General features: G+C 68.6%; 51 protein-coding genes, 1 pseudogene and 1 riboswitch (2 of these 53 cut by a window edge). Of the genes and pseudogenes, 19 read left to right on the top strand and 33 right to left on the bottom strand.

Annotated elements, in window-relative coordinates; translation table 11 throughout:
- A protein-coding gene (gene fdhD / locus H7K45_RS15110) for a formate dehydrogenase accessory sulfurtransferase FdhD (RefSeq protein WP_263996606.1) crosses the window boundary here: on the bottom strand, positions 1-568 show its 5' portion. The gene continues 290 nt to the left of window position 1, outside the view; 568 of the gene's 858 nt are visible here — the first part of the coding sequence; its start codon is at positions 566-568; the stop codon falls past the left edge of the window.
- Positions 569-676: 108 nt separating this feature from the next.
- On the opposite strand from fdhD, the gene H7K45_RS15105 reads away from it, so the two are divergent.
- Entirely contained in the window at positions 677-2,026 is a 1,350-nt protein-coding gene (locus H7K45_RS15105) for an OFA family MFS transporter (RefSeq protein WP_263996605.1), read from the top strand.
- Positions 2,027-2,054: 28 nt separating this feature from the next.
- Positions 2,055-2,381, top strand: a complete 327-nt coding sequence (locus H7K45_RS15100; RefSeq protein WP_263996604.1) for an Rv0250c family protein — start codon at positions 2,055-2,057, stop codon at positions 2,379-2,381.
- A 69-nt stretch (positions 2,382-2,450) separates the two neighbouring features.
- On the opposite strand, the gene H7K45_RS15095 is transcribed toward H7K45_RS15100, so the two are convergent.
- The 7 genes from H7K45_RS15095 to H7K45_RS15065 form a co-directional block, all read right to left on the bottom strand.
- The gene (locus tag H7K45_RS15095; RefSeq protein ID WP_263996603.1) at positions 2,451-2,663 is read right to left on the bottom strand and encodes a formate dehydrogenase subunit delta; all 213 of its coding nucleotides are present in this window, start codon (positions 2,661-2,663) and stop codon (positions 2,451-2,453) included.
- Positions 2,664-2,673: 10 nt separating this feature from the next.
- Complete coding sequence (gene fdhF / locus H7K45_RS15090; RefSeq protein WP_263996602.1) at positions 2,674-5,499, bottom strand: formate dehydrogenase subunit alpha; 2,826 nt, start codon at positions 5,497-5,499, stop codon at positions 2,674-2,676.
- Positions 5,496-7,103: a formate dehydrogenase beta subunit gene (locus tag H7K45_RS15085; protein WP_263996601.1), complete on the bottom strand. Its 1,608-nt coding sequence runs from the start codon at positions 7,101-7,103 to the stop codon at positions 5,496-5,498. Before H7K45_RS15085 ends, fdhF begins: the two co-directional genes overlap by 4 nt.
- On the bottom strand, positions 7,100-7,588 hold the full coding sequence (locus tag H7K45_RS15080) for a formate dehydrogenase subunit gamma (RefSeq protein WP_263996600.1): 489 nt from the start codon (positions 7,586-7,588) through the stop codon (positions 7,100-7,102). Before H7K45_RS15080 ends, H7K45_RS15085 begins: the two co-directional genes overlap by 4 nt.
- A gap of 72 nt (positions 7,589-7,660) precedes the next feature.
- Entirely contained in the window at positions 7,661-8,917 is a 1,257-nt protein-coding gene (gene frc / locus H7K45_RS15075) for a formyl-CoA transferase (RefSeq protein WP_263996598.1), read from the bottom strand.
- A gap of 58 nt (positions 8,918-8,975) precedes the next feature.
- On the bottom strand, positions 8,976-10,706 hold the full coding sequence (gene oxc, locus H7K45_RS15070) for an oxalyl-CoA decarboxylase (protein WP_263996597.1): 1,731 nt from the start codon (positions 10,704-10,706) through the stop codon (positions 8,976-8,978).
- 150 nt (positions 10,707-10,856) lie between these two features.
- Positions 10,857-11,795, bottom strand: a complete 939-nt coding sequence (locus tag H7K45_RS15065; RefSeq protein ID WP_263997018.1) for a LysR family transcriptional regulator — start codon at positions 11,793-11,795, stop codon at positions 10,857-10,859.
- Between the two features lie 104 nt (positions 11,796-11,899).
- On the opposite strand from H7K45_RS15065, the gene H7K45_RS15060 reads away from it, so the two are divergent.
- Positions 11,900-12,457, top strand: coding sequence for a PAS domain-containing protein (locus tag H7K45_RS15060; protein ID WP_263996596.1), 558 nt, complete (start codon positions 11,900-11,902; stop codon positions 12,455-12,457).
- Here the strand turns inward: H7K45_RS15060 and pyk are convergent.
- Together pyk and H7K45_RS15050 are read right to left on the bottom strand one after the other, a co-directional pair.
- Positions 12,443-13,867: a pyruvate kinase gene (pyk, locus tag H7K45_RS15055; protein WP_263996595.1), complete on the bottom strand. Its 1,425-nt coding sequence runs from the start codon at positions 13,865-13,867 to the stop codon at positions 12,443-12,445. The genes H7K45_RS15060 and pyk overlap by 15 nt on opposite strands.
- Before the next feature lie 11 nt (positions 13,868-13,878).
- Entirely contained in the window at positions 13,879-14,904 is a 1,026-nt protein-coding gene (locus tag H7K45_RS15050) for a 2-dehydropantoate 2-reductase (protein ID WP_263996594.1), read from the bottom strand.
- Positions 14,905-15,110: 206 nt separating this feature from the next.
- Between H7K45_RS15050 and H7K45_RS15045 the strand changes: the two genes are divergently transcribed.
- The 4 genes and pseudogenes from H7K45_RS15045 to H7K45_RS15030 all read left to right on the top strand — a co-directional run.
- Positions 15,111-16,187 (top strand): Re/Si-specific NAD(P)(+) transhydrogenase subunit alpha, encoded by a 1,077-nt coding sequence (locus tag H7K45_RS15045; protein WP_263996593.1) that lies wholly within the window; start codon positions 15,111-15,113, stop codon positions 16,185-16,187.
- 2 nt (positions 16,188-16,189) lie between these two features.
- Entirely contained in the window at positions 16,190-16,513 is a 324-nt protein-coding gene (locus H7K45_RS15040; protein WP_263996592.1) for an NAD(P) transhydrogenase subunit alpha part 2, read from the top strand.
- On the top strand, positions 16,510-17,943 hold the full coding sequence (locus H7K45_RS15035; protein WP_263996591.1) for an NAD(P)(+) transhydrogenase (Re/Si-specific) subunit beta: 1,434 nt from the start codon (positions 16,510-16,512) through the stop codon (positions 17,941-17,943). Before H7K45_RS15040 ends, H7K45_RS15035 begins: the two co-directional genes overlap by 4 nt.
- 2 nt (positions 17,944-17,945) lie before the next feature.
- Positions 17,946-19,340: pseudogene (locus H7K45_RS15030) on the top strand (phosphomethylpyrimidine synthase ThiC); the annotation flags it as partial.
- Between the two features lie 67 nt (positions 19,341-19,407).
- Here H7K45_RS15030 and H7K45_RS15025 read toward each other — a convergent pair.
- From H7K45_RS15025 to H7K45_RS15015, 3 genes are read right to left on the bottom strand one after another with little or no spacing between them, the layout of a single operon-like run.
- On the bottom strand, positions 19,408-20,547 hold the full coding sequence (locus H7K45_RS15025) for an FAD-dependent oxidoreductase (RefSeq protein WP_263996589.1): 1,140 nt from the start codon (positions 20,545-20,547) through the stop codon (positions 19,408-19,410).
- 15 nt (positions 20,548-20,562) lie between these two features.
- The gene (locus H7K45_RS15020) at positions 20,563-21,744 is read right to left on the bottom strand and encodes an enhanced intracellular survival protein Eis (protein WP_372512549.1); all 1,182 of its coding nucleotides are present in this window, start codon (positions 21,742-21,744) and stop codon (positions 20,563-20,565) included.
- 60 nt (positions 21,745-21,804) lie between these two features.
- Positions 21,805-23,295 carry a gamma-aminobutyraldehyde dehydrogenase gene (locus tag H7K45_RS15015; protein WP_263996587.1) on the bottom strand — a complete coding sequence of 497 codons (1,491 nt, stop codon included), beginning with the start codon at positions 23,293-23,295 and terminating at the stop codon, positions 21,805-21,807.
- Between the two features lie 123 nt (positions 23,296-23,418).
- On the opposite strand from H7K45_RS15015, the gene H7K45_RS15010 reads away from it, so the two are divergent.
- The 3 genes from H7K45_RS15010 (at position 23,419) to H7K45_RS15000 (ending at position 26,723) form a co-directional block, all read left to right on the top strand.
- A complete protein-coding gene (locus H7K45_RS15010; protein WP_263996586.1) occupies positions 23,419-23,940 on the top strand; it encodes an Lrp/AsnC family transcriptional regulator in 522 nt (173 codons plus the stop codon).
- Positions 23,937-25,322, top strand: coding sequence for an aspartate aminotransferase family protein (locus tag H7K45_RS15005; RefSeq protein ID WP_263996585.1), 1,386 nt, complete (start codon positions 23,937-23,939; stop codon positions 25,320-25,322). Before H7K45_RS15010 ends, H7K45_RS15005 begins: the two co-directional genes overlap by 4 nt.
- A 153-nt stretch (positions 25,323-25,475) precedes the next feature.
- Positions 25,476-26,723, top strand: coding sequence for a D-alanyl-D-alanine carboxypeptidase family protein (locus H7K45_RS15000; RefSeq protein ID WP_263996584.1), 1,248 nt, complete (start codon positions 25,476-25,478; stop codon positions 26,721-26,723).
- On the opposite strand, the gene yhjD is transcribed toward H7K45_RS15000, so the two are convergent.
- From yhjD to H7K45_RS14985, 3 genes are read right to left on the bottom strand one after another with little or no spacing between them, the layout of a single operon-like run.
- A complete protein-coding gene (gene yhjD / locus H7K45_RS14995) occupies positions 26,720-27,745 on the bottom strand; it encodes an inner membrane protein YhjD (protein WP_263996583.1) in 1,026 nt (341 codons plus the stop codon). The two genes, H7K45_RS15000 and yhjD, sit on opposite strands and share 4 nt — an antisense overlap.
- 17 nt (positions 27,746-27,762) lie before the next feature.
- On the bottom strand, positions 27,763-28,779 hold the full coding sequence (gene trpS / locus H7K45_RS14990) for a tryptophan--tRNA ligase (RefSeq protein WP_263996582.1): 1,017 nt from the start codon (positions 28,777-28,779) through the stop codon (positions 27,763-27,765).
- Positions 28,780-28,824: 45 nt separating this feature from the next.
- Entirely contained in the window at positions 28,825-29,625 is an 801-nt protein-coding gene (locus H7K45_RS14985; protein ID WP_263996581.1) for an exodeoxyribonuclease III, read from the bottom strand.
- A gap of 73 nt (positions 29,626-29,698) precedes the next feature.
- Between H7K45_RS14985 and ephH the strand changes: the two genes are divergently transcribed.
- Positions 29,699-30,544 carry an epoxide hydrolase EphH gene (ephH, locus tag H7K45_RS14980; RefSeq protein ID WP_263996580.1) on the top strand — a complete coding sequence of 282 codons (846 nt, stop codon included), beginning with the start codon at positions 29,699-29,701 and terminating at the stop codon, positions 30,542-30,544.
- A 27-nt stretch (positions 30,545-30,571) separates the two neighbouring features.
- Here ephH and H7K45_RS14975 read toward each other — a convergent pair whose 3' ends face one another.
- The gene (locus H7K45_RS14975; protein ID WP_263996579.1) at positions 30,572-32,806 is read right to left on the bottom strand and encodes an NADP-dependent isocitrate dehydrogenase; all 2,235 of its coding nucleotides are present in this window, start codon (positions 32,804-32,806) and stop codon (positions 30,572-30,574) included.
- 160 nt (positions 32,807-32,966) lie between these two features.
- Positions 32,967-33,098: riboswitch (SAM riboswitch) on the top strand.
- Between the two features lie 145 nt (positions 33,099-33,243).
- On the opposite strand from H7K45_RS14975, the gene H7K45_RS14970 reads away from it, so the two are divergent.
- From H7K45_RS14970 to H7K45_RS14955, 4 genes are all read left to right on the top strand, one after another.
- On the top strand, positions 33,244-34,581 hold the full coding sequence (locus tag H7K45_RS14970; protein ID WP_263996578.1) for a bifunctional o-acetylhomoserine/o-acetylserine sulfhydrylase: 1,338 nt from the start codon (positions 33,244-33,246) through the stop codon (positions 34,579-34,581).
- A 27-nt stretch (positions 34,582-34,608) separates the two neighbouring features.
- Positions 34,609-35,739 (top strand): homoserine O-acetyltransferase MetX, encoded by a 1,131-nt coding sequence (gene metX, locus H7K45_RS14965; RefSeq protein ID WP_372512548.1) that lies wholly within the window; start codon positions 34,609-34,611, stop codon positions 35,737-35,739.
- Entirely contained in the window at positions 35,736-36,470 is a 735-nt protein-coding gene (locus H7K45_RS14960) for a class I SAM-dependent methyltransferase (RefSeq protein WP_263996577.1), read from the top strand. Before metX ends, H7K45_RS14960 begins: the two co-directional genes overlap by 4 nt.
- Before the next feature lie 118 nt (positions 36,471-36,588).
- A complete protein-coding gene (locus tag H7K45_RS14955; protein ID WP_263996576.1) occupies positions 36,589-37,449 on the top strand; it encodes an endonuclease domain-containing protein in 861 nt (286 codons plus the stop codon).
- A gap of 69 nt (positions 37,450-37,518) precedes the next feature.
- Here the strand turns inward: H7K45_RS14955 and H7K45_RS14950 are convergent, their stop codons facing one another.
- Complete coding sequence (locus H7K45_RS14950; RefSeq protein WP_263996575.1) at positions 37,519-38,343, bottom strand: HalD/BesD family halogenase; 825 nt, start codon at positions 38,341-38,343, stop codon at positions 37,519-37,521.
- Positions 38,344-38,474: 131 nt separating this feature from the next.
- Between H7K45_RS14950 and H7K45_RS14945 the strand changes: the two genes are divergently transcribed.
- Positions 38,475-39,419, top strand: a complete 945-nt coding sequence (locus H7K45_RS14945; RefSeq protein ID WP_263996574.1) for a LysR family transcriptional regulator — start codon at positions 38,475-38,477, stop codon at positions 39,417-39,419.
- Here the strand turns inward: H7K45_RS14945 and H7K45_RS14940 are convergent.
- From H7K45_RS14940 to H7K45_RS31520, 9 genes are all read right to left on the bottom strand, one after another.
- A complete protein-coding gene (locus H7K45_RS14940; RefSeq protein ID WP_263996573.1) occupies positions 39,416-40,324 on the bottom strand; it encodes an ABC transporter substrate-binding protein in 909 nt (302 codons plus the stop codon). The genes H7K45_RS14945 and H7K45_RS14940 overlap by 4 nt on opposite strands.
- Entirely contained in the window at positions 40,321-41,058 is a 738-nt protein-coding gene (locus H7K45_RS14935) for an ABC transporter permease (RefSeq protein ID WP_263996572.1), read from the bottom strand. Before H7K45_RS14935 ends, H7K45_RS14940 begins: the two co-directional genes overlap by 4 nt.
- Before the next feature lie 7 nt (positions 41,059-41,065).
- Entirely contained in the window at positions 41,066-41,701 is a 636-nt protein-coding gene (locus H7K45_RS14930) for an ABC transporter permease (RefSeq protein ID WP_263996571.1), read from the bottom strand.
- The gene (locus H7K45_RS14925; protein WP_263996570.1) at positions 41,698-42,741 is read right to left on the bottom strand and encodes an ABC transporter ATP-binding protein; all 1,044 of its coding nucleotides are present in this window, start codon (positions 42,739-42,741) and stop codon (positions 41,698-41,700) included. Before H7K45_RS14925 ends, H7K45_RS14930 begins: the two co-directional genes overlap by 4 nt.
- Positions 42,742-42,817: 76 nt before the next feature.
- Complete coding sequence (hutI, locus tag H7K45_RS14920; RefSeq protein WP_263996569.1) at positions 42,818-44,062, bottom strand: imidazolonepropionase; 1,245 nt, start codon at positions 44,060-44,062, stop codon at positions 42,818-42,820.
- Positions 44,059-45,411, bottom strand: a complete 1,353-nt coding sequence (locus H7K45_RS14915; protein WP_263996568.1) for a formimidoylglutamate deiminase — start codon at positions 45,409-45,411, stop codon at positions 44,059-44,061. The genes hutI and H7K45_RS14915 overlap by 4 nt, the downstream gene beginning before the upstream one ends.
- The gene (locus H7K45_RS14910) at positions 45,408-46,631 is read right to left on the bottom strand and encodes an allantoate amidohydrolase (RefSeq protein WP_263996567.1); all 1,224 of its coding nucleotides are present in this window, start codon (positions 46,629-46,631) and stop codon (positions 45,408-45,410) included. The genes H7K45_RS14915 and H7K45_RS14910 overlap by 4 nt, the downstream gene beginning before the upstream one ends.
- Entirely contained in the window at positions 46,628-48,295 is a 1,668-nt protein-coding gene (gene hutU / locus H7K45_RS14905) for a urocanate hydratase (protein WP_263996566.1), read from the bottom strand. Before hutU ends, H7K45_RS14910 begins: the two co-directional genes overlap by 4 nt.
- 27 nt (positions 48,296-48,322) lie before the next feature.
- Positions 48,323-48,973, bottom strand: coding sequence for an IclR family transcriptional regulator (locus H7K45_RS31520; RefSeq protein WP_263996565.1), 651 nt, complete (start codon positions 48,971-48,973; stop codon positions 48,323-48,325).
- A gap of 160 nt (positions 48,974-49,133) precedes the next feature.
- On the opposite strand from H7K45_RS31520, the gene H7K45_RS14895 reads away from it, so the two are divergent.
- On the top strand, positions 49,134-50,570 hold the full coding sequence (locus tag H7K45_RS14895; RefSeq protein ID WP_263996564.1) for an aromatic amino acid lyase: 1,437 nt from the start codon (positions 49,134-49,136) through the stop codon (positions 50,568-50,570).
- On the opposite strand, the gene H7K45_RS14890 is transcribed toward H7K45_RS14895, so the two are convergent.
- Both H7K45_RS14890 and H7K45_RS14885 read right to left on the bottom strand, forming a co-directional pair.
- Positions 50,567-50,866 carry a DUF3017 domain-containing protein gene (locus H7K45_RS14890; protein WP_263996563.1) on the bottom strand — a complete coding sequence of 100 codons (300 nt, stop codon included), beginning with the start codon at positions 50,864-50,866 and terminating at the stop codon, positions 50,567-50,569. The genes H7K45_RS14895 and H7K45_RS14890 overlap by 4 nt on opposite strands.
- Before the next feature lie 4 nt (positions 50,867-50,870).
- Entirely contained in the window at positions 50,871-51,746 is an 876-nt protein-coding gene (locus H7K45_RS14885; RefSeq protein ID WP_263996562.1) for a bifunctional methylenetetrahydrofolate dehydrogenase/methenyltetrahydrofolate cyclohydrolase, read from the bottom strand.
- A 61-nt stretch (positions 51,747-51,807) separates the two neighbouring features.
- Between H7K45_RS14885 and H7K45_RS14880 the strand changes: the two genes are divergently transcribed.
- Positions 51,808-53,016, top strand: a complete 1,209-nt coding sequence (locus tag H7K45_RS14880; protein WP_263996561.1) for an NADH:flavin oxidoreductase — start codon at positions 51,808-51,810, stop codon at positions 53,014-53,016.
- On the opposite strand, the gene H7K45_RS14875 is transcribed toward H7K45_RS14880, so the two are convergent.
- Both H7K45_RS14875 and H7K45_RS14870 read right to left on the bottom strand, forming a co-directional pair.
- A complete protein-coding gene (locus H7K45_RS14875; RefSeq protein WP_263996560.1) occupies positions 53,013-53,615 on the bottom strand; it encodes a hypothetical protein in 603 nt (200 codons plus the stop codon). The two genes, H7K45_RS14880 and H7K45_RS14875, sit on opposite strands and share 4 nt — an antisense overlap.
- A 61-nt stretch (positions 53,616-53,676) precedes the next feature.
- Positions 53,677-54,090, bottom strand: coding sequence for a hypothetical protein (locus H7K45_RS14870; RefSeq protein ID WP_263996559.1), 414 nt, complete (start codon positions 54,088-54,090; stop codon positions 53,677-53,679).
- 289 nt (positions 54,091-54,379) lie between these two features.
- Here H7K45_RS14870 and H7K45_RS14865 point away from each other — a divergent pair, with 289 nt between their 5' ends.
- Complete coding sequence (locus H7K45_RS14865; RefSeq protein ID WP_263996558.1) at positions 54,380-56,989, top strand: ATP-binding cassette domain-containing protein; 2,610 nt, start codon at positions 54,380-54,382, stop codon at positions 56,987-56,989.
- A 21-nt stretch (positions 56,990-57,010) separates the two neighbouring features.
- On the opposite strand, the gene H7K45_RS14860 is transcribed toward H7K45_RS14865, so the two are convergent.
- Together H7K45_RS14860 and H7K45_RS14855 are read right to left on the bottom strand one after the other, a co-directional pair.
- Complete coding sequence (locus H7K45_RS14860; RefSeq protein WP_263996557.1) at positions 57,011-57,574, bottom strand: pentapeptide repeat-containing protein; 564 nt, start codon at positions 57,572-57,574, stop codon at positions 57,011-57,013.
- 2 nt (positions 57,575-57,576) lie between these two features.
- Positions 57,577-57,671, bottom strand: the 3' end of a protein-coding gene (locus H7K45_RS14855) for a GTP-binding protein (RefSeq protein WP_372512564.1). It continues 442 nt past the right edge of the window; the window shows 95 of its 537 coding nt (coding positions 443-537); the start codon falls outside the window, past its right edge; it ends in the stop codon at positions 57,577-57,579.

Raw genomic sequence — 57,671 nt, 5'->3', positions numbered from 1 at the left:
CGTTGTGGCGGCCCACGTCCTCGCGCACGCATGACAGCGCGCCGTTGGCGTCGAAGAGCCCTGCGGCGTGCAGGCCCCCCGTGCGGTCGAACACGCGCTGCGCGGCGCGCAGCTTGTCCGGCAGGGTGACGATGGTCGACGCGCGCAGCCGGACGGGGTCGGAGTGGACCGACCATCGACTGACCGTTCGCACGGCGTCCAGGCTGGCCTTCCCGCACACCCCGCACGAGGACGTCGTGTAGAAGTTGCGTTCGAGCGAAGCCTCGGGAGTGGGAACGGCGGCGTCGAGCAGCAGATCCACCACGTTGTAGGTGTTCGCGCCCCCGACGGTCGCGCCCGCGCAGTACCGGATCGACGTGACGTCCGCCGCGGAGGACACGACGCCTTCGCTGACCAGGAAGCCGCGGGCAAGGTCGAAGTCGTCACCGGGCGTTCGCATCGTCACCGTCAGGGGTCGGCCGTTCACGCGAATCTCCAGCGGCTCCTCGGCGGCGAGGCTGTCGGGCCGATGCGCGCCGACGCCGCCGTCGAGACGGAGCACCCGGTATCTGGTGGTGACGCGGCCCATGGAAGGTCCTCTCTCGACGTGTCGTCAGATCGTGTCCGCACATCCCTGGACACGTGACGCACGTCACGTTACTCTGACGGCATACTGTATGCAATTAGGAGTCTAGCCATGCTGGCAACCGAAAGCCCATCCCCCGTCGTCGAAGTCCGCGACCACCGCGGCCGCTCGTACCGCGTCGGTGAATGCCCCGAAGACCTGATCGGTTGCTCTCGCACGTGGATGCTGGCTTTCGCGTGGATTGCCATGGCGTGCATAGGCGTTCTGCAATACGGCTTCGGCGTCGCGTTGACCGCGCTGCACGTCACGGGAGGAGGAAATCTCACCGGCGCCCTCTGGGTGCTCGCGCTCTGGGTCGTCTTCCAGGCCGGCGCGGCCGCTCCCACCGCCGTCTTGAGCCACCGCTTCGCCCTCTCGCCGTCGCGCGCCGTTCCGGCCGGCGCGGCGCTGTGCGCAGCCGGCCCGCTCACCGTTGCCCTGACCGACGACTTCATGCTCGCCGTACTCGGCTACTCGGTGCTGTCGGGCATCGGCGCGGGCGTCGTGTACGCCACCTGCACCGCCACCGTCGCCAAGTGGTACCCGGAGAAGCGGGCCGCCAGGGTAGGCCTGGTGACCGGTGCGATCGGTTGTGGCGCAGTACCGTTCATCGCACTGTTCGCCACCATCCTGACTCCCGACAACCGCACGGCGGTGTTCCTCGCGGTAGGCGTCGTGATGCTCGTGGTGGTCGCCCAGGCTGGCGCCCTGCTGCAGAACCCGCCAGAAGGTTGGTGGCCGCAACACATCGACCCGAGACAGTGGGCGATCGACAAGACCCTCAACCGCAGCCTGAGCAACAACGTCACGCCGATCCGCCAGTACTCCCCCTCCGAAGCCGTCCGCACGCCCGCCTTCCTGGTGATGTACCTGATCATGGTCGTCGCCGCGGCCGCGTCCCTGCTGACCGTGGTCTACGTCCCCATTCTCGCCATCCACCAAGGGTTTTCGCTGGCGCTCGCCGCCGTCGCCGTCGGACTGCTCGCCGTCGTCAACGGCACCGGCCGCAGCATTGCCGGCCGGTTGTCGGACCGGCTGGGCCGGCGTCAGACCCTCACCGCGGCACTCCTCGTCCAGGGGTGCGCGCAATTGGGCCTCGTCTACTCCGCGTCGGGCGCCCTACCCGTGGCCTTCGCCGGGTTCGCGGCACTGAGCGGCCTTGCCGGCGGCGCCTTCTATCCACTGATCGCCAGCCTCGTCGCCGACTACTTCGGTGAGCCGAGTGCGGCCCGCAACTTCGGCGCCGTCTACAGCGCGAAGCTCTTCGGCGGTCTCGTCGGCATCGGACTGCCCGCCCTAGTGGTCGCATCGCAGCACCTGCCGCTGGCGTTCCTCGTCGCGAGCGCGGTCAGCGTGATGGCCGCCGTGTTGACGCGCCTCCTGCACCGACCCGGCCTGCCGGTCGTCGGCCTGCCCCGCTGATCTGTCCAAACCCCTTGAAGGAGAACACGTGAACGCCACGACCACCGTCGAAGAACTGCACCGACTGATCGACGAGACCCTTCGCTGCGTATCCGCATTGCAGTCGACGCACGGGCACACGACGGCCTTGCGTCGCGTGGCCGTCGACGCCCAGCAGATTCGCAACGGCATCGAGCGGCTCGAGATCGACCTCGACGACCTGCACGAGCACACCGCGTCGCGTACGGTCCCCGCGCCGCCGATGGTGCAGATCGCCGACGACGTGTACGACGCCGACTTCTGGCGCGGCGTCGACCACGAAGGCGTCGGCGCCCAGAGCCTGGCCTGCGTACCCGTGGTGTCCCGGCGGCGCTGACCGTCGTCGGCACCCATCGAGGCCCCCGGCGCACATGCGCCGGGGGCCTCGTCCGTGTCGAGGGGTCGCTCAACCCAGCCGTGCCACCGCATCCACGACGACCGTGCTGACCGAGGCCGCGTCGGCCTCGACTCGCTCCCGCAGACGGACCGTCATCCGAGGGTCCCAGAACCGTTCGATGTGACCGGCGAGCGCAGTGGCCGCCTCGTCGTCGGACAGGTACGACAGGTTGGCGAGGATGTCGTTGACCAACCGAATCTCGGTGAACTCCGAACCTGACATCACGTCACCCTCAATCCGCGAGTTCTGCTGCGGCAGTGCTCCAGTCGGCAGCAGCGACCGAGTCGGCGCCCATTCCCGAGCGCGCGAGGGCGACTTGGACGGCCGTCACCTTGTACTCCGGGCAGTTGGTCGCCCAGTCGGAGTTCTCGGTGGTGAGCACGTTCGTTCCCGAGATCGGGTGATGGAAGGTGGTGTAGACCACCCCGGTCGGCATCCGCTCGGAGAGCTTGGCGTGCAGGGCCGTCTCCCCCACGCGACTGGTCAGGGTCACGCGGGCGCCGTCGAGAATCCCCCGCACCTCGGCGTCGTGGGGATGGATCTCCAAGACGTCCTCGCCGTGCCAGGCCACGTTGGCCGTGCGGCGGGTCTGGGCTCCGACGTTGTACTGACTCAGGATTCGGCCCGTGGTGAGCACCAGCGGGTACTTCCGGGTGCTGCGCTCGCTGGTCGGCACGAACGGCGTGGGCACGAACCGCCCCAGGCCCCTCGTGAAGGAGTCGGCGTGCATGATCGGCGTGCCCCAGGGCGCCTCGTCGTCGCACGGCCACTGGATGCTGCCGACCCGGTCCAGTTTGTCGAACGAGACGCCGGCGAACGTCGGTGTCACCGCCGCGATCTCGTCCATGATCTGCGAGGGATGGTCATAGTGCATGGGATAGCCCATCGCCGTGGCGATTTCACACACGATGGCCCACTCGTGCTTGCCGCTCTTGGGCTTCATCACCGACCGGACGCGATTGATGCGCCGCTCGGCGTTGGTGAACGTGCCGTCCTTCTCCAGGAACGACGCTCCCGGCAGGAACACGTGGGCGAACTTGGAGGTCTCGTTGAGGAACAGGTCCTGGACGACGACGAGGTCCATGGCCTCCAGGGCTGCGGACACGTGATGGAAGTTCGGGTCGGACTGGGCGATGTCCTCACCGTGGACGAACAGTGCGCGGAACGTTCCCTCCAGCGCCGAGTCGAACATGTTGGGAATCCGCAGACCGGGTTCGGACTGCAGCGTCGTCCCCCACAGGTCCTCGAAGATCTTGCGAGCGGAATCGTCGGACACGTGCCGGTACCCGGTGAGTTCGTGTGGGAACGAACCCATGTCGCAGGAACCCTGAACGTTGTTCTGGCCGCGCAGGGGGTTCACGCCGACGCCGTCGCGGCCGATGTTGCCGCACGCCATGGCGAGGTTCGCCATTCCCATCACCATCGTGGAGCCCTGGCTGTGCTCGGTGACGCCGAGACCGTAGTAGATCGCGCCGTTGCCGCCGGTCGCGTACAGCCTCGCGGCGGCGCGCACGTCGGCGGCGGGCACGCCGGTCAGAGCCTCGACGGCCTCCGGGCTGTGCTCCTCGCCCGCGATGAATCGCGCCCACTCGTCGAAGCCCTCGCACCGCGCCGCGACGAACTCCTCGTCGACCAGACCCTCGGTGACCACCACGTGCGACATCGCGTTCACCAGCGCCACGTTGGTGCCCGGCTGCAACTGCAAGTGATGCTCGGCGGCGATGTGCGGTGAGCGCACCAGGTCGATGCGCCGCGGGTCGGCGACGATCAGGCGGGCGCCTTGGCGCAGCCGCTGCTTCATGCGGGAGGCGAACACCGGGTGCCCGTCGGTGGGGTTGGCACCGATGACCATGATGACGTCGGCGCTGGCGACCGACTTGAAGTCCTGCGTGCCAGCCGATTCCCCGAAGGTCTGCTTGAGGCCGTATCCGGTCGGCGAGTGACAGACCCGCGCGCACGTGTCGACGTTGTTGTTGCCGAACGCCGCGCGCACCATCTTCTGCACGACGTAGACCTCTTCGTTCGTGCAGCGCGACGACGTGATCGCGCCGATCGACCCGGCCCCGTGCTTCTGGCGCACCTCGAGCAACCCGCGCGCGACGGCGTCGACGGCCTCGTCCCACTCCACTTCCCGCCAGGGATCGGTGATCTTCTCCCGCAGCATGGGCTTGAGGGCACGGTCGGGGTGGCTGGCGTATCCGAAGGCGAACCGCCCCTTGACGCACGAGTGCCCGTCGTTGGCGCCGCCGTCCTTCAGCGGGACCATCCTGACGACCTCGTCACCGCGCAGTTCGGCCTTGAAGGAACAGCCGACACCGCAGTAGGCGCACGTGGTCGTCACCGAGCGAGTCGGGACGCCCAGTTCGACCACCGACTTCTCCTGCAGTGTCGACGTCGGACACGCTTGCACGCAGGCGCCGCACGACACGCATTCGGAGTCCATGAACGACTCGCCCGCGCCGGGTGAGACCTTGGACTCGAACCCGCGGCCCTCGATGGTCAGCGCGAACGTGCCCTGGATCTCCCCGCAGGCGCGAACGCATCGGGAGCAGGCGATGCACTTGGACGGATCGAAGTCGAAGTACGGGTTGCTGTGGTCCTTTTCGGCGGCGCCGTGATTCGCGCCGTCCTGTCCGTAACGCACCTGACGCAGGCCCACGACGCCTGCCATGTCCTGCAGCTCGCAGTCCCCGTTGGCCGGGCAGGTGAGGCAGTCCAGCGGGTGATCGGAGATGTAGAGCTCCATGACGCTTTCGCGCAGCTTCGCCACCTTCGGGGTCTGCGTGTGCACGACCATGCCGTCGGCCACCGGGGTGGTGCACGAAGCCGGTGTGCCCCGTCGGCCGTCGATCTCGACCAGGCAGAGCCGGCAGGAGCCGAACGCGTCGAGGGAATCGGTCGCGCACAGCTTGGGGACGTCCACGCCTGCGAGCGCGGCCGCCCGCATCACCGAGGTTCCCTCGGGTACCTGCACCCGAAGACCGTCGACCTCCACGTCGACGGTCGCGGGACCGTCGACTGCCGGTGTGCCAAGGTCTCGTTCGGTGGTCGAGCTCATGCCGTCTCCTGCCGTGGGGCCGTGGTCAGCGGAAGTGGTCGCCGAGGACGAATCCTCGGCTCGAGGAAGTCGCCGCCGAAGTGCGCAAGCGCACTTCGCACCGGCAGTGGGGTGAGACCGCCCATGGCGCACAGGGATCCGTCGGTCATCACCTCGCAGAGGTCTTCGAGCAGCGCCATGTTCTCGTCGGGGTTCTCGCCGGCGACGATGCGGTCGATCACCTCGACCCCGCGCGTCGAGCCGATCCGGCACGGAGTGCACTTACCGCACGACTCGGCGGCGCAGAACTCCATCGCGAACCGTGCCTGGGCCGCCATGTCGACGGTGTCGTCGAAGACGACCACTCCGCCGTGACCCACCATGGCGCCGGCGGCCTGGAACTCTTCGTAGTCCATGCGAAGACCGAAGTCGGAAGGCGGAACGTAGGCGCCCAGCGGGCCGCCGACCTGGACGGCGCGTACGGGCCGCCCCGAGCGCGTGCCACCGCCGTACTGCTCGACCAGTTCACCGAGAGTGACGCCGAAGGCGCGCTCGACCACACCGCCCCGACGGATGTTGCCGCCCAGCTGGAAGACCTGCGTGCCCCGGGACCGCTCCACACCCAAACTTTGGAAGGCCGCGGCCCCGTCGGCCATGATGGCGGGCACGCTGGTCAACGTGAGCACGTTGTTGACCAGTGTCGGCTTGCCGAACAACCCCTCGACGGCGGGGATCGGCGGCTTCGCGCGGACCTCGCCGCGCTTGCCCTCCAGGCTCTCCAGCATCGAGGTCTCCTCACCACAGATGTAGGCGCCGCCGCCCACGCGCACCTGCAGCGAGAAGTTCAGGGAGGAGCCGAGAATGCCGTCACCGAGCCAGCCGTGCCAGCTGGCGATCTCGATCGCCGTGCGCATCGTGGCCACCGCGGCCGGATACTCCGACCGGATGTAGACGAAGCCCTCCGTCGCGCCGACCGCGTGGGCCGCGATGGCCATGCCCTCGATGAGCAGGAACGGATCGCCCTCCATCACCATGCGGTCGGCGAATGTGCCGCTGTCGCCCTCGTCGGCGTTGCAGCACGCGAATTTTAGCGCGTCGTCACAGCCGAGGACGGTCTTCCACTTGATGCCCGCCGGGAAGCCGGCGCCGCCGCGACCGCGCAGGCCCGAGGCGGTCACCTCCTCGACGACGTCGTCGGGGGTCATCTCCAGCGCCCGACGCAGACCGCGAAGGCCGCCGTGGGCCAGGTAGTCCTCGGCGGAGAGCGGGTCGACGACACCGACGCGGGCGAAGGTGAGTCTGTCCTGACTGGTCAGCCACGGCAGTTCGTCGACGACTCCGACGCGCAGGGGATGCTCTGCACCGCTGAACAACCCGGCGTCGACCAGCTCGTCGACGTCGTCGGCCTCGACCGGACCGTAACCGATCCGCCCCTCGGGGGTGACCACCTCGACCAGCGGCTCCAGCCACAGCATGCCACGGGTTCCGTTGCGCACCAGATGAACCGGCTGCCCGATCCGCGCGCCCGCCCTCAGCACGGCCTCGGCGACGTCGTCGGCGCCGACCGATCGGGCCGCGGAGTCGCCGGGCACGTACACCGTCACCGACGGCGTCACCGGGCTCACGAGGCCACCGCCGAGTCGATCAGCCGGGTCAGCTTCGCGGGATCGACGCGGCCATGCAGCCGGGCGCCGACCTGCACCGTGGGGCCCAGCGCGCAGTTGCCAAGGCAGAACACCTGTTCCACCGTCATGGCTCCGTCGTCAAGCGTGTCGCCCAGTTCCATGCCGTAGCGGTCACGCACGTGGTCGACCAGTTGGGTGCTGCCGACGGACTGGCAGGCCTCTGCGCGGCAGATCTTGACCGTCGTGCGCCCGGCGGGTTCGGAGCGGAAGTCGTGGTAGAAGCTGACGACGCCGTGCACGTCGGCTCTGGAGAGATTCAGCCGTTCCGCGAGCACCGGAATCGCCTCGCGAGGAACGTATCCCAGCGCCTCCTGGATGGCGTGCAGGATGGGCAGCAGGGCGCCGCGCTGGCCCTCGAGGGCTGCGACGGTGTCGGTGACCACCTCGGCGACGGTGCGGCCGGGCTGCGGTTCGGTCGTGGTCATGCGGGCTCCCAAGCGTCTGAGGTGGGGAAACGGGATTGCCGCCCCCAGGTCGGGGGCGGCAATCCGGCGTTCCTAGACGACGATCTTCTTGCGGTGGAACTCCTCGATCGTGTCGGCGTCGTAGCCCAACTGGGTCAGGACCTCGTCGGTGTGCTCACCGAGCAGTGGTGCACCCACGATCTCGGGCTTGAACGACGAGAACTTGATCGGGCTGCCGACGGTGAGGAAGGTGCCGCGGCCCTTCTGGTCCACCTCGACGATGCTGCCCGCGGTGCGCAGGGTCTGGTCGTTGGCGAGGTCCTTCATGGACATGACCGGGGCACACGGCACCTCCCACTTGCGAAGCACGTCGACGGCCTCCCACTTGGTCTTGTCGGCCAGCCACTTCTCGATCTCGCCGAAGATCTCGAAGATCTTGTCCTGGCGGGCGCGGGCGGTGCTGTAGCCGGGATCCTCGACCCATTCCGGGTGTCCGATGGCCTCGGCGGTGCGCTTCCAGTTCTGCTCTTGAATGGTGAAGTAGATGTAGGCGTTGGGATCGGTCTCCCAGCCCTTGCACTTGACCACCCAGCCGGGCTGACCGCCACCGCCGGCGTTGCCACCGCGGGGCACGGCGTCACTGAACTCGCCGTTGGGGTACTGCGGGTACTCCTCCAAATAGCCAACGGCTTCCAGGCGCTGCTGGTCGCGTAGCTTGACGCGGCAGAGGTTGAGCACGGCGTCCTGCATCGAGGCCGACACCTTCTGGCCCTTGCCGGTCTTGTTGCGCTGGATGATCGCGGTCAGGATGCCGATCAGCAGGTGCATGCCGGTGTTGCTGTCACCGAGCGCAGCGCCGCTGACGGTCGGCGGCCCGTCCCAGAAGCCGGTGGTCGACGCGGCGCCGCCTGCGCACTGCGCGACGTTCTCGTAGACCTTGAGGTCGGTGTAGGAGGAGTCGTCGTTGAAGCCCTTGACCGAGCCGAAGATCAGCCGCGGGTTCCACTCCTGAATCTTGTCCCACGACAGCCCCATCCGGTCCATGGCGCCCGGCGCGAAGTTCTCCACCAGCACGTCGGCCTCGCGGATCAACTTCTCCATCACGCCAAGGCCCTCGGGCGACTTGGTGTCGATGGCCAGCGAACGCTTGTTGCTGTTGAGCATCGTGAAGTAGAGGGCGTCGACGTCGGGAATGTCGCGCAACTGGTTTCGCGTGACGTCACCTCCACCGGGTCGCTCCACCTTCAGCACGTCGGCGCCGAACCAGGCCAGCATCTGGGTGCAGGCCGGGCCGGCCTGCACGCCGGTGAAGTCGATTACCTTGATCCCTGCCAGGGGTAGTTCAGTCATGAGATGGTTCCTTTCATCGTGGTGTCCTCGGTCGTGCGTTCGTGGTGGTGCGCGTCGATCACTTGCCGCTGATGCCCTTGGGGTTCAGGTGCGCGATGTTGCCGCTCTCGGTGCCGTCGGAGGGGTCGATGACACAGTCGATGAGGGCGGGTCGGCCCGAGGCGAGGGCCTCGCGCAGCGCGGTCGCGACCTCGTCGGGTGTCGTGGCGTGATATCCCTTGCCGCCGAACGCCTTGATCATGTATTCGTGCTGAGCCCGCAGCGCCGTCGGCGCGGGGTCTGCCGTGGACGACGGGTCGTCGCCGCGGTAGACGCCGCCGTTGTTGAGGATGACCGTCACGATCGGCAGGTTGTAGCGGCAGATCACCTCGAGTTCCATGCCGCTGAAGCCGAAGGCGCTGTCCCCTTCGATGGCGACGACCGGTTGACCGCTCTCGACCGCGGCGGCGATGGCGTATCCCATGCCGATGCCCATGACGCCCCACGTTCCGCTGTCGAGCCGGTGGCGCGGCACCTGCATGCCGATGGTGTTGCGCGCCAGGTCGAGTGCGTTCGCGCCTTCGTTGACGACGTACACGTGCGGGTTGTCGGCCAGCACGTCGCGGATCGACTGCAGAGCACCGAGGAACTTCATCGGCTGCGCGGTGAGCGCGGCTTCGAGGCGGCCGGCCATCTTGGCGACGTTCGACGCCGACTTGGCGGACAGCTCCTCGCGCCAGCCTGGTGCCACGCTGATCTGCCCGGACGTGGTGCGCTCGACCAGCATGTCCACCACCGAGGCGATGTCACCGACCAGTGGTACGGCGATGGGCTGGTTGCTGTCCATTTCCGCGGACGAGATGTCGACCTGGATGAACTTGGCATCGGGGTTCCACTGCGGCGCATCACCGTGTCCCAGAAGCCAATTCAGTCGAGCACCGAGCAGCAGCACCACGTCGGCCCGCTTCAACGCCACCGACCGGGCGGTCGCCGCGGACTGCGGGTGGTCGTCGGGCAGCAGGCCCTTGGCCATCGACATCGGCACGTACGGAATACCGGTGCTCTCGACGAACTCGCGAATCCTGGCGTCGGCTTGGGCGTATGCGGCGCCCTTTCCGAGCACGATCAGCGGCCGCTCGGCGCCGGCGAGCAGGGAGATGGCCGCGTCGACGGCGTCGGCGCCGGGCAGTTGCTTGGGCGCGAGGTCGACGACCTTCCACAGGGTCTTCGCCGCCTCTTGGGCGTCGAGCACCTCGCCGAGGACGGCGGCGGGGATGTCCAGGTAGACCCCGCCGGGCCGGCCGGAGGCGGCCGTACGCAAGGCACGGGCGATGCCGCGGCCGATGTCCTCGGCGCGCGACACCCGGAAGGCCGCCTTCGCGAAGAGCCGCGCCGCGGCGAGCTGGTCCATCTCCTCGTAGTCCCCGCGCTGCAGGTCCACCAGGTGACGCTCACTGGATCCGGAGATCTGCACCATCGGGAAGCAGTTGGTGGTGGCGTTGGCGAGTCCGACGAGGCCGTTGAGGAAGCCGGGCGCCGAGACGGTCAGGCAGATGCCGGGCTTCTGGGTGAGGAAGCCGGCCGCGGACGCCGCATGCGCCGCGTCGCTCTCGTGCCGAAAGCCGATGTAGCGCAGACCCGATGACTGGGCCAGCCGGGCCAGGTCGGTGATCGGGATGCCGACGACGCCGTAGATGGTGTGTACGTCGTTGAGCTTGAGAGCGTCGACGACCAAGTGAATGCCGTCGGTGAGTGCGACGGGCTCGTCGGTACTCGCTACCTCCGCGTCTCGCATGGGAGCGAGGGTCATGATGTGGACCTTCCTGGCGATGGATGTCTTCCGTTACGTGTCAATACCTTTCACCGCATCGGCGCCGGCGTCCAAGACTTGGCGTCTACCGGTCGATAAACGGCACTTATCACGACGGGCGCGGTCGAACGCGAGGTCCGTGACACGATTTCAGGGTCGGCTCAGCCCGGCGGCGAGTTCGCGACGCTCGAGATCGAAGGTCTCGTCGAGCCGCGCGCCGGCGATGACGTTGAGGAAGGCCCTGGCCGCCGGCGAGCTCGACCCGGCGTGGATGGCAATCGAGATGTGGGCGGTGGCCTCGGGGTCGACGAGTCGCACGGCCCGCGCCGCCCCGGTCGCGGGGATGGCACGCAACCACGTGTGGGGCACCACGCTCGCCCAGGCGCCGGTGGCGACGTGGGCGTAGAGGGAGGCGACCGAGTCGGTCTCGACCTGCGGCGCGGCGACGACGCCGTTGGCGGCGAAGGCCTTGTCGATGAATTGCCGAAATCTCATGTGCGGCATCAGAAGTGCCAGCGGCAGCTGAGCCGCCTCGGACCACGTGATGGTGTCGTGTTGCGGCGCCAGGTGGTCACCGGACACCAGGAGCACGTACCGCTCCTGATACAGCGGCACCACCTCGAGGCCCGAGCGGTCGTCGGGACCGAAGTGGGCGATGGCGGCGTCGAGTTCGAAGTCCCGCAGCTGACGCAGCAGATCGGTCGAGGACAGCCGCGAACAGATGGTCACCTTGGCCATGGGGTGCAGGCCACAGAACGTGGCCACCGGCTGCGCCGTCGTCGTCGACACGGTGGGACCGGTGCCAAGGCGCAGCGTGCCGGAGATGCCGGTGCGCATCGCCGCCGCCTCGGCCTTGAGGCCGTCGTGCTCGGCGAGCAGCCGCTTGGCCCAGACCACGAGCCGCTCGCCCTCCAGCGTCAGGCCCTCGAAGTTCTGCCCGCGGTGGATGAGGGTGACGTTCAGTTCGCGTTCGAGCTTGGCGATCGCCGTGGACAGCGCCGGTTGGGAGACGTAGCACGCCTCGGCCGCCCTGGCGAAGTGTCGCTCTCGGGCCACCGTGACGAAGTACTCCAGTTGGCGCAACAGCACTGGCGCTCCCATCGATGGGTCTCACGTCTCTAGAATGTGTATGCAGTATGCGTTATTCTGTAGCCCAATGCAATGGTGCACGAAAAGCGATGAAGGGGTACGCCGTGAGCGAGAACAGCAGCACCGTCGACCAGGTCTGGCTCGCACGAGAAATCGTCGCGCAATCCCCCGAGGCCATCGTGGTCACCGACCCGCACGGGCTGATCACCCTGTGGAATGCCGGCGCCGTCAACATGTTTGGGTTCTCCGTCGAGGAGGCGCTGGGCGCCAGCCTCGACCTGATCATCCCGGTGAAGCTCCGCGACCGGCACTGGCGGGGCTACCAGCACACCATGGACACCGGTGTCACCAAGTACGGCGACTCGCTACTTGCGGTGCCGGCCCTGCACCGCGACGGTCACCAGCTCTCCATCGAATTCAGCGTCGCGCTCTTGCGTGACGACGCGGGCACCGTCGTCGGCATCTCGGCCGTGATGCGCGAGGTCACCGAGCGACGGGCCGAGGAGAAGGCGCTGCGCGCCAGACTCGCCGAGGCCGAGCGGACGGTGACCGAGTTGCGCGCCACCGTCGCCTACCTGAGCGACCGCGTCCCCCCATTCCCGACGATGTCCGTGCAGGGCTGGTCCGAGCAGCCCTGCACGGCAACGTCATTCAACGCGTAGCACGCGCACCGAGTCGGTGTAGCCGGCCACGCCGTTACGACTGCCGGAGACCACCACGACGACGTCGCCGGGGTGGCACGCGCCCATGGCGATGAGTGCCCGACTGACCTCGCCGGGCATCGACTCCGCCGCAGCCGCCGGGGCCAGCACCGCCGAGGTGATACCCCAGGAGAACGCCATCCTGGTCCGCACCTCGTCGTCGTGGGCGAACGCCAGCAGCGGAAGCGGTGATCGCTGCCTCGCCAGGCGCAGGGCGGTGTCGCCGGTCCGCGTGAAGCAGCACAGCGCGGCCGCGCCGAGGCGACGACCGACCTCGCACGCCGCCACGGCGATGGCGTCGCCGAACACCGGGTCCCCGGTGGCCTCTAACGGACTCTCGGCGACCTCACCGCGACCGGCAGCGCTCTCGGCGGCCTCGACGATGCGTCCCATCGTCGCCACCGCATGCGCGGGATGGACACCGACACTGGTCTCGGCCGAGAGCATCACCGCATCCGCCCCGTCGAATACGGCATTGGCGACGTCGGAGACCTCCGCGCGGGTGGGGCGGCGGTCGGAGATCATCGAGTCGAGCATCTGGGTCGCGACGATCACCGGCTTGGCCGCCTGGCGACACAGAGTGATCGCCCGCCGCTGCACCAGCGGGATCTGCTCCAGTGGCATCTCGACCCCGAGATCGCCCCTGGCGACCATCAATCCGTCGAACGCCTCGACGATCCCGGCCAGGTCCGACACCGCTTCGGGCTTCTCCAGCTTGGCGATGACCGGCACCCGGCGACCGACCTCGTCCATGATGGCGTGGGCGAGCTTGACTTCCTCGGGTGCCCGCACGAACGACATCGCCACCATGTCCGCGCCGAGCTCGATCGCGAACACGAGATCCTCGACGTCCTTGTCCGACAACGGCGGAACGCTGACGTCGACGCCGGGCAGCGAGATGCCCTTGTGGTCGCTGACCGGGCCGCCGTCGAGCACCTCGCAGGAGATGTCGGGCCCGTCGACGTCGACGACGAGCAGATCCACCTTGCCGTCGTCGACGAGCAGGCGGTCACCGGTCCGCACGTCGCCGGCAAGTCCGGCGTACGTCGTCGACACCCGGTCGTGGTCACCGGGGCAGGGGTCGGTGGTGATGACCACGCGCTCCCCCGTCGCCCAGGTCACCGGCCCGTCGGCGAAGGAGCCGAGCCTGATCTTGGGCCCCTGCAGGTCGGCGAGTATGCCGACCACGCGCCCGCGGGCGGTCGCAATCTCGCGGACCATCTCGTAGAGCGCCGAGTGCTCGTCGCGGGTGCCGTGGCTGAAGTTGAGTCGGGCCACGTCCATTCCCGCGTCGACGAGCTCCGTCAGCACCTCGTGGGTGGCGGTGGCCGGCCCCAGTGTGCAGACGATCTTTGCGCGACGGTTGGTCATCTTCTGCTCCTTCACTGCAGGACCGGCTGACTCGCCAGTTCCGGGGTGTTCTCGATCAGGGGTGTGCCCGGCACGCAGGTGCGCGCCAGCAGGTCGGTGGCGGCGTGGATCGTGCGCAGCGTCGGTGCGGCCGCGCCCGTCAGGTCGGCCATCTCGACGACCGCGGTGACGATGGCGTCGAGTTCCAGCGACTTGCCCGCCTCGAGGTCTTGCAGCATCGAGGTCTTGTGGTGGCCGACGTTCTCGGCGCCACGCAGTCGCTTCTCGATCGAGATGTCGGGCGTGGCACCCACTCTCGCGGCGATGTCGAGCGTCTCCTCCATGAGCTGGACCACGATCTGCCGGGTGCGGGGGTTCTGGCAGATTTCGACCATCGTCGCCCTGGTCAGCGCGCTCAACGGATTGAACGCGACGTTGCCCATCAGCTTGATCCAGATGTCGCTGCGCAGGTCCGCCTCGACGGGGGCCTTGAGGCCGCCGGCGACCATGGCGTCGCTGAGCGCCTGGCACCGTGCCGAGATCTCGCCCGACGGCTCACCGATGGAGAACCTGGTGCCCTCCAAGTGTCGGATCACGCCGGGCGCCTCGATGGTGGTGGCGGGGTACACCACGCAACCGATCGCCCGTTCCGGAGCGAACACCGCGGTGGTGGCACCGTCGGGGTCGACGGCCTCGACGCGGCGTCCCTTGTAGGGGCCCTCCAGTTCGTGGAAGTACCACCAGGGAATGCCGTTCTGTGCCGCCAGTACCGCGGTGTGTTCACCGAGAAGGGGATTGACCAGGGGGCCGCTGGACGGGTAGCCGTGGGCCTTGAGGCCCAGGAACACGTAGTCCACCGGTCCGATCTCGCGAGGATCGTCGGTCGCGTGCGGGTAGGCCACGAAGTCGCCGCGGTCGCTGAGGACCCGGACGCCGTTGGTGCGCATGGCCTGAAGGTGCGCGTTGCGCGCGATCAGGTGGACTTCGGCACCGCCACGTTGCATGGCGGCGCCCCAATAGGCACCAATGGCTCCGGCGCCGACGACTGCAATCTTCACGGGGCTCCTCAGATCGTATGGTGTATGCACATATCGCCGCCCGCAACGTGAACCCCACGCTCGCGACGATCCCGCACTCGTACCGAGTAATACTTGCATACAATATGCAGTTGGCCTAGCCTGTTTTTCACCCGGCTCGTCGAGCCGTCGACGTCGCCGTCCGCCGCGTGCAGCGACAGGTCCCACCGTCCAGCAAGAGGAGGATCATGACGCTGATTGGAGTCCCGCGGGAAACGGCCGCCGGTGAGCGCCGTGTCGCGCTGGTGCCAAAGGTGGTCGAACGGCTCTGCGCCGACGGCCTCGAGGTGGTCGTGGAGAGCGGCGCCGGGGCAGGCGCCTTGATCGACGACGAACACTACCTGGCGGCCGGTGCCAGCATCGGCGACGCATGGCCCGCCGACGTCGTGGTGAAGGTGAACCCACCGAACGCCGACGAGATCACCAGGCTCAAGCCCGGTTCGGTGCTGATCGGCTTCCTCGCCCCACGAACCCGGCCCGATCTCGCCGACGCGCTGCGACTGGCTGACGTCACCGCCTTTGCGCTGGAAGCGATTCCGCGGATCTCCCGCGCCCAGACGATGGATGCGTTGTCCTCCCAAGGCAACGTGGCCGGTTACAAGGCGGTGGTACTCGCAGCGTCGGAGTCGACGCGGTTCTTCCCGATGCTGACGACCGCGGCAGGTACGGTCAAGCCGACCAGCGCGCTGATCCTCGGTGTCGGCGTGGCCGGGTTACAGGCGTTGGCGACCGCCAAGCGTCTCGGCGCCAAGACCACCGGTTACGACGTGCGCCCCGAGGTCGCCGACCAGGTTCGCTCGGTCGGCGCGCAGTGGCTCGACCTCGGCATCGACGCGGCAGGCGAGGGCGGCTACGCCCGCGAGCTGACCGAAGACGAACGCGCCCAACAACAATCGGCACTGGAACGGGCGATCACCAAGTTCGACGTCGTGATCACCACCGCGCTGGTGCCCGGCAGGCCCGCTCCGCGCCTCGTCACCGCAGCCGCGGTGGAGGGCATGAGGCCCGGCAGCGTCGTGGTGGACCTCGCCGGCGAGACGGGCGGCAACTGCGAGCTGACCGAACCCGGGCAGACGGTGGTGCGGCACGGGGTGACGATCGCCTCGCCGCTGAACCTGCCCGCCACCATGCCCGAACACGCCAGCGAGTTGTACGCCAAGAACGTCACGTCGCTGCTCGACCTCTTGATCACCGACGGCGCGCTCGCGCCGGACTTCGACGACGAGGTCATCGCGGCCTCCTGCATCACCCGGGAGGTGTCGTAACCATGTACGACCAACTATTGGCCAACCTCGCGATCCTGGTGCTCGCCGGGTTCGTCGGCTTCGCCGTCATCTCCAAGGTGCCCAACACCTTGCACACCCCGCTGATGTCGGGCACCAACGCCATTCACGGCATCGTGGTGCTCGGCGCGCTGATCGTGCTGGGCGAACTGCCCGCCGACGCGGGCTGGGGAGTCCGGCTCATCGCCTTCGTCGCCCTGGTCTTCGGCACCCTCAACGTGATCGGCGGCTTCCTCGTCACCGATCGGATGTTGAGCATGTTCAAGAGTCGCAAGCCCGAGGCGCAGAAGGCGGGGGTCGAGCCGTGAACTACCTCGTCAACTCGCTCTACATCGTCGCCTTCGCCCTCTTCATCCTCGGACTGTCCGGGCTGACCGGGCCCAAGACCGCCGTGCGCGGCAACCTCATCGCCGCCGTCGGCATGGGACTGGCCGTCGTCGCGACGTTGATCAAGGTGCGCGACACCGCGTCGATCAACTGGGTCCTCATCGCCGCAGGCTTGGTCATCGGGGTGGTACTCGGCGTCCCGCCTGCCAAGAAGACCAAGATGACCGCGATGCCGCAGCTCGTCGCGCTGTTCAACGGCGTCGGGGGCGGCACCGTCGCCCTCATCGCCTGGGCGGAGTTCATCGAGACCGACGGATTCGGCCACTTCGCCCCCGACCAGTCCCCCACCGTCGCCCTGGTTATCGGCTCGCTGTTCGCCGCTGTCATCGGCTCGGTGTCGTTCTGGGGCTCGCTCGTCGCATTCCTCAAGCTGCAGGAGTCGATCCCGAAGCACGTGGAAAGAGCACTCGTTCGCTCCGCCAGGCTGTTTCAAGCCTCCAACGTGGTGCTGTTGATCGGCGCCGTGGCCGCGGCGGTCTACATCGGCGTGCACGCCGGCGAGGGCAGCCCCGGGTGGACGATCGTCGTCGTGCTGGTGCTGGCCGGGATCATGGGCCTGTTCGTGGTGTTCCCCATCGGTGGCGCCGACATGCCGGTGGTCATCTCGCTGCTCAACGCGATGACCGGATTGTCAGCCGCCGCAGCGGGTCTGGCGCTGAACAACACCGCCATGATCGTGGCGGGCATGATCGTCGGCGCATCGGGCTCGATCCTGACCAACCTGATGGCCGTCGCGATGAACCGGTCCATCCCCGCGATCGTCTTCGGCTCCTTCGGATCCTCCGCTGACACCGGCGCCGCCGTCGCCGGCGAGCAGGGCACCGCCAAGTCCACCTCGGCCGCCGACGCCGCCATTCAGATGGCCTACGCCAACCAGGTCATCGTGGTGCCCGGGTACGGACTTGCCGTCGCCCAGGCCCAGCACGCCGTCAAGGACATGGCCTCGATCCTGGAGTCCAAGGGCGTGGAGGTGAAGTACGCGATCCATCCCGTGGCGGGCCGCATGCCGGGACACATGAACGTGCTGTTGGCAGAGGCCGACGTCGAATACGACGCGATGAAGGAAATGGACGACGTCAACGGCGAATTCGGCCGCACCGACGTCACTCTGGTGATCGGCGCCAACGACGTCACCAACCCGGCGGCCAGGAACGATCCCAGCTCACCCATTCATGGCATGCCGATCCTCAACGTGGACCAGTCCCGCTCGGTCATCGTGCTGAAGCGGTCGATGAGCTCGGGGTATGCCGGCATCGAGAACCCGCTGTTCTTCCTCGGTCACACCGCCATGCTGTTCGGCGATGCGAAGAAGTCGGTCAACGCCGTGACCGAGGAACTCAAGGCCTTGTGAGCATGACGGCCCACTGGCCACCCGCCGACCTCCCGGCGGTGACGGCGGCTCCGGTCGTGGGCGGCTCGAAGGACTACCTCGACCTCGTCGACGTTCGAGGTGCCAGGGTGCCCTACCGCCGGGTGCGGCTCGCGGACGGCCGCCACGTGGACCTCTACGACAGTTCGGGCCCGTACACCGATCCGGATGCGGTACTCGACCTCGAGCGAGGACTCCCACCACGACCCGGCGTGTTCCACGGCCGTGGCACGCAGCTGCAGCAGGCGAGGAACGGCGTCGTCACCGCCGAGATGGCGTTCGTCGCGGCGCGAGAGGGTGTGCGACCCAAGCTCGTTCGAGACGAGGTCGCCGGGGGCCGCGCCGTCATCCCGGCCAATCACCGTCACCCCGAGAGCGAACCGATGATCATCGGTCGGGCATTCCGGGTGAAGGTCACCGCCACCGTCGGAACGCCGTCGGCCGACACGGAAGTCCAGGACATGGTGCGGTCGATCCGGTGGGGCGCCGACACCGTGCTGGATGCGTCCGCGGGCGACGCCTTCGACCACCGGGACCGGCTCTTGCGCAACGCCCCCGTCCCGATCGGCACCGACCCGCTGCACCAGGCCCTTGAGGCCGTGGACGGCGATCCGGCCGCGCTGTCATGGGAGACGTTCCGCGACACCGTCGTCGAACAGGCCGAGCAAGGCGTGGACTACATGACGGTGCCCGCCGGAGTGCGCGTGGAACACCTCTCGCTGACCGCGGGCCGGGCGTCGGGGATCGTCGACCGCGGCGGCGCCATCATGGCGGCGTGGTGCCGACGGCGCCGCACCGAGTCCTTCCTGTTCACGCACTTCGAGGAACTCTGCGGCATCCTGGCCCGTTACGACGTGACGCTGGCACTGGGCGCGGGCCTGCAGCCAGGCTCGATCGCCGACGCCGACGACGCCGCCCAGTTCACCGAACTTCGCACCGTCGGTGGGCTCGCGAAGGTGGCCAGGGCCCACGGGGTGCAGGTGATGATCGAGGGGTCCGGCCGCTTGCCGCTGCACGCGATCGCCAACCACGTGCGCCTGCTGGACCAGTTGTCCCAGGGCGCACCGGCCTACGCCTACGGCCCGCTCACCACCGACGTCGCGCTCGGCCACGAACACGTCGCCGCGGCGATCGGTGCCGCCGCCACCGCCCAGGCCGGTACCGCGATGCTGTTCTGCCTCAGCCCCGCTCAGCACGCGGGGGACCCCGAACGGGCGGTCCTCAAGGACGCCGTGGTCGCACACAGGATCGCCGCGCACGCCGCGGATCTCGCCAAGGGACAGCTGCCGGCCCGGCAACGCGAGGTCGAGCTCTGCCGGGCGCGCGTCGAACACCATTGGCACGACCAGCGGGCACTCTCGGTCGACCCCGACACCGCGTACGGCGTCACAAGCGTGGGGCACCGCCGGTTGCGAAGGACGTAGTCCGTCGGCGTGGAGGCGGGCGCTAGTGCCTGCCCATCACGTGGGGTCCCGCTCTGCGCGGCGTCGCTGTCGCCAACCGCGCCAACGACAACCGGGCGACGTCGTCGTCGGGCGTCCGACCCTCCGCCAAGTCGGCCAGCACCTCACCCATCAACGCCGAGAACTTGAACCCCTCGCCGTGGTCACCACATGCGAGCACCACGCCGCCCGGTAGCCGGTCGACCACGAAATTGCCGTCGGGCGAGTCGGTCCAGACGCACACCTGCTCGTCTCGCACCGTCGGCGGGACCGTCGGCAGGCTTTCCAGCACGTAGTCTCGAATGACCTTGGTGCGGGCGGGGTCTGGGGTCCGATCCTCGTCGGAGCGCCGGTAGTCACGAAGCGGGGTGTCGAAGCCGATCTTGTAGCCACGGCCGGGCGTCGGCATGCCGTACACACCGGGCCGAGCACCGTGGGGTCCGTCGAAGAGGCCTGGCAACGCGTCGCTCGCCGACGGCTGCGCCGCGTCACCGAAGTGCACCACCTGCTCGAGGTAGGGATGCAACTCGACGTCGACCCCAACGCCGGCCAGCAGACCGGCCGCGCCGGGGCCGGCCGCCAGCACCACCACGTCGGCGTCAACCGACTCGCCGTCGCCAAAGGTCACCCGGACGCCAGCGGATCGGACGTCGACGGCGACGACCTCGCGCCCGAAGACCGTTGACCCGGAGAAGGATTCGAGCTGGGCACGCAGCGAGGTCTCGGCCAGGACGACGCCGGCCAGCGGCTGCCATATCGCGTCTCTGCCGTCGGGCCGAAGTCCGGGGAAGAAGTGTCCGACGTCTCGCGCCGACACCTCGGTGTGCTCCACGTCCTCCGCGGTGAGGGCGTCGACGAGCGCAGGCAACGACACGTCGTCGCGCCACACCAGCCCGCGGGTCAGGAACACCTCGGTGCCTGCGCGCGCGGCGAGACGGTGCATCGCCTCGAGTGCACGGCGGCCCAGCCGCACCTTGACCGGATTGGGATCGGCCAGACGCCACAGCCGCGTCGGGCCAACCGACGAGGACAACGCGTTGAACGGACCATGCCGGTCGACGAGGGTGACGTCATGCCCGCGCCTGCTCATCTCCGCCGCCGCGGGCAGACCCCACGCGCCGGCACCGATCACGATGCACTTCACCGTCGTCCGCCCCTCCTAGAAGTGAAAACCGAGTCGGGCCGCGACGTCGACGCCGAACGCGGCGTCGAGACCCGCCAGCTGCTCGGCGCTACCACCGCGGATACGGCTTGCCGCCGCGAGCGTGCGCGCGGAATGCAAGCCGAGGTAGAGGCTGCCTAGCACGTCGAGGGACATCGTGATCTCGGCGGGCGCGTCGGTCGGCACGCAGGTGGCGTGCCCGTCTCGCACCGTCAACGCGAAGATGCCTCCGTCAGAACGGAATCCGTCGTCGACGCCGATGACGACGTCGAGGTCGGCGGCGTAGGTGCGAGCCTGGAGCGCCGCGGGCACGTCCATGATGCGGACCCACAGCTCGTCCTCGGCGTGGGTGGTGCGTACCACCCTGGCGTCGTCGAACAGGTAGGGCAGCGGATCGGCCGGATGGCTTCGCACCGTGACCGTCTCCACCAGATCCAGGCCGGCGAGCGCCCGCCACAGCGCCACGTGCGCCTGCGGTGTCACGGCCGTGAATTCCTCCACCCGAACGCTTCTCGGCCGACCGTGACTGCGGTAGAGCGCGTACCCGTCGGGATGCAGCAGGCAGAACCAGGCCGTACTTCCCCCGCGTGAATCCGGCCAGTCCGCCAGCAGGTCGTCCCACAGCGGCAGGGGTCGCTCGAGACCCCCTGGCGTGTGCCGCCGGTAGCGGTCGTAGACCTCGGCGAGGCGGTCGCGGTTCTCGCGCGGGTCGACGAGGCGCACCCCGCCCGGATCGGGCAGGTCGGCGTGCAACCGGGCGAAGCGCCGATCCACCACCAGCGTGGTCTCGGTGGTGGCGGCCCCGTAGCCGAAGCGGCCGTAGATGCCACCCTCCGACGCGGTCAACACGGCGAACGGGTAACCGGCGCCGGCGATCCGGTCGTGGAGTTCGGCGAACATGGCGCGCAACAGACCGCGTCGCCGATGCGTCGGAGCCACCCCGACCCAGGTCAGCCCGGCGGCGGGGACGAGCGCCCCGCCCGGCACGGTCAGGGTGAAGTCCAGGTAGTGCGCCATCCCGACGACGTCCTCGCCGTCGGCGACGACCACCGTGCTGCCGGTGGGCATCAACGTGCGCCACGCGGCGAACGTCTCGGGGTGCCAATGGGAGCCGAAGCTGGTCGCGGTCAGTCGCGCGATGCCCGGCCAGTCGCCGTCGGTGGCGTCGCGTACCTCCACACCCGTCACCGCTTACTAACGGAACTCATGATTCAGCTCCGCTTCGCTTCGTGACGGAACTCATGATTCAGCTCCGCTTCGCTTCGTGAATATGATGCGGTGCCAATCCTTTTCGGCCACCGCCGTGATGTCGCTCATCACGTGCTTGATCGTGAGGTACTCCTCGAAGGAGTAGTCGCTCATGTCCTTGCCGAAGCCGGACGCACCGACTCCGCCGTGGGGCATTTCGCTGATGATCGGAATGTGGTCGTTGATCCACACGCAGCCGGCGTGGATCTCGCGTGACGCGCGCTGCGCTCGGTAGACGTCGCGGGTCCAGGCCGAGGCCGCCAGCCCGTACTCGGTGTCGTTGGCCTGGCGGATGCCGTCGTCGTCGTCGGTGAAGGGACGCGCGACCAGGACGGGGCCGAAGATCTCGCTGCGGTAGACCTCGGAACGTTCGTCGACGTCGGCGATGAGCGTCGGCCGGTAGAACGACCCGGGCAGGTCCGGTGCCATGCCGCCGGTGACGATGCGGCCGCCCTCGGCCGTGGCCCGCTCGACCATCCCGGCCACCTTGGTTCGGTGCGCCGCGGTGATCAGCGGACCGAGGTCGGTGTCGGGGTCGTGCGGATCGCCGACGACGATCTTTCCCATCAGCTCGCCGACGCCGGCGACGAAGTCGTCGTAGAGGTCACGTGCCACGATCGCCCGCGTCGCGGCCGTGCAGTCCTGGCCGGTGTTGATCAGCGACGCCGCGACGGCACCGTGGACGGCGGCGTCGAGATCGGCGTCGTCGAACACGAGGAACGGCGCCTTGCCGCCGAGTTCGAGCTGGGTGCGGTGTCCGTGCTGGGCCGCGGCCGCCATCACCTTGCGGCCGACGGCCGTCGACCCGGTGAACGTCACCAGGTCGACGTCGCTGTGCCCGGCCAGCGCCGTCCCGACGTCCGCACCCGCGCCGGTGACGACGTTCAGCACGCCGGCGGGCAGCCCGGCCTCGCTGGCCAACCGCGCGAGGGTCAGCGTGGTCAACGGCGTGACCTCGGCGGGCTTGATGACCACCGAACATCCTGCGGCCAGCGCGGGAAGCACCTTCCAGACCGCCATCTGCAGCGGATAGTTCCAGGGCGTGATGGTCGCGACGACACCGATGGCCTCGCGACGGATGCTCGAGGTGTGGTCGGCGGAGTACTCGGCGCTGGCCTTGCCCTCGAGGTGTCGCGCCGCGCCGGCGAAGAAGTCGATGTTGTCCACGCTTCCCGGCACGTCGAACTCCGTCGCCAACCGCACCGGCTTGCCGGTCTGGCTGACCTCCTCGGCGACCAACTGCTTGGAGTGTTCACCGGCCATATGGGCCAGCTTGGCCAGCACCGCCGACCGCTCGGCGGGGGTGGCGGTGGCCCAGCTCGGCAGGGCCGCTCTGGCCGACGCCACGGCGGAGTCGACGTCGGCGGGGGTCGCCAGGGCGAGGTCGGCAACGTCGTTTCCGGTCGCCGGGTCGACGATCCGATGGGCCTGGCCGCCCGTGGTCACTTCGGCGCCGTCAATCCAACTACTCGCGATCGTCATGACCGTAAAGCTAGTCGACCCTCACCGACTCAGCTACGCATATCCCCCGCCGAGACCGGGCGAAACGAACGATTTCATGGCATTGGTTGCCGTTGACGACGGATTCCGTGCACAATCGTCGTCATGGTCGATAGGGATGCTCTGCCGAGCGCCCAAGCTGTCTCGTTGCGAATCAACCATTCTCGTCCTGGTGCGGCGTTTCAGCTCGACGAACTCTCCAAGGCGATCATCGAGAAGCTGCAGCAGGACGGCCGGCGCTCCTATGCCGGCATCGGCAAGGCGGTCGGCCTATCCGAGGCTGCGGTCCGTCAGCGCGTGCAGCGGATGGCCGACGCGGGTGTCATGCAGATCGTGGCGGTCACCGATCCCATGCAGCTGGGGTTCGCCCGTCAGGCGATGATCGGCATCCGGTGCACCGGCGACACGACCAAGATCGCCGACAAGCTCGCGGCCATCGAGTCCGTCGACTACGTGGTACTCACCGCCGGGTCCTTCGACGCCATCGTGGAAGTCGTCTGCGAGGACGACGGCGATCTGCTCGACCTGCTCAACACCAAGATCCGCGCCGTACCAGGGGTGATATCCACCGAAACTTTGGTTTACCTCAAACTCGTTAAGCAGCAATACAATTGGGGCACAAGATGACTCTTCTAGATTCAGATCCAACCGTATACACCGACTCGGCCGCCAAGGCCAAGCGTCACATGTGGGGCCACTTCGCCCGGCACGGCGACGACATCACCCCGACGGTCATCACCCGCGGTGAGGGCGTCCACATCTGGGACGGCGACGGCAACAAGTTCATCGACGGCCTCTCGGGGCTGTTCGTGGTTCAGGTCGGCCACGGCCGCGCCGAACTGGCCGAGGCCGCCGCCAAGCAGGCCGAGACCCTGTCCTTCTTCCCGCTGTGGTCCTTCGCCACCCCGCCCGCCGCGGAACTGGCCGAACGCATCGCCAACTACGCGCCCGGTGACCTCAACCGGGTCTTCTTCACCACCGGCGGCGGCGAGGCCGTCGAGAGCGCGTGGAAGCTGGCCAAGCAGTTCTTCAAGCTGACCGGCAAGCCGGGCAAGTACAAGGTGATCTCGCGGTCCATCGCCTACCACGGCACCCCGCAGGGCGCGCTGGCCATCACCGGCATCCCGACGTTCAAGGCGCCGTTCGACCCGCCGACCCCGGGTGGCTTCCGCGTCCCCAACACCAACTTCTACCGGGCTCCGGAGCAGTTCAGCACCGACCCCAAGGCGTGGGGCCGCTACTGCGCCGACCGCATCGCCGAGGCCATCGAGTTCGAGGGCCCCGACACCGTGGCCGCCGTCTTCCTGGAGCCGGTGCAGAACGCCGGCGGCTGCTTCCCGCCCCCGCCCGGGTACTTCGAGCGGGTGCGCGAGATCTGCGACGAGTACGATGTGCTGCTGGTCTCCGACGAGGTCATCTGCGCCTACGGCCGGATCGGGTCGATGTTCGCCTGCGACGACTTCGGCTACGTTCCCGACATCATCACCTGCGCCAAGGGGTTGACCTCGGGCTACTCGCCGATCGGCGCGATGATCGCCAGCGACCGACTCTTCGAACCGTTCAACGACGGCTCCACGGTCTTCGGCCACGGCTACACCTTCGGCGGGCATCCCGTCTCGGCGGCAGTGGCGCTGGCCAACCTCGACATCTTCGAGCGCGAGGGCATCAACGCCCACGTCAAGGAGATGGCGCCGGCCTTCCGGTCCACCCTGGAGAAGCTCTACGACCTGCCCATCGTGGGTGACGTCCGCGGCGAGGGCTTCTTCTACGGCATCGAATTGGTCAAGGACAAGACGACCAAGGAGACCTTCAACGACGAGGAGTGCGAGCGCCTGCTCCGCGGCTTCCTCACCCCGGCGTTGTTCGAGGCGGGGCTGTACTGCCGCGCCGACGACCGTGGCGACCCAGTCGTCCAGTTGGCTCCGCCGCTGATCTGCGGTCAGAAGGAATTCGACGCGATCTACGACATCCTCCACTCGGTGCTTGGCGAGGCGGGCCGGCTCCTCTAGCCATCCACACCCCGACTGCACGGTTGTCGCACGCATCGCCCGAGAGGGGTTGCGAACAACCGTGCAGTCGGCGTGAGTGAGAACTCAGCAGTCACTTTGGTAACAGCGTGGCAACCCTGGAAACCTGCGGCGGTCGCCTAACCTGCAGACATCATGGCGACGTTGCACACCGTGTCCCGACGCGCGGCCGCGTTGGTGGCCACGCCCCTCTTGGCGGCCTTCTGCCTGCTCGGCAGCCCCGCGCTGGCCCACGCCGACGACGCCTGCCCGTACAAGGTGGTCACCCCTCCGGCCGTCGACTCCTCCGAGGTCCCCGAGTCCGGCGACCCGCCAGCGCCACTGCCCGTTCCGGCCAAGCCACTCGGCGGTGACGCGCTGTCCGGGTGCGGGATCATCACCGCACCCGGCACCCCGCCGGTGCCCGACGACGTCTCCGCCGAGGCATGGGTGGTCGCCGACCTCGACAACGGCGACATCATCGCCGCCCGAGACCCACACGGCAGGCATCGCCCCGCCAGCATCATCAAGGTGCTCGTCGCCATGCAGTCCCTGCGGGAGCTCCCCATCAACAAGCAGGTGACGGGGACCTCGGACGACGCCGCCGCGGAGGGCACGCGCGTCGGCGTCGACAAGGGCGGCAAGTACACCGTCAACGACCTCCTGCACGGACTGCTCATGCACTCCGGCAACGACGCCGCACATGCGCTGGCCGTCCAGCTCGGCGGCATGGACACCGCCCTGGCCAAGATCAACGACCTCGCAGGCAAGCTCGGCGGACGCGACACCCGCGCCGCCACCCCGTCCGGCCTCGACGGTCCCGGCATGAGCACCTCGGCCTACGACCTGGGGTTGTTCTACCGCTACGCCTGGCAGAACGCCGTCTTCGCCAACGTCGTGGCCACCAAGACCTACGACTTTCCAGGGCACCCCCGCGACGGCCAGGAGGACAGCCCCGGCTACCAGCTGGAGAACGACAACCAGCTGCTCTACAACTATCCCGGCGCGCTCGGCGGCAAGACCGGATACACCGACGACGCGGGGCAGACATTCGTGGGCGGGGCCGAACGCGACGGTCGTCGGCTGGTCGCGATCATGTTGCACGGCACCCGGTTGCCGATTGCCCCGTGGGAGCAGGCCGCGCACCTGCTCGACTACGGCTTCGCGACCGCACCGGGCACCAAGGTCGGCACGCTGATCGACCCCGACCCGTCGCTGACGGTCAGGGCGGCCAACCCACTTGGCGACAACGTGCCCGCCCAGGACGTCGCAGCTTCTCCGCTGCCGGGCGTCGACGCCGTTCCGGTGCGCGTCGGCGTCGGCGTGGTCGGGTCGCTCGTCGTGTTCGGATTGATCATGGGCGCCCGGTCGATCAACCGTCGCCCCAGCGAATCTCGGCGTTAACGCCGCCGCGTCAGTCGCGAGATGCCAAGGGCGCCAAGCGCACCGACGCCCGCCGCGGCGATGGCGCCACGCACCCCGAGCCCTTCCTGAATCTCGACCCTGGTGGTGATCTCGGCTGGGTCGGGTGGCCCGACCGGCGCAGCCACCAGGTTCTCCGACGCCGTCGCGGCCCATGCCGTCGAGAAGAGGATGAGACGCGCGGTGATGTAGGCGAACACCATCAACCCCAGGACGGGACCAAACGTGGCACCGGCCGGGCCGCGGAGCACCGCCCCGAGATACACCGACGCCACCAACTTGAAGATCTCGAAGCCCACCGCGGCGAGCAGACCAGCCCGCGCAGCGCTGCGGAGCGTGGCCGACTCCCGGGGCAGGCGGGCGATGATCCAGGTGAACAGCAGCCAGGAGATGCCGAGGGAGACCACGAGGGACGCGACGCGCAGCAATACGCCCAGGCCGGTGAACTCGGGGATGCCGAGCCATTCGATGACGTTGCGCATCACCGTGTCGTTGCCGAGCAGCGACAGGGCGACGGTGACGACGATCGCCACGAACGTCGACAGCAGCGCCAGCAGGTCCGAGAGCTTGGTGCCGATGAAGCCGCCGGGCTCGCCACGCTGCAGGCCCCACATCTGGCTGAGTGCCTCCCGCAGGTTGGCCATCCACCCCAGGCCCGCCCACGCGGCGGTGGCCAGCCCGATGACGCCGACGGAGGTGCGCGATTCGATGGCGGACTTCATCAGGTCGACGAGTTGCTGCCCGAGCTGGCCGGACACCGACCCCATGATCTTGGCTTCGACCACCGACAGCAGGTCGGGTCTGCTGGCCAGCACGAACCCCCCGGCCGCGAACGCGACCATGAGCAGGGGAAACAGCGCGAAGATGGTGAAGTAGGTGATGCCCGCCGCGTAGAAGTCGCCCTTGCTGTCCTCGTAGCGCCCCTGCGCGCGCATGACACGGTCGAACCAGTGATACCTGGCTCGGAGCCGGTCCAATATGCCGGGCTGCGCCGGTTCGGTCACGCCGGTCTCCTGGTGGCCTAGGAACGTTTTCTGAGGAATCCGAGTTGGTCGTATACCCGCGCGAGGGTCTTTGCAGACACGTCCTCAGCGCGTTCGGCGCCCGCGGCCAGCACCGACTCCAGTTCCGCGGGGTCGGCCAGCATCTCGTCGACCCGGGCCTTGATGGGCGTCACGAACTCCACGACGGCGTCGGCGGTGTCGGCCTTCAGGTCGCCGTACCCACGGCCGGCGTACCCCTCGACCAAGGTGTCCACCCCGACGCCCGTGACCGCAGACTGGATCGTCAACAGGTTGGACACCCCCGGCTTGGCGTCGCGGTCGAAGCGAATCTCCCGCTCGCTGTCGGTCACCGCGGAGCGGATCTTCTTCGCGGTCTTCTTCGGATCGTCGAGCAGGCTGATCAATCCGGCGTCGGTCGCGGCAGACTTGCTCATCTTGGCCGTCGGGTCCTGCAGGTCGTAGATCTTCGCGGTCGCCTTCTGAATCATCGGCTCGGGCACCACGAACGTGCCGGGGAACCGGGCGTTGACGCGTTGCGCGACGTCGCGGGCGAGCTCGAGGTGCTGACGCTGGTCCTCGCCGACCGGCACCAGGTCGGTGTCGTAGAGCAGCACGTCGGCGGCCATCAGCACCGGGTAGGTGAACAGGCCGACGGTGGTGGCGTCGGCCCCTTCCTTCTGCGACTTGTCCTTGAACTGGGTCATCCGCGAGGCCTGCCCGAACCCGGTGAAACATCCCAGCACCCAAGCCAATTCGGCATGAGCAGGCACGTGGCTCTGCAGGAAGACCGTCGAGCGGGCCGGGTCTACGCCCAGCGCGAGATACTGCGCGGCGGTCACCAGGGTGCGGGCACGCAGCAGCGTGGGATCCTGCGGAACGGTGATCGCGTGCAGGTCGACGACGCAGAAGAACGCGTCGTAGTCGTCCATCAGCCCGAGCCATTGGCTGACCGCCCCCAGTGCGTTTCCGAGGTGGAGGGAGTCGGAGGTGGGCTGCACGCCGGAGAAGACGACGCGCCGATTGGAGGCACTCATGATGTCGTCAATCCTGTCACCCCCGTCGTCGGCCGTGATCTTGGGTCAGGCGTACTCGACGGTCACCGGGGCGTGATCGGACCAGCGCAGGGCGTAGGCCTGCGCACGCTCGACCCGGGCGGCGGTGACGCGCTGCGCCAGCGGGGCGGTGGCCACCTGGTAGTCGATGCGCCAGCCAGCGTCGTTGTCGAAGGCCTTACCGCGCCAGGACCACCAGCTGTAGGGCCCGGCGACGTCGGGATGAGCCGCGCGGACCACGTCGACCCACCCGCTGGCCAGCAGATCGGTCACCCACTGTCGTTCGGCGGGAAGGAACCCGGCCTTCTTCTGATTGGCCTTCCACGCCTTGATGTCGTTCTCGGTGTGCCCGATGTTCCAGTCCCCGCACACCACGGCGTGGCGGCCGTCGGCGCGCAGCACCTGCATCCGTCCGGCCAGCGCCGCCAGGAAGCGCTCCTTCTCGCGCTGACGTTCGGTCTCGGCCTCCCCGGTGGGAACGTAGACGCTGGCGACGGTGAGCCCTCCGGTGTCGACCTCGACGTAGCGGCCGTGTGCGGCGAACTCGTCAGCGCCGGGGCCGATCAGGGTGCGCGTGATCGGATGCCGGCTCAGCACCGCAACCCCGTTGCGGCCCTTCAGGTGTGGATCGGCCGACGCCAACTGCCAGCCCGCGTCGACGGCTGGGGCGAGCGCCAGGGCCAGCTGCTCGTCGTCGGCGCGGGTCTCCTGCAGGCAGACGACGTCGGCGGCGGTTCGCTCGAGCCACGGCAGCAGACCGCGATTCTCGGCTGAGCGTTCCTTCACGGCGGCACGGATGCCGTTGACGTTGACGGTGCTGACGATCACGAGGGACAGACCCTAGCCCAGGGGCCCGACGCCATTCTTGCGGTACCGCGGGTATCACCTTAGGGTCGGCGGAATGACGACCCGTGACCCGATCCACCTCGGCGAGCCCGGCGGTGAGCCCATCCTGATGCTGCATCCGTTCCTGTGTTCGCAGGCGGTGTGGCAAACGGTGGCCGAGCAGCTCGCCGACACCGGCCGGTACGAGGTGCTCGCTCCCACCATGGTCGGCCACCACGGCGGACCGAAGGCGCCCTCGTGGTTCATGAGCACGTCCGACCTGGTCGAGGACGTGGAACGACGCATGGACGAGCTCGGCTGGGAGACCGCCCACGTCGTCGGCAACTCCCTGGGCGGATGGGTGGCCTTCGAGCTCGAGCGGCGCGGCCGGGCCCGCTCGGTGACGGCGATCGCGCCGGCAGGCGGCTGGTCACAACACTCCCCGACCAAGTACGAGACGGTGCTGAAGTTCCTCGCCGGCGGCCCCGTGCTGGCCCTGGCCAGACTCGTCGGCCCCCGGATCCTGGGGCTGCCCTTTGCGCGGCGCATCGCGACGCTGGCCGTGAGCGGACCCGCCGACGGGCCCAGCCACCCCGACCTGGTGACCTTGATCGAGGACGCCACCCACTGCACGGCCTACTTCCAGCTGTTGGTCAAGACGCTGCGGCTGCCCGGCCTGCTGAAGTTGGCCGACGTCGCCGTCCCCACGCAGCTGGTGCTGTGCGAGAAGGACAGGGTGTTCCCCACCCCGCGCGGCAACCGCTACCTGATCGACAACCTTCCGCCCGACACGACGGTGGTCCGGCTCGAGGGCCTGGGCCACATCCCCATGCTCGAGGCGCCCGGTCGCGTCACCGAACTGATCGCCGACTTCGTCGGGTCGATCGCGGGGCGCGAACGGCAGGTCCCACCCGCGGGCTAGGGCAGCCGGGGCGAGCCGACGGCGGTGTCAGCCGTGGGCCGACTCCAATGCCTCGTTGAAGGTCTTGCTCGGCCGCATGACGGCCGTGACCTTTTCGGCGTCGGGGTAGTAATACCCACCGATGTCGACCGACTCCCCCTGCACGCCGTTGAGTTCGGAGACGATGGTCTCCTCGTTGTCGGCGAGCGACTTGGCCAGCGGCGTGAAGTAGTCGGCCAGCTCGGAGTCCTCGGTCTGAGCGGCGAGTTCCTGGGCCCAGTACATCGCGAGGTAGAACTGGCTGCCCCGGTTGTCGAGTTCACCGGTCTTGCGCGACGGATTCTTGTTCTCGTCCAACAGCTTTCCGGTGGCCGCGTCCAGCGTCTTGGCGAGGATCTTCGCCTTGGCGTTGTCGGCCTTGGAACCCAGTCCCTCGAGGCTGGCGGCGAGCGCCAGGAACTCGCCGAGTGAATCCCACCGCAGGTGGTTCTCCTCGACCAACTGGCTGACGTGCTTGGGCGCCGATCCGCCGGCGCCGGTCTCGTACAACCCGCCCCCGGCCATCAGCGGCACGATGGACAGCATCTTGGCGCTGGTGCCCAGTTCCAGAATGGGGAACAGGTCGGTGAGGTAGTCGCGCAGGATGTTTCCCGTTGCGGCGATGGTGTCCTGACCGCGCATCGCCCGTTCGATCGTGTGCCGCATCGCCCGCTCTTGGCTCATGATCGAGATGTCGAGACCCTCGGTGTCGTGATCCTCGAGGTAGGTGTTGACCTTGGTCCGCAGCTCGTTCTCGTGCGGCCGTTCCTGATCCAGCCAGAACACGACCGGCATGCCGGAGTCACGCGCCCTGGTCACGGCCAGCTTGACCCAGTCCCGGATCGGGGCGTCCTTGACCACCGGCATGCGCCAGATGTCGCCCTCCTCGACGTTCTGGGTCAGCAGCACCTCGCCCGTCTCGTTGTCCACGATGTCGGCGACGCCGTCGGTCGGGATCTCGAAGGTCTTGTCGTGGCTGCCGTACTCCTCGGCCTTCTGCGCCATCAACCCGACGTTGGGCACGGTGCCCATCGTCGTCGGGTCGAACTGGCCGTGGGTCTTGCAGAAGTTGACGATCTCCTGATAGATCCGCGAGAACGTCGACTCCGGGTTGACGGCCTTGGTGTCCTTGAGCTTGCCGTCGGCGCCGTACATCTTGCCGCCGGCGCGGATCATCGCCGGCATCGAGGCGTCGACGATCACGTCGCTGGGCGAGTGGAAGTTGGTGATGCCCTTGGCCGAGTCCACCATCGCCAATTCGGGACGATGCTCGTGGCAGGCGTGCAGATCGCGGATGATCTCCTCGTGCTGCGTGGCCGACAGCGACTCGATCTTGGCGTACAGGTCGCTCAGCCCGTTGTTGACGTTGACGCCGAGCTCGTCGAAGAGCTTCTGGTGCTTGGCGAACGCGTCCTTGTAGAACACCTTGACCGCGTGCCCGAAGACGATGGGGTGGCTGACCTTCATCATCGTCGCCTTGACGTGCAGCGAGAACATCACACCGGTCTCGTAGGCGTCCTGCATCTCGGCCTCGAAGAACTCGCACAGGGCCTTCTTGCTCATGAACATGCTGTCGATGACGTCGCCCGCGTCGAGCTTCACCTCCGGCTTGAGCACCAGGGTCTCGCCGCTCGTCGTCTTCAGCTCCATCCGCACCGAGCGGGCGCGATCCAGAGTCAGGGACTTCTCACCGTGGTAGAAGTCGCCGTGCCGCATCGTCGCCACGTGCGTGCGCGAGGCCTGGGACCACTTGCCCATGCTGTGCGGGTGCTTGCGGGCGTACTCCTTGACGGCCTTGGGCGCGCGACGGTCCGAGTTGCCCTCCCGCAGCACGGGGTTCACCGCGCTGCCGAGGCAGGTGCCGTAACGCTGCTTGATCGTCTTCTCTTCGTCGGTCTTCGGCTCGCCCGGGTAGTCCGGCAGGTCGTAGCCCTTGGCCTTGAGTTCCTTGATGGCGGCCAGCAGCTGCGGTACTGACGCGCTGATGTTGGGCAGCTTGATGATGTTGGTGTCCGGCAGCTGCGTGAGCTTGCCGAGCTCACCGAGGTTGTCCGGCACCCGCTGCTCGTCGGTGAGGTAGTCGGAGAACTCGGCCAGGATGCGGGCGGCTACGGAGATGTCGCTGGTCTCGACGCCGATGCCGGCGGCCTCGGCGAAGGTGCGCAACACGGGAAGGAAGGCGTAGGTCGCCAGCAGCGGCGCCTCGTCGGTCAACGTGTAGATGATGGTCGGCTGCTCAGTCACTTCTTTGTCTCCCGGCGTCGCGGTCGTCTTGCGTTCATGGTCATTATCGCGTCGCGTACGAACCTACGCGCAGGTCCCTCGCCACGATCGGCGTGGGTGACTCGCGGTTGGCCCCTAACCCACTGGCACCGATAACCGGTCACGAGATACGCTTCGCCTCGGTCATGAGTGCCAGCGTCAAGCCCCGGCTCGCTGGCCGGCAACCCTCCAACCGCGGTGGGGTGCCCCGGGTGATTGACCAGGTTGAGTAGTCGTCCACGAACCACGGACGGCTTCACGGCAAGCGCGGGCCCGCCATGACGGGCCCCTTAGTAGACAGGGAAACCTGATGCGGAGGCCCCCCTCGTGTCGTTGACGCTGAACCATTCCCCCAGCTGATCCGTGCCCCTGTGTGACATCCCGGTGGCACCCCCTTTCATCTTCAGGAGACATCCTTCATGACCGACGACGTCGACCGCAGCGCCAGCTGGGCATTCGAGACCAAGCAGGTACACGCCGGCCAGAGCCCCGACCCCACCACCGGCGCGCGGGCGCTCCCCATCTACCAGACCACCTCGTATGCGTTCCGCGACACCGAGCACGCGGCCGCCCTGTTCGGCCTGGCCGAGCCCGGCAACATCTACACCCGCATCATGAACCCGACCCAGGACGTCGTCGAGCAGCGGATCGCCGCCCTCGAAGGGGGCGTCGCGGCCCTGTTCCTGTCCTCGGGTCAGGCTGCCGAGACCTTCGCCATCCTCAACCTGGCCGAAGCCGGCGACCACATCGTGTCCTCGCCCCGGCTCTACGGCGGCACCTACAACCTCTTCCACTACACCCTGCCCAAGCTCGGCATCGAGACCACCTTCGTCGACGATCCCGACGACTTGGACTCCTGGCGCGCGGCGGTCCGGCCCAACACCAAGGCGTTCTACGGGGAGACCATCTCCAACCCGCAGATCGACGTGCTCGACATCCCCGGCGTCTCGTCGGTGGCCCACGAGAACGGCGTGCCGCTGATCGTCGACAACACCATCGCGACGCCCTACCTCATCCAGCCGATCGCCCACGGCGCCGACATCGTGGTGCACTCGGCGACGAAGTACCTCGGCGGGCACGGCACGTCGATCGCGGGCGTGATCGTCGACGGCGGCCGGTTCGACTGGACGGCTAGCGGACGCTTCCCAGGATTCACCAGCCCGGACCCGAGCTACCACGGCGTGGTGTTCGCCGAGCTGGGGCCGCCCGCCTACGCGCTCAAGGCCAGGGTCCAGCTGCTGCGCGATCTCGGCTCGGCGGGGGCACCGTTCAACGCGTTCCTCATCGCCCAGGGCATCGAGACACTGAGCCTGCGCGTCGAACGCCACGTCGCCAACGCCCAGAAGGTCGCCGAATTCCTCAGCGGTCACGACGACGTGGTGTCGGTCAACTACGCCGGGCTGCCCAGCTCGCCGTGGTACGAGATCGGAAAGAAGCTGGCGCCCAAGGGAACCGGGGCGGTACTCGCCTTCGAACTGGCCGGCGGCCTGGAGGCGGGCAAGGCCTTCGTCAACGCGCTGACACTGCACAGCCACGTCGCCAACATCGGTGACGTGCGATCTCTGGTGATCCATCCCGCGTCCACGACCCACGCGCAGCTTTCCCCCGCCGAGCAGCTCGCCACGGGCGTCACCCCAGGACTGGTCCGGCTGGCGGTCGGCATCGAGGGCGTCGACGACATCATCGCCGACCTCGAGCAGGGCTTCGCCGCTGCCGGCGCGGTAGCGGGAGCCTCGCGGGCGACGGTGTCGGTCTGACGTGAAACTCGCGGCGAGAGAAGAAGAGTGACGATCATCGAAGCTCCGGACACACCTCTGTCGACGCTGCCCGCCGACGGTGAGATCGGCATCGTCGAGATCGGTCCACTGACGCTGGAGTCCGGGGTGGTCCTCGACGACGTTCACATCGCGGTGCAGCGCTGGGGCGAGCTCTCCGACGACCGGGACAACGCGGTGGTCATCCTGCACGCGTTGACCGGCGACTCCCACGTCACCGGGCCTGCGGGCCCCGACCACCCCACCCCAGGCTGGTGGGACGGGGTGGCCGGACCGGGCGCCCCCGTCGACACCGACCGCTGGTGCGCGATCGCCACCAACGTCCTCGGCGGCTGCCGTGGGTCCACCGGACCGAGTTCGATTGCGCCGGACGGCAAGCCGTGGGGTTCGCGCTTCCCTGCGATCACCGTGCGCGACCAGGTCAACGCCGATCTCGCGGCGCTGGCGGCCCTGGGCGTCACCCAGGTCGCCGCAGTCGTCGGCGGTTCGATGGGCGGCGCACGGGCACTGGAGTGGATCGTCGGCCATCCCGAGAGCGTCAGGGCGGCACTGGTGTTGGCGGTCGGAGCGCGCGCGACCGCCGACCAGATCGGCACGCAGTCCACGCAGGTGTCGGCCATCAAGGCGGACCCCAACTGGCAGAACGGCGATTACCACGGCACGGGCCGCTCACCTCGAGCCGGCATGGAGATCGCCCGCCGATTCGCCCACCTGACCTACCGCGGCGAGGCCGAGCTCGACGAGCGGTTCGGCAACGACGCCCAGGGCAGCGAGGATCCCGTCACCGGCGGGAGATACGCGGTGCAGAGCTATCTCGAGCATCAGGGCGGCAAGCTCGCGCGCCGATTCGACGCCGGCACCTACGTCGCGTTGACCGACGCGTTGAGCAGTCATGACGTCGGCCGCGGGCGCGGCGGGGTGGCGGCGGCTCTCAAACGGGTCACCGTGCCGGTGATCGTCGGCGGCATCACCTCGGATCGGTTGTATCCGTTACGGTTACAGCAAGAGCTGGCCGATCTGCTGCCGACGTGCTCCGGTCTCAACGTCGTCGACTCGGCCTTCGGTCATGACGGCTTCCTCGTCGAGACCGAGGCCGTCTACGCGTTGATCCGGCAGACGCTGGAGTTCGCGGCGACGTGACCACCGACGAAGCACGGCAGCGGTCCCTGTCCTTCGGCGAGGAGGCCGCGGCCTACGAACGGGGCCGACCGTCCTACCCGCCGGAGGCCATCGACTGGCTGTTGCAGCGTGGCGCACGCAATGTCCTCGACCTCGGCGCCGGTACGGGCAAGCTGACGATTCGGTTGGTCGAACGCGGACTCGACGTCATCGCCGTCGACCCCATCCCCGAGATGCTCGAGGTGCTCAGCCGCTCGCTGCCCGACACCCCCGCACTGCTCGGCAGCGCCGAGGACATCCCGCTGCCCGACGACAGCGTCGACTCGGTGCTGGTGGCCCAGGCCTGGCACTGGTTCGACCCGGAGCGCGCCATCAAGGAGGTCGCCAGGGTGCTGCGCCCCGGCGGCCGTCTCGGGCTGGTGTGGAACACCCGCGACGAACGCCTGGGCTGGGTCAAGGATCTCGGCCGCATCGTGGGCCACGAGGAGGACCCGTTCAGCCACCAGGTCACGTTGCCCGCGCCGTTCGTCGACCTGGAGCGCGAGAAGTTCGAGTGGACGAGTTACCTTACGCCGCAAGCACTCATCGACCTGGTGGCCTCGCGCAGCTACTGCATCACCTCACCTGCCGCCGTGCGCTCCAAGACACTCGCAGACGTGCGGACGTTGCTGGCGACGCACCCGGCGCTGGTCAACACCAGCGGCTTGGCGCTGCCCTACATCACGGTGGGGGTACGGGCCACGCTGGCCTGACTCTCGCGCCGACTGCACGCACGTCGACGGGGTCTCTCGGCGGATGCGTTCACCATGCGTACGGTCAGCGGACGATTTGGTGCGTAGTGGGCCCGAACGGGTGTCTGACGATGGGTGAGTGCCCGATCCACTCGTCGTCGCGACCGAAGCGCTGGCCGACGGTCGTCTCACCCGGCGTGACCTGAGGCGTCGCTACACCAAGCTGCACCGCAACGTCTACGCCCGCAACGGCGTCACCCTGACCGCCGTGGACCGTGGCCGCGCGGCCTGGCTGTGGTCGGGCCGACGTGCCACCCTGGTCGGCCACTCGGCGGCGGCACTCCTGGGCAGTCGGTGGGTGCCGGACGACGCGCCCGTCGAGATCGTCCACTCCCGTCGGCCCCCGCCCAACGGAATAACCGTGCGCAGCTACGAGCTTCGCGACGACGAGGTACGGCGGGTCGGCGACATCGCCTGCACCACCGCGGCGCGCACCGCCTACGATCTCGGCAGGCGGCTTCCGTTGGAGAGCGCGGTGATTCGCGTCGACGCACTCCTCAACGCGACGTCGACCACGCCGCCGGCCGTCCTGCTCGTCGCCGCCGAGCACCCAGGCGCCCGCGGCGTCCGGCGACTGCGGCACGCGATGGAACTGGTCGACGCGGGTGCCGAGTCACCGCAGGAGACGCGGCTGCGGTTGCTGCTAGTGCGGTCCGGCCTGCCCCGGCCGGTGACGCAGGTGCCCGTGCTCGACGGCCGCGGCCGCGTGGTGCGGCGCGTGGACATGGGGTGGCCCGAGTACTTGGTCGGCGTCGAGTACGACGGCGAGCACCACTGGACGGGCCCCGACGACTACGCCGACGACATCGACCGGCTGGAGTTCCTGGCCGCTCGCGGATGGTGCATCGTGCGCGTGAGCGCCAGACAACTGAGAAGTGAGCGGCCGCGGGTGGTCGAGCGCGTACGGCTGGCCCTGCGCGACCGTGGCGTGGCCTGCTGACTGCACGCATGTCGACGGGGTCTCTCGGCGGATGCGTTCACCATGCGTGCGGTCGGCGGGGTCGGTGAGTCAGTCGGAGCGACGACCGTAGAAGAGCTCCTGGGTCAATCCGTTGAGTTTGTCCCCCGGTGTCGCCGAATACGCCAGCACGGCGTTGATTCGGACCCGTTCGCCGGACACCGGGGTCACCCGGTGCAGCGAATGGTGACCGCGGAACATGCTGAGGGTTCCCGGCTCGCTGGGCAGGGTGATCCGGCCCGCCTGGGTGCCCCGGAGCGCGCCAAGCACGCCGGCAGGGTTCTCGTCTGACTCGCTGCGCAGATGATGGTGGTACTGGTACTCGCCACCGGCGAGCGGGGGCTGGAGCATGACGGTCACCGCGAACGGGGAGCGGTCGAAGTGCCATCCCAATTCGTCACCGGGCCCGAAGAGCATCAACGACGCCGCGCCGAAGGGATCGGCGTAGCGATGAAACTCGCTCATGGACAACGCGTCTCCGATGAATCGCGTGAGGGCCTCGGACTCGTAGGCGATGCGCAACGGAGAATCGGCGCCGATCAGGTCCCAGGCGATCGCATTCTTCGAGCTGTGCTCCAGCAAGCCCGCCGCATCGTCGGGATCGGCCTCGGCGATCCTCTCGAAGTACACGTTGTGGACGTCGTCGGTCCGGTGGGACCGGTCGCGCTTCTCGAGCGCCTCGGCGACCAACGCCTCGACGGCGCCGGGGCGAAGGAATCCTGGCAGCTGGCAAGCGCCTTCGAAGGCCAGCGCCGCGCGGCAGTACTCGACCAAGGCCCGCCGCCGGGGAGCGTCGGACCCGTCGACCGGATAGCGCTCGAGATCGATCACGTCGCCTAGTGCGACGGTGCGGGTCGTGGCGGCGGGTGATGCCATGGGGCGTGCTCCTCAGCGGTCGAAGACGCGTCGTGACGGGATGGGCTTCGACACCAGTGTGGCCGCATCGGAATCAAAGAAAAAGCTCGACGTGATAGTAATGAACATTAGCGACGCTTATAGGAGTCAGCATGGACCCGGCGAGATCGAAGTTGGACATCCGGTTCTTCGTCACGCTGGACGCGGTCGCCAGAACGGGTTCGCTGTCGGCGGCCGCCAAGTCCCTCGGCTACACCCAATCGGCGGTGAGCCAACAGATCAGCCGGCTGGAGGCGCTGGTCGGACAACGGATACTCAACCGTTCGGCGGGATCGCGAACCGCGACGCCGACGCCCGCCGGGCGCGTTCTGCTGCGCCACGCCGAATCACTGCGCGCCACCCTGGAATTGGCCGCCGCCGACATCGACGCACTGTCGCGCGGGCTGACGGGCATCCTGCGGGTGGGCTGCTACGAGAGCGTGGGCGGCGCGTTGTTGCCTGCGGTACTGGACGGCTTCACCCGGGAATTTCCCGACGTGCGCGTCGCGCTGACCGAGGTCGCCGACGACGGCGAGCTACTCGAGCAGGTGAACGGCAACAACCTGGACCTGACGTTCGTGGTGTTCCCGTTGGTGGAGGGACGTTTCGCCTCCCGCGCGCTGGCAAGGGACCCCTACGTGCTCGTCGTCCGCGAGGACTCCGAGATCGGCGGGGTGGCGGGACCCGTCTCACTCGACGACCACCCCGACCTGTCCCTGATCACCTACGGTCCGCTCCGCTCGGCACATTCGATGGAGGATCGACTCGGCCGACCCGGATACCGCGGCCAGATCACGTTTCGCAGCAATCACAACACCACGCTGCTCCGACTGGCCGCCCAGGGCTATGCCGCGGCCGTCTTGCCGGCGATGGCGCTCGACGACGGCCGCGCGGGCATCGTGGCGCGTCCGCTGGACAGGGTGAGCCCACGAATTGTCGGCATCGCCTGGCACGAGGACCGTCCGCTCAGCGCGGCCGCAGCCGGTTTCATCCGTGCCGCGGAGAAGGCGGCCGGCGAGTGGGAAACCCGAACCGGCGCCTCCTTTTCCGCGGGCTAGGCCAGTCCCTTCGACTTGAGCCAGTCCTCGGCGACGGTCTTGGCGTCCTCGTTGTCGATCTGCACCCGCTTGTTGAGCTGGGTCAGCGTCTCGGTGTCCAGGGCGGCGGAGATCTTGTTCAGCACGTCTCGCGCCTTGTCGTCGACCGCAGCGGAGTTGACCAGTGGCACGACGTTTTGCACCCCGAACACGTTCTTCGGGTCGGTGAGGGCGACGAACCCGCGCGAGGCGATCTCGGGCGTCGTCGAGTACAGCAGCGCGGCGTCGACGTCGCCGTTGGCCAGCGCGGTGATGGTCAGCGGCCCCGCCGTGTCGAGCGCCTTGAACGACTTGAATTTGATTCCGTATTCGCTCTCCAGGCCGACGAGCCCCTGCTGACGGGTCCTATCCTCCGGCGCCGCACCGAAGCTCATCGTCGGCGACAGCGGCGCCAGATCGGCGATCGAGACCAACTTGTCCTTGTCGGCGGTCTCCTTGCGCACCACCACGGTGTCCTTGTCCTCGGCGGGCGACGGGGTGAGCAGGGCCAGGGACTTCGGTAGCTTCGCCGCCAGGGAGGCGTTCACCGCGTCGAGCGTGGAGGCGGTGTCCTTGGGGTCGACGTAGGCGAGCAGGGCCCCGTTGTACTCGGGCAGGACGCTGAGCGCGCCCTTCTCGACCTGGTCGTAGATGACCTCGCGGCTGCCGATGTTGAGCTTGGTGTCGACCTTGTAGCCGGCGTTGGTCAGGGCGATCGCATACATCTCGCCCAGCAGCACGTTCTCCAGGAAGTTCGCCGACCCGACGGTGATTGTGCCTGGCGCGCTGGAGGATTGGGACTCCAGCGGGTTGCCGCCACCGGAACTGCAGCCGACCAGGCTGCTGACGACGGTCGCGGCGACCAACGCAGCGAATGCACGTTTCATGACAAGGCTCCTTCGGGGGTTGACAGACGCACCGGCTGGCGCGCTGCACGATGAAAGGTGAATCGGCTCGACCGCTGAAGCAGGCCCGGGGAGACGACGAAGCGTTCCAGGGCGACGAAAGCGCCCTCGACCAGGACCGCGCACAGTGCGGCCAGGACCGCGCCGACGGCCACGATCTGGTAGTCCCGGGTCGCGAGCCCGTCGAAGATGTAACGACCAAGGCCGCCCATCCCGACGTAGGCCGCGATGGTCGCCGTCGCGACGACCTGGACGGCGGCGCCGCGGATACCGATGAGGATCAACGGAAGTGCGGCGGGGACCTCGACGCGGAAGAGCACTTGACGCGGAGTCATCCCGACGTTGCGGGCGGCGTCGACGACGTCGGCGGGCACCTGGCGGATCGCCTCGTAGGCGTTGACGAGAATCGGCGGGATGGCGATCGCGACCAGCGCGGTCAGCGGTGCCACCGCGCCGAGGCCGACGAGAAACACCATCAGGGTGAGCAGCCCGATGGTGGGGAGCGCCCGCGCCGCGTTGCCGATGCAGACCACCAGGAAACCGCCCCTGCGGAAGTGACCGGTCAGCAGGCCGACCGGCAGCGCCACGGCCGCGGCCACGACGAGGGCGGTCCCCGAATACGTCAGGTGTTCGGTGAGACGGGTGGGGACGCCGTTCTCGCCGGTCCAGTTGCCCGCGTCGGTCAGCCACTGCCAGACCAGGGTGAGAAAGTTCACGGCCCGCCTACCTTGCTGCCCAGGGGGTGAGCCGCCGCTGGGTGAGGACGAGGAGTCCGTCGATGGCGAACGCCACGGCCATGATCAACACGATTCCCGCGAGGATCTCGGTCATGAAGAACCGTTGCAGCCCTTCGGTGAACAGCTGCCCCAACCCTCCGAGGCCGATCAGCGCCGCGATGCTGACCATGCTGACGTTGGCGACCGCGGCGATGCGGATCCCCGACAAGATCACCGGCGTAGCGATCGGCAGGTCGACCTGCAACAGCCGACGGGCGCGTCCGAAGCCCATCGCCGACGCGGCCTGCTGGGTGGCGGGGTCGACGCTCTGCAGCCCGCCCACGACGTTGCGATACAGCACCGACAGCGAGAACAGGCTCAGCGGGATGATGGCCGTGGCCGAGCTGAGGCCGGTGAAGTCGAGCAGCACCACGAACAGCGCGATCGAGGGGATGGCGTAGAAGATGCTCGTGGCGATGAGCAACGGGGTGTGCAGCCACGTCCACTGCACGGCGGCCAGACCCAGGACGAGGGCGGCGACCGTGCCGATCACGATCGGGACCAGGGACAGGTAGACGTGCTGCTTGGTGAGATCCCAGAACTGGTCGGTGTGGGCGAAGATCCAGTGCCAGTTGATCGTCATCCGGCGTCCATCGCCGTGACGATCTCGCCGATGCCCAGCGTTCCCAGCACGCGTCCGTCGGCGTCGCAGACGGGCACCCGCTTGGCCGGCGACAGCAGCGCCCTGTCGAGGGCCTGACGCAAGTTGGTCGTCTCCAGCTCGATCGGGTCCGCGGGGTGGTTGGGGCCGGTGCCACGGTTGACCCAGCCGCGCGGCCTGCGCTGGTCGTCCACGACCAGGGTCCAGCCGTCGGTGTCGGCGAGTTCGCTCTCGGCGACGACATCGAAGGTGTCCAGCTTCAGGTCGCCGACCCCGACGAACTGCAGGCTCCGCAACCCGCGCCCGGCGCCAAGGAAGCTTGCCACGAAGTCGTTGGCCGGCGTGGTGAGCAACGCCTGGGGCGTATCGAACTGCGCGAGCGTTCCACCCTGTTGGAAGATGGCGATCTTGTCGCCGAGCAGCACCGCCTCGTCGATGTCGTGGGTGACGAAGACGATCGTCTTGGCCAACTCGCGTTGCACGCGCAGAAACTCTTGCTGCAGATCGTGGCGGACGACGGGATCCACCGCGGCGAACGGTTCGTCCATCAGCAGCACCGGCGGGTCGGCGGCCAGAGCTCGCGCCACGCCGACGCGCTGCTGCTGACCACCCGAGAGTTGATATGGATAGCGGTTGGCCAGCACGGGAGCCAACCCGACGAGCTCCATCAAGTCACCGGCCCGGCTCCGGGCCTGCTTTCGCGGCGTCCCAAGCAGGCGCGGGACCGTAGTGATGTTGTCGATCACCGTCCGGTGGGGGAACAGCCCCGCGCTTTGGATGACGTAGCCGATGCCGCGCCGCAGATCGGTGAGACTTTCTTCGCGAACGTCCTTGCCGTTGAGCAGGACTCGACCCGACGACGGCTCGATCGATCGGTTGATCATGCGCAACGACGTCGTCTTGCCACAGCCGGAGGGGCCCACGAAGACCGTGATGCGGCCACCCGTGCACTCGAGTGACACGTCGTCGACCGCGCGGGTCCCGTCGGGGTAGGTCTTCACGACGTTCTCGAAGGTGATCACGGCCGTTCTCCCCTTTCGGCGTGCTGCCGTCGGGCGACGGCGAGGCCCGCCGTCGGAGGACGGGCGGTACAGCGAATCATCGGGGCTCCTCGGGGAATTTGCCACTTGGGAAGGTATCGGTTCGACGCGCGACGACGCGCGGCTTTCGTGAGATGGGCGTTCCGGCTGCCACGACGTCGCGCACCAGTGGCACGCCGGGCCGATAGGCCAGGTGGACATAGGACGGGGCGTCGAGCACCACGAAGTCTGCCCGCCTGCCGACCGCGAGCGTCCCGACGTCGTCGCGGCGCAGCGCCGCCGCCCCGCCCGCGGTCGCCGACCACAGCGCCTGCGCCGGGGTGAAGTACATGTCGCGCACGGCAACGGCGATGCAGAACGACATGCTAGAGGTGAACGACGACCCCGGGTTGCAGTCGGTGGCCAACGCGACCGTGGCACCTGCGTCGAGAAACCGCCGGGCGTCGGGCCACGTTGCGCGCGTCGAGAACTCGGCCCCTGGAAGCAACGTCGCCACCGTCGTCGCGGCGGCCGAGGCGAGTGCCTCGACGTCCTCGTCGGACGCGTGGGTGCAGTGGTCGACCGAGGCCGCCCCCAACTCGACGGCCAACTGGATGCCCGCACCCTCTTCGAGTTGACCCGCGTGCAGCCGCGGCACTAGACCGGCCGCCATTCCCGCCTGCAGGATCGTCCGGGCCTCGTCGACGTCGAAGGCGCCCCGATCGCAGAAGACGTCCACCCAGCGCGCCAGTGGCGCGCACGCCTCCAGCATCGGGCCGACCACCAGGTCGACGTACCCGTCGCGGTCGTCGCGATACTCCCGGGGTACGACGTGCGCGCCGAGGAAGGTCGTCTCCTCGGTAAACGCGCGCGCCAGCCGCAACGCCCTGGCTTCGTCGGCCACGGTGAGGCCGTAGCCGCTCTTCGTCTCGAACGTCGTCACGCCGCCGCGACACAGTTCGGCGGCGAGCCGCTCGAGGCCGTGGTCGAGGGTCTCGTCGTCGGCCGCCCGAGTCGCCGCCACCGTGGTCGCGATGCCGCCGGCCGCGTACGGCTGCCCGCTCATCCGCGCCGCGAACTCCGCGGACCGCTCCCCGGCGAAGACCAGATGCGCATGGCTGTCCACGAATCCGGGGATGACACTTGCTCCGCCGAGGTCCACGCGGTCGTCGGCGTCCGGGGCGTGCTCTCGTAGCCCGACCCACGCGACGCGGTCGCCCTCGACGACCACCGCCCCGTCGGCGACGACCCCCAGCGGACTCCCGTCCCCCTGACCCGGGTCGTTCGTGACCAGTTCGCCCATCCCGGCGTACAGCGTGGTCATGCGTTGGCATCCTCCATCAGGGCCGAAATCGATTCGGCCAGTGCGCCACCGACGTCTCCGACGGCAAGATGCCGCCGGTCGGCCACCACGACGCGACCGTCGACGACCACGTCGGTGACGTCCGCGGCGGTGGCCGCAAACACCACGTTCTCGACGGTCGCGCCGCCGCCGGCGGTGCGCACCGAGTTCAGGTCCACCGCCACCAGGTCGGCGCGCGCACCGACGCGAAGAGCGCCGGCGTCGACCCAGCCGAGGGCTTGCTGACCGTCGTACGTGGCTGCGGACAGCAGGCGTTCGGCGGCGATGATGCCCCGCTCACGGCGGGCCAGGCGCTCGTCGAGTTCGGTGGCGCGGGCCTCTTCGAAGACGTCGACCACCGCGTGGGAGTCGGAGCCTAGGCTGAACAGCCCACGGCCGCCCAATAATTGGGCCGCCGGTCCAATGCCGTCGCCGAGGTCGCGCTCAGTCGTCGGGCAAAAGCACACCCCCGTCGCCGTGCGGTCGAGGTCGGCGAGATCCTCGTCGGTCAGGTGCGTGGCGTGCACCGCGGTGGTCCTGGGGCCGAGCACGCCCGCGTCGCGCAACAGCGCCGTCGGGGTGGCGCCGTGCACGGCAAGGCACTGGTCCACCTCCGCGGTCTGCTCCGAGGAGTGCACGTGCAAGGGGGCGTCGTGGCGTGCGGCCCATTCGACGACGGCGGGCATGTGCTCGAGCGGCACCCCACGTACCGAATGCAGTGCGGCGCCGACGACGACACGGTCGCCGGACACCCGACGGTGGAGGCCCTCCACCCTCTCGGCCCAGCGGTCGCCGCTACCGTCCCCGAAGCGCTGCTGGGGCCCTGGGGCCAACGGTGCGCCGTCGACGCCGGCACTGAGATAGCACGTGTCCAGCAGGGTCAGTCGGATTCCGGCGTCCGCGGCCCCGGCAATCAGGGCCAGGCCCATCTCGTTGGGATCGGCGTATGAACGTCCGCCGACGTCGTGGTGGAGGTAGTGGAATTCGCCGACCGACGTGATGCCGGCCAACGCCATCTCGGCGTACACCGCGGCGGACAGCCGCCGGTAGCCATCGGGGTCGAGGCGACCCGCTGCGCGGTACATCAGGTCTCGCCACGTCCAAAAGGATCCGCGGTCGCGCTGCGTGCGAGAGCGCAACGCGCGATGGAACGCGTGCGAGTGGGCGTTGGCCAGACCGGGAACGACGACCCCCTCAAGCCGCCGGGACGACGGAGGGGCGGCGACGTCGACCTCGATCGAGGTAATCGTGCCGTCGGCCACCGAGATGGCCACCCGCTCGGCGACCGTGTCACCCCCCAGCCAGGCGTGTTCACACCACCAGGTGGTCACCCAACCCACTCCGTCATCACGTCGGCGAGCGCCTCGGCGCCGACGTGGCAGTCCGCGGTCTCTGCGTACTCCTCCGGGGAGTGCGACACCCCGGTCGGGTTGCGCACGAACAGCATTGCCGTCGGCACCTTCGCCGAGAGGATCCCCGCGTCGTGACCGGCCTGCGTGGGCAGCACCGGCACGTCGCCCAAGCGCGCCAGCGCACGTTGCAGCCGGGCCCGCGGGCCGTCCGGGAATTCAACGATGGGCGTGACGGATTCGGCGACCACGCGCAATTCGACGTGGTCGGAGGACGCGAATCCCCCGGCCTCGGCACTGATCTGCTCCACCAACGCCGTCAGCGTCGCCTCGTCGGCAGCCCGGGCGTCCAGCCAGGCCCGGATGCGCGACGGAATTGCATTGGCCCCGTTGGGCGACACCAGAACCTTGCCGAAGGTGGCGACAGCCTCGTGCCGGGCCGCCGCCGAGCGGGCGGCGTGCACCGACGACGCGAACGCCAGCATCGGGTCGCGCCGGTCGGCGAGCCGGGTAGTACCCGCATGGTTGGCCGCACCGTCGAAGGTGAACTCCCACCGCCCATGCGGCCAGATGGCCGACGCCACGGCGATCGGGCGGTCGACGAGGTCGAGCGCCCGGCCCTGCTCGACGTGGAGTTCGACGTAGACGCCGATGCGTTCGAGCAGCGCGTCGTCGGCGCCGAGGTGTTCGGGATTGCGGCCCGCCCGTGTTAGCGCCTCGGCGAGTGTGACGCCGTCGTTGTCACGCAGTCCCCTGGCGCGATCGGCGCTCAGAGCACCCGTGACGAGTTGCGATCCCACGCACGCCACCCCGAAGCGGGCGCCCTCCTCGTCGGAGAAGGCCGCTATCGCAACGGGAATGGTCGGCACCACGCCGCGGCTACGGACGATGTCGACCGCCGCGAATGCCGAGACGACGCCGAGCGGCCCGTCGAACGCGCCGCCGTCGGGCACCGAGTCCAGGTGTGATCCGGTGACGAAGGCGCCCGTCGGCTCACCGGTCCATCCCGGCGGCAGCCACCACGCCCACAGGTTGCCGTTGCGGTCCTCCTCGACCGACATCCCCCGCGTATCGGCGCAGCCGCGGAACCACTCCCGCAGCGTCAGATCGGGATCCGACCAGGCGAACCGGCGATACCCCCCGGTGCCATCGTGGCGGCCGACGTCGAGGATCGACGACCACAGCGAATCGAACGAGTTCACGAGTTCTCCTGCATGGGAATCCGCACCCCGCGCGCAGCGGCAACTTCGGCCGCGTGCTCGTACCCCGCATCGGTGTGCCGGATGACGCCCATGCCGGGGTCGTTGGTCAGAACGCGTTCGAGCTTTTGCGCTGCCAACTCGGTGCCGTCGGCCACCGACACCTGCCCTGCGTGGATGGAGCGACCCATGCCGACCCCACCGCCGTGGTGGATCGACACCCAGGTGGCGCCGGACGCCGTGTTCAGCAATGCGTTCAGCAGCGGCCAGTCCGCGATCGCGTCGGAGCCGTCGAGCATCGCCTCGGTCTCGCGGTACGGCGAAGCCACCGACCCCGAGTCGAGGTGGTCACGACCGATGACGATCGGCGCAGACACCTCCCCGGAGGCGACCATCTCGTTGAACTTCAGGCCGGCCCGGTGCCGTTCGCCGTAGCCGAGCCAACAGATCCGGGCAGGCAACCCCTCGAACTCGACGCGCTCACCCGCCATGGTGATCCACCGGCGCAGATGCTCGTTGTCCGGAAAGAGCTCCAGAATGGCCCTGTCGGTGGCGGCAATGTCCTTCGGGTCACCGGACAGGGCAGCCCAGCGGAACGGCCCCAGCCCCTCCTCGAACTGTGGCCGAATGTAGGCGGGCACGAAGCCGGGGAAGTCGAAGGCGCGGTCGTAGCCGGCCTTTCGGGCCTCGTCGCGGATCGAGTTGCCGTAGTCGAACACCTCGGCACCCCGATCCAGGAACCCGACCATCGCCGCCACGTGCTTGGCCATCGACTCCTGCGCCTGCTCGGTGAAGTAGGCCGGGTCCTTCTCGGCCATCTTCTTCATGTCCTCGAGGTCGATCCCGAGCGGCAGGTACGACAGCGGGTCGTGCGCGGAGGTCTGGTCGGTGACGATGTCGATCGGGGCATTGCGTTCGAGCAGGGCGGGGAAGACCTCGGCGGCGTTGCCGACCACGCCGATCGACAACGGCCGCTTGGCGTCTCGCGCCTCGATCGCCTTGGCCAGGGCGTCGTCGAGGTCGGTCGCCTTGACGTCGAGATACCTCTTGGAGATGCGCCGGTCGATCCGCGTCTCGTCCACGTCGACGCAGATGGCGACGCCCTCGTTCATGGTGACCGCCAGCGGCTGCGCCCCTCCCATGCCGCCGACGCCACCGGTGAGGGTGATGGTCCCGGCGAGCGTGCCGCCGAACTTCTTCTTCGCGATGGCGCCGAACGTCTCGTAGGTGCCCTGGAGGATGCCTTGGGTGCCGATGTAGATCCACGATCCAGCGGTCATCTGGCCGTACATCGTCAGACCGGCGGCCTCCAGCGCACGGAACTGGTCCCAATTCGCCCAGTCGCCAACCAGATTCGAGTTGGCGATCAAGACCCGGGGAGCCCACACGTTGGTGCGGAAGACCCCGACGGGCTTCCCGGACTGGACCAGCATGGTCTCGTCGTCCTCGAGGCCGCGCAGTGTGCGGACCAGTGCGTCGAAGGCTGGCCAGCTGCGGGCCGCCCGCCCGGTGCCGCCGTAGACGACGAGCTCGTCGGGATGCTCGGCCACCTCGGGGTCGAGGTTGTTCATCAACATGCGCAGGACGGCTTCCTGCTGCCACCCCTTGCAGGAGATCTCGGCTCCGCGTGGGGCGCGGACGGGGCGGGGACCGGCGGTGGTCGTCATGATGGGTGAAGTCCTTCGTCGTGGTTGTCAGGAGCTGCTGAGCCGGGCGGACACGTCCGCCGCGGCGGTGGTCAGACGGTCGCCGTACTCCGTGGTCTGGTGGGCGTTGAGCCGGTAACTCGGAATGACCAAACTCAGCGCGGCGACGATGCGGGTCTGCGAGAACACCGGGCAGGCAATCGCGGTGACGTCGGTCTCGACGCCACGCTCGACGACGGCGTAGCCATCGGAGGACACCTTGCCCCGCAGGGCCTGTCCGGCCGCGGAGACGTCCAGCGGCACCGTGCGGCCGACCCAGCTGGCATGACGCACCGAATGCGTGCCCTCGACGATGCTGATGTACACCGCCGTGGCGGCATGCCCCTCGACGCTGAGGTACACCGACTCCCCCGTCTCGGTGGCGAGTTCGTTCATCGCTGGTCCGGCGAGGTCGATCAAGGACTCGTCACTGAGCGCCTGCGCACCGAGTTGGATGATCCGACTGCCGGGCCGGTACGTGCCGGTCTGGTCCCTGCGGAGGAACCCGGTGGTTTCCAACGTGCGCAAAAGACGAAGCGCCGTGCTGGGGGCCAGGTCGCAATCGCGGGCCGTGTCCGCCAAATTCGCCCCGCCCCGGTCGCAGACGCTGGCCAAGAGGGCCAGCGCTCGCTCCACCGTTCGGGTTGCCTGATCTGCCACGGTGACCTCCTCTCGGCACGAAGGGTAGGGCGGGGCTGTTTCGTCCGGCCGCCTCTACGTTGCCACTAGGTAAAATCTCAATTTCGTCTGGTGGAAACTATGCCCGTCGGCGATGATAGGGCCCGTCGCGCATCCGTGACGGAAAACGAGGAGATCCCCGATGATCGAGCTGGGTGGGTCGATGACGATCGACGACGTCGTGGCCTTGGCCGACCGTCGCGACGAGGTCGAGCTCCCCGCCACGGTCGTCGACGCGGTCGCCCGGCTCCACCAGCAGGCCGCCGACCTCAGCACGCGATACGCCACCTACGGCCGCACCACCGGCGTCGGCGCCAACCGTAGTGCCAGCATCCCACCCGACGACGTGGACTACGGGATGCGCCTGCTGCGCAGTCACGCCGTCGACGCCGGTGATCCGTTGCCCCCCAGGACCGTCCGTTCGATGCTCGCGGTGCGCCTGATCCAATTGTGCGTTCCCGGTGCGGGTCTGGATCCCGCGATCCTGCTCGGCCTCCAACGCATGATCAACGACGACGCCCTCCCGCAGGTGCTGCAGTACGCCTCGATCGGCACCGGGGACCTGGCCGCGCTGGCGGGGACGGCGCTGACCCTGATCGGTGAACGTCCGGCGTCGGCGGCTCTGACGCCGATGGCACCCTGGGGTGCCGACAGCGCGCTGCCCTTCATGAGCAGCAGCGCGCTGACGGTGGGGCGAAGCTGCCTGGCGGTCGAGGAGTTGTTGCGCCTCGAGCGCGCGTCCAGCGTCATCTACATGTTGAGTTTCGTTGCACTGGACGGTAATCCGTCGGCGTTCTCTCCCGCCGCCGCACGTGCGGCGGCAGCCACGCAAGTGGAGACCGTCGCCAGGAGACTGCGCGCCCTCTACGCCGACCGCGCCGATCCCGAACGTCCCCCGGCCCGCATCCAGGACCCCTACGGCCTGCGGGTGTACCCGGTGGCCCACGGCAGCGTCGTCGCGTCGCTGTGGTCGCTCGTCAGACAACTGGAGCGAACCCTGAACGCGGCGCAGGAGAATCCGCTCTTCGACGCCGACGGTGACCAGGTCGTCCACCACGGCGCGTTCTACCAGGCGTCCCTGTCACTGGAACTCGACGGCGCCACCTTGGCGCTGGCCTTGACCGCACCCATCACGCACTCTCGAATCAGGATGCTCAACGACCCGGACACCAACGGCGGCAACCCCTTCCTCGCCGCCGATGCGCACGGCTCGTCGGGCCTGATGATGGTCGAGTACGTCGCGGCGGGGGCCATCGCGGAGATCCGCAACGCCGCGCAGCCGGCGTCGGTCGGGACCCTGGTGCTCTCCCGCGGCGCGGAGGAGGACGCCACCTTTGCCTCGCAGGGCATTCACCAGCTCGAGCGATCAGCCGCGGCCTACCGGGTTCTGCTGTGCTGTGAGCTCGTCGGGGCCGTCCGGCTGCTACGCCAGCGCGGCATCGTCACCGAATTGACCGGGGTACTCGGCGAGGCTCTCGACCTGGCGTCGGCGCTTCCCCGCGATGACGAGGATCGCGACCTCCGGGGCGACATCGCCACGGCGGAGCCACTTCTCGATCGCCTCGGGCAGCTGATCTAGCTGGTGCCCAGCGGATCGATGGTCAGTGCGATGTAGGCCAGCGCCGCGCTGACGGACGCCGTGGTCGCGATGTCGACCGTGCGTGAGCGCACCACCAGCAGCCCCGCCCGGTCGTCGGTCAACGCCAACCGCATGGCCGCCGCGATGCCGACGCCGATCGCCAACACCAGCGCCCCGCGGCGCCAGTAACCCGCCACCACCAGACCAAAGGCGGCCAGCAGGAACGCGGCGACCGTCAGGATCGGCCACTGCGCCGACACGACCCGATGCACGAGGCTCCGTGAGGTTGCGGTCACGTCGTCAGCTTCCGCTCTTCGCGCGAGCGCCCACCGCCATCTCGTCGAGCTCGACGACGTTGCTCAGCAGGAAGGCCCGCGTCAGCGGCCCGACGCCCCCAGGATTGGGCGACACGTGCCCCGCCACGTCCCAGACACCCGGGTGAACGTCGCCGACGAGGGCACCCGCGGCGTCACGGCTGACCCCGACGTCGACGACCGCGGCACCTGGCTTGACCATGTCGGCGGTCACCATGTGCGGCACGCCCACCGCGGCGATGATGACGTCGGCCTGCCGCGTCAGCGCGGGAAGATCACGGGTTCCCGTGTGGCACAACGTGACCGTGGCGTTCTCGGACCGGCGCGTCAGCAGCAGGCCCATCGGCCGGCCCACCGTCACTCCGCGCCCGATGACCACCACGTGCGCTCCCGCGATCGGCACCTCGAAGCGGCGCAACAGGTGCACGATGCCACGCGGGGTGCACGGCAGGGGCGCCGTCTCGTTGAGCACCAGCCGGCCCAGGTTCGTCGGATGCAGGCCGTCGGCGTCCTTGGCCGGGTCGATGCGCTCCAGGGCTGCGTTCTCGTCCAGATGCCGGGGCAGCGGCAACTGCACGATGTAGCCGGTGCAGTCCGGGTTGGCGTTCAGTTCGTCGATGGTGGCGTCGAGGGTGGCCTGACTGACGTCGCCGGGCAGATCCCGTCGGATCGAATTGATGCCGACCTTGGCGCAGTCGGCGTGCTTGCCGCGTACGTAGGCCTGAGACCCGGGATCGTCGCCGACGAGGACCGTGCCCAGCCCCGGCGTGCGGCCCGCGGCGGTCAAGGCCGCCACCCGCTGCTTGAGGTCGACGAAGATCTCGTCGCGGGTCGCCTTGCCGTCCAACGTCATCGCAGCCACCCGGTCATTCTGTCATCACCGCTGATTGACATCTCGCCGCGCCGCGTGGTCAGCTTCGAAAATGGACACTCCGGCAAATGTGTTCACCGACGTGTTTGGTGAGGCCAAGCTCGGACCGGTGACCTTGCGCAACCGGATCATCAAGGCCGCCACCTTCGAGGCGTCGACCCCCGATGCACTGGTCACCGACGACCTCATCCGCTACCACCGGCTGCCCGCCGCGGGCGGCATCGGCATGACGACCGTCGCGTACTGCGCGGTGACACCCGGCGGCCGGACCGACGGCTGGCAGCTGTGGATGCGGCCCGAAGCCGTGGCGGGGCTGCGCCGCCTCACCGACGCGATCCACGCCGAGGGTGCGGCGATCAGCGCCCAGATCGGCCACGCGGGACCCGTCGCCAACGCCCGGACCAACGGCGCCCCTGCCTACGCTCCGGTGCGCTTCTTCAACCCCCTGTCGATGCGCTTCGCCAGGAAGGCCACCGCCGGCGACATCGACGGCATCACCGCGGCGCACGCCAACGCCGCGCGGCTGGCCGTGGAATCCGGGTTCGACGCCGTCGAGGTCCACCTCGGCCACAACTACCTGGCCAGCTCCTTCCTCAGTCCGCTGATCAACCGTCGCACCGACGAGTTCGGCGGGTCGCTCGCCAACCGCGCCAAGGTGGCCCGCGGCCTCGTCCGCGCCGTCCGGCAGGCGGTCGGCGACCAGATCGCGGTGACGGCCAAGCTCAACATGTCCGACGGTGTGCGGGGTGGCATCTCGCTGGAGGAGTCCCTGCAGACCGCGACGTGGCTGGAGCAGGACGGTGGGCTCGACGCCCTCGAACTGACCGCGGGTAGCTCGCTGCTCAACCCGCTGTACCTGTTTCGCGGCGACGCACCCATCAAGGAGTTCGCGAACGCGTTCAAACCGCCGCTGCGGTGGGGCATTCGCATGTCGGGCAAGAAATTCCTCCGCGAGTACCCGTATCGCGACGCCTATCTGATGGACCAGGCCAAGCAATTCCGCGCGGAGCTGACGATGCCGCTGATCCTGCTCGGCGGGATCACCAACCGCGAGACCATGGACGAGGCCATGGCGGCCGGCTTCGACTTCGTGGCGATGGGCCGCGCGGTCCTCGCCGAACCCGACCTGGTGAACCGCATCAAGGCAGATGGCGCAGCGCACTCCGTGCGATCAATGTGCACCCATTGCAACAAGTGCATGGCGACCATCTACAGCCAGACCCACTGCGTCGTGACGGGTGCGCCGACCTCGGCGGTCTAGCGGGCTCCCACCTCTGCAGGCAACGGTGGTGGCAGCGGGGTCGACGGCGTGGTGGTCTCGGGGATCGCACTCGACTGGGCCGGCGTGGTCGTCGGAGTCGAGGACGACGTCGCGCTCGAGGAGGACCCCGACGACGAGCTCGGCGCCGAGCCGTGGAAGTCGACCATCGACTCGCTGCGAATCTGCCTGCCGCCGCTGCTGATGACGAGCGCGTTCGACGTCACCGTGTAGGTGATGCCGTCGTTCTCGGCGACGTACCCGCGGTCGGTCGAGGTCGCCTCGAGGATGAGGCGCGCTCCGTCGGTGACCCGCACGCCCCGGTACTGGAGCTGTCCGGAGGACTCGTCCTTGCAGATCGCCACCCGTGAGGTCGAGGTGTAGCCGTAGGCGACCGCGGTGCTCGGCGCCGCGCATCGCGCGGTCGAGTCGACGAAGCCTCGGGGGTCCGTCGGCGGCGGCGCTGCGCCGCTGATCGCCGTGGTGCCGACCACCCCGAGTGCGACCGCGCCGAGCGCGACGCCCAGCGCCGCCCCTGCCAGCCGTCGCCGAGCTCTTTGCTGCCGGGTCACGAGCTCGTCCTGCCGTTGCGTTCGCCTCACCCGTCCCATCGTCGCACCGATGTGAGTCGTCGGGGCCGCACGACGAGAGCGCGTCGCCAGATCAGCCCGCGCTGCGGTCGCCCGCCTGCCGAACCACCGGCGCCGGAACGCTGTAGTCGACGAAGTCGGTCATCGGCTCGTCGCGAAGCACCCGAACTCCGGCCGTCAGAAGCAGTTTGCGCGCCGAGACGGTGTAGTCGACGTCCTCGGACTGCGCGCCGAAGCACCCGTTGGACATCGGCCTGGCAGGCAGGACGAGGACGGCCCGGTCACTGAGCCGCATGCCCCGATACTCGTAGGTCCCGCGGCCGTCGGTACAGATCGCCACGGAGGACAGAGCGGTACGGCCCACGACGACGGCGGTCCGGTCCGGCCCGCAACGGACCGAGGCATCAGGTTGCGCCTGACTGTCCGCAGGCACCGCCGGTGGCGCGGCGACGGCGCTCGGCAACGTCAGCCCCGTAGCTGCAGCCACTGCGATGACCGCCACGAGACCGCGTGCGGCAACGCTCGCGCACCGCGGCGCGGCCATCCGTCCAGGGACATCACCGATCGCCGACATGCTTCTACGACACCACGGGACGTGGACATGTCCCAGAGGATGGGACGATCCTCCGCCCAATCGTCACCCGTCCGAGACCTTGGCGCGCAACCGATGACCCGCCGCGGCGGGCCGCGGGTGATCATTTGCCGCGCAACGGCGGCGCGCGGAGCGGCCCGGACCACCCCCGCGGGAGACGGCGATACCGATACAGTTGGTCTCGATGACGCGATCCGCCCCACCCGCGCTGACCGTTCGGTATGACGGCTCACCCCGCACCTTCTCCCCCGGCAACGACGTCGTCGTCGGGCGTGATCTGCGCGCTGACGTCCGCATTGCCCACCCCCTGATCTCGCGCGCGCACCTGCTGCTGCGCTTCGAGGGGGGCCGGTGGATCGCCGTGGACAACGGCAGCCTCAACGGGTTGTACGTCAACGGTCACCGCGTCCCGATGGTCGACATCGTCGACGGCATGAGCGTCAACGTGGGAAACCCGGACGGCCCGCGGCTGACCTTCGAGGTCGGCCGGCATCAGGGTTCGGCGGGCACGCCGCCACAGACCACTCAGGTCCCCGTCGCAGGACGCCCGAGCGCATCGTGGCCGAGCCAGCCCTCGACGGGCTACCCACGCACCCAACCGCCACCACGGACACCGTCGCCGCACTCGACCACGCAGTCGCGATCGCAGCCGATGTATCCCGCGGGGCCGCCGCCGACCAGTGGTCCCCAGGCCTACCGTCCCCCGAGCGCTCCGCATCCGGTGCAGCGACCGTTGTCCAGTCCGACCCTCGACCCGACGGCCACGCAGATGGGGCCCGCCGCGGCGCCCCGGGCGCCAGAGGGCAACCTCGCGACGAGCATGCTCAAGATCCTGCGGCCGGGCCGCGCGCCGGAGGTTCCCCCCGGCGGCATCAAGATCGGTCGAGCCACCGACAACGACATCGTCATCCCAGACGTCCTGGCCTCACGGCATCACGCCACCTTGGTCAGCGGTCCCGGTGGCACCCAAATCCTCGACAACCGCAGCATCAACGGCACGTTCGTCAACGGCCAGCGCGTCGACTCCGAGGTGCTTCACGAGGGCGACGTCGTCACCATCGGCAACATCGACCTCGTCTTCGCTGGTGGCACCCTGGCCCGCCGCAACGAGACCGACGTCGCGACCCGCACCGGCGGACTGGACGTCCACGGCGTCACCTGGACCATCGAGGGCAACAAGACCCTGCTCGACAACATCTCGCTGGCCGCGCGTCCCGGCACCCTGACCGCACTGATCGGCCCGTCGGGTGCCGGCAAGTCGACCTTCGCCCGCCTGATCGCCGGTTACACCCATCCCACGACGGGCACCGTCACCTTCGAGGGTCACGACGTCCACGCCGAGTACGCCTCACTGCGCTCCAGAATCGGAATGGTGCCCCAGGACGACGTTGTCCACGGGCAGCTGACCGTCCGGCAGGCACTGATGTACGCCGCCGAGCTCCGGTTGCCCCCCGACACCGACAAGGAGGACCGCGAACGGGTCGTCATGGAGGTGCTCGAAGAGCTCGAGATGACCAAGCACCTCGACACCCGGGTCGACAAGCTCTCCGGCGGTCAGCGCAAACGCGCGTCAGTGGCGCTGGAGCTGCTGACCGGACCGTCGCTGCTAATCCTCGACGAACCGACGTCCGGCCTGGACCCGGCGCTGGACCGTCAGGTGATGACGATGCTGCGCCAGCTGGCCGACGCCGGCCGCGTCGTGCTGGTGGTGACGCACTCGTTGACCTACCTCGACGTCTGCGATCAGGTGCTGCTGCTCGCCCCCGGCGGCAAGACGGCCTTCTGCGGACCGCCGAGCCAGATCGGCCCGGAGCTCGGCACCACCAACTGGGCCGACATCTTCTCCTCGGTCGCCGGCGATCCCGACAGCGCCAAGCGCAAGTACCTCGAGCGTCACGGCCCGCCGCCGCCACCGCCGCCGAAGCAGGAGGCTGCCGAGCTCGGCACGCCCGTGCACACCAGCACGATCAAGCAGTTCTCGACGATCGCGCGGCGGCAGATGCGGCTCATCGTCTCCGACCGCGGATACTTCGCGTTCCTGGCGATCCTGCCGTTCATCATGGGCGTGCTGTCGCTGTCCGTGCCGGGCTCCACCGGGTTCGGGCAACCCAATCCCCTTGGCGACGCCCCCAACCAGCCCGGCCAGGTCTTGGTACTGCTCAACGTCGGCGCCATCTTCATGGGCACCGCGCTGACCGTCCGCGACCTCATCGGTGAACGTGCGATCTTCCTGCGTGAGCAGGCCGTCGGGTTGTCCACCACCGCCTACCTGTTGGCCAAGGTGTGCATCTACTCGGTGTTCGCGATCGTGCAGTCCGGGATCGTCACGGGCATCACGCTGATCGGCGTCGGACTGCCCAAGAACGGCCCCCTGGTGCTCGGCGGGGGCGAGGCGTCCGCGGCGATCGAACTGTTCTTCGGGATGGCCGCCGCGACGATCTGCGCGGCCACGGTCGGCCTCGCGCTGTCGGCGTTGGCGAAGACCAGCGACCAGATCATGCCGCTGCTCGTGGTGGCGGTGATGTCGCAGCTGGTGTTCTCCGGTGGCCTCATCCCCGTCACCGGGCGGGCCCCGCTGGATCAGATGTCGTGGGTGACCCCGGCCCGCTGGGGATTTGCGGCCACGGCGTCGACGGTGGGCGTCACCGACATGGTGAAGCCGCCGATCATGCCCGACGACTCGCACTGGAAGCACGACGCGGGCACGTGGATCTTCGACATGGCCATGCTGGGCGCGCTGTCGCTGTTCTACCTGTGCTTCGTGCGCTACAAGATTCGGCTCAAGGCGGGCTAGGCCCTCCCGCGAGCGAAGGGATTAACTCCCGTGCACGTCGAGACCGTGCGCCGCGGCGTACCCCAGTGCCTGCGTGACGTCGATCTTCGCGCCGCGCACCGACGCGGTCGTCCAGAACGTGGGATCGGTGAGCGCACCTCGCAGATCGGCTTCCTCCAGGCGCACGTTCTGCGTCCGCGCCCCGCGGAGGTCGGCCCCGCGCAGGACGGCCTTGCGCAGGTCGGTGCCGACGAGGTTCGCTTCGCGCAACCGGCAGTCCGTCAGGTCGATGGACCGTAGATCGCACCCGCCGAGGACGGCGAGGGTCAGGTCCACCTCGACCATCGTCACCGGCCGCAGCCGACACTCGGTGAACACCGAACCCAGCAGCGTGCACTGACGAAAGACGGTGTGCATCAACGACGTGCGTCTAAAGGTGCAGTTGCGGAAGGCCGAGCCCTGATGCTCGGATTCGGTCAGGTCGACGCCACTGAAGTCGCATTCGGTGAACACGACGCGTTCGGTGCGCAGCCGGCTCAGGTCCTCGTCACGGAAGTCCGTGCCGGTGAACTCCCGGTCCTCCCACTGCGGGTCGAGGTCGGCCACCGTCAGCCGGGGACCGAACCGAGGTTCATCAACGCGTATTCGGTCAGGGCGATCAACGCCGCCTTCGCCGAATTGCGGTCCCGCGCGTCGACGTCGA

It is taken from the genome of Mycobacterium yunnanensis (genome assembly GCF_025823185.1).
Lineage (GTDB): Bacteria > Actinomycetota > Actinomycetes > Mycobacteriales > Mycobacteriaceae > Mycobacterium > Mycobacterium yunnanensis.
Note: the sequence above shows the minus strand (reverse complement) of the source record. Positions and strands in the feature narration are given on the sequence as shown.

Coding starts and splice junctions, on each gene's coding strand:
- H7K45_RS15105 (WP_263996605.1), top strand. CDS start 677: ATGCTGGCAACCGAAAGCCCATCCCCCGTCGTCGAAGTCCGCGACCAC.
- H7K45_RS15095 (WP_263996603.1), bottom strand. CDS start 2,663: ATGTCAGGTTCGGAGTTCACCGAGATTCGGTTGGTCAACGACATCCTC.
- fdhF (WP_263996602.1), bottom strand. CDS start 5,499: ATGAGCTCGACCACCGAACGAGACCTTGGCACACCGGCAGTCGACGGT.
- H7K45_RS15080 (WP_263996600.1), bottom strand. CDS start 7,588: ATGACCACGACCGAACCGCAGCCCGGCCGCACCGTCGCCGAGGTGGTC.
- frc (WP_263996598.1), bottom strand. CDS start 8,917: ATGACTGAACTACCCCTGGCAGGGATCAAGGTAATCGACTTCACCGGC.
- oxc (WP_263996597.1), bottom strand. CDS start 10,706: ATGACCCTCGCTCCCATGCGAGACGCGGAGGTAGCGAGTACCGACGAG.
- pyk (WP_263996595.1), bottom strand. CDS start 13,867: ATGACCAACCGTCGCGCAAAGATCGTCTGCACACTGGGGCCGGCCACC.
- H7K45_RS15045 (WP_263996593.1), top strand. CDS start 15,111: ATGACGCTGATTGGAGTCCCGCGGGAAACGGCCGCCGGTGAGCGCCGT.
- H7K45_RS15040 (WP_263996592.1), top strand. CDS start 16,190: ATGTACGACCAACTATTGGCCAACCTCGCGATCCTGGTGCTCGCCGGG.
- H7K45_RS15015 (WP_263996587.1), bottom strand. CDS start 23,295: ATGACGATCGCGAGTAGTTGGATTGACGGCGCCGAAGTGACCACGGGC.
- H7K45_RS15010 (WP_263996586.1), top strand. CDS start 23,419: ATGGTCGATAGGGATGCTCTGCCGAGCGCCCAAGCTGTCTCGTTGCGA.
- H7K45_RS15005 (WP_263996585.1), top strand. CDS start 23,937: ATGACTCTTCTAGATTCAGATCCAACCGTATACACCGACTCGGCCGCC.
- H7K45_RS15000 (WP_263996584.1), top strand. CDS start 25,476: ATGGCGACGTTGCACACCGTGTCCCGACGCGCGGCCGCGTTGGTGGCC.
- trpS (WP_263996582.1), bottom strand. CDS start 28,779: ATGAGTGCCTCCAATCGGCGCGTCGTCTTCTCCGGCGTGCAGCCCACC.
- ephH (WP_263996580.1), top strand. CDS start 29,699: ATGACGACCCGTGACCCGATCCACCTCGGCGAGCCCGGCGGTGAGCCC.
- H7K45_RS14970 (WP_263996578.1), top strand. CDS start 33,244: ATGACCGACGACGTCGACCGCAGCGCCAGCTGGGCATTCGAGACCAAG.
- H7K45_RS14950 (WP_263996575.1), bottom strand. CDS start 38,343: ATGGCATCACCCGCCGCCACGACCCGCACCGTCGCACTAGGCGACGTG.
- H7K45_RS14945 (WP_263996574.1), top strand. CDS start 38,475: ATGGACCCGGCGAGATCGAAGTTGGACATCCGGTTCTTCGTCACGCTG.
- H7K45_RS14940 (WP_263996573.1), bottom strand. CDS start 40,324: ATGAAACGTGCATTCGCTGCGTTGGTCGCCGCGACCGTCGTCAGCAGC.
- H7K45_RS14930 (WP_263996571.1), bottom strand. CDS start 41,701: ATGACGATCAACTGGCACTGGATCTTCGCCCACACCGACCAGTTCTGG.
- hutI (WP_263996569.1), bottom strand. CDS start 44,062: ATGACCACGCTGTACGCCGGGATGGGCGAACTGGTCACGAACGACCCG.
- hutU (WP_263996566.1), bottom strand. CDS start 48,295: ATGACGACCACCGCCGGTCCCCGCCCCGTCCGCGCCCCACGCGGAGCC.
- H7K45_RS14895 (WP_263996564.1), top strand. CDS start 49,134: ATGATCGAGCTGGGTGGGTCGATGACGATCGACGACGTCGTGGCCTTG.
- H7K45_RS14880 (WP_263996561.1), top strand. CDS start 51,808: ATGGACACTCCGGCAAATGTGTTCACCGACGTGTTTGGTGAGGCCAAG.
- H7K45_RS14865 (WP_263996558.1), top strand. CDS start 54,380: ATGACGCGATCCGCCCCACCCGCGCTGACCGTTCGGTATGACGGCTCA.